70 protein-coding genes and 3 tRNA genes (2 of these 73 only partly in view) are annotated in these 54,925 nt (G+C 46.5%); 27 read left to right on the forward strand and 46 right to left on the reverse strand.

Annotation, left to right across the window (positions count from 1 at the left end; all coding sequences use genetic code 11):
- The 4 genes from Xsto_RS08825 to Xsto_RS08840 all read left to right on the forward strand — a co-directional run.
- Positions 1 to 264 carry the end of a non-ribosomal peptide synthetase gene (locus Xsto_RS08825; RefSeq protein WP_099124805.1) on the forward strand. 3,897 nt of this gene lie to the left of the window's left edge, so only the last 264 of its 4,161 coding nucleotides appear in the window; the start codon falls outside the window, past its left edge; its stop codon occupies positions 262 to 264.
- A gap of 490 nt (positions 265 to 754) precedes the next feature.
- Positions 755 to 2,092, forward strand: a complete 1,338-nt coding sequence (locus Xsto_RS08830; protein WP_099124806.1) for a cytochrome ubiquinol oxidase subunit I — start codon at positions 755 to 757, stop codon at positions 2,090 to 2,092.
- On the forward strand, positions 2,082 to 3,089 hold the full coding sequence (cydB, locus tag Xsto_RS08835) for a cytochrome d ubiquinol oxidase subunit II (protein ID WP_099124807.1): 1,008 nt from the start codon (positions 2,082 to 2,084) through the stop codon (positions 3,087 to 3,089). The genes Xsto_RS08830 and cydB overlap by 11 nt, the downstream gene beginning before the upstream one ends.
- Complete coding sequence (locus Xsto_RS08840; RefSeq protein WP_169926615.1) at positions 3,070 to 3,228, forward strand: DUF2474 domain-containing protein; 159 nt, start codon at positions 3,070 to 3,072, stop codon at positions 3,226 to 3,228. Before cydB ends, Xsto_RS08840 begins: the two co-directional genes overlap by 20 nt.
- 209 nt (positions 3,229 to 3,437) lie before the next feature.
- On the opposite strand, the gene phoH is transcribed toward Xsto_RS08840, so the two are convergent.
- On the reverse strand, positions 3,438 to 4,235 hold the full coding sequence (phoH, locus tag Xsto_RS08845) for a phosphate starvation-inducible protein PhoH (RefSeq protein WP_099111433.1): 798 nt from the start codon (positions 4,233 to 4,235) through the stop codon (positions 3,438 to 3,440).
- A gap of 396 nt (positions 4,236 to 4,631) precedes the next feature.
- Positions 4,632 to 5,636 carry an endonuclease gene (locus Xsto_RS08850; RefSeq protein ID WP_099124808.1) on the reverse strand — a complete coding sequence of 335 codons (1,005 nt, stop codon included), beginning with the start codon at positions 5,634 to 5,636 and terminating at the stop codon, positions 4,632 to 4,634.
- A 268-nt stretch (positions 5,637 to 5,904) separates the two neighbouring features.
- On the opposite strand from Xsto_RS08850, the gene Xsto_RS08855 reads away from it, so the two are divergent.
- Positions 5,905 to 6,093 carry a hypothetical protein gene (locus Xsto_RS08855; protein WP_099111435.1) on the forward strand — a complete coding sequence of 63 codons (189 nt, stop codon included), beginning with the start codon at positions 5,905 to 5,907 and terminating at the stop codon, positions 6,091 to 6,093.
- Positions 6,094 to 6,234: 141 nt separating this feature from the next.
- On the opposite strand, the gene Xsto_RS08860 is transcribed toward Xsto_RS08855, so the two are convergent.
- From Xsto_RS08860 to adiA, 5 genes are all read right to left on the reverse strand, one after another.
- Positions 6,235 to 6,624, reverse strand: a complete 390-nt coding sequence (locus Xsto_RS08860) for a hypothetical protein (RefSeq protein ID WP_099111436.1) — start codon at positions 6,622 to 6,624, stop codon at positions 6,235 to 6,237.
- A 109-nt stretch (positions 6,625 to 6,733) separates the two neighbouring features.
- The gene (locus Xsto_RS08865) at positions 6,734 to 7,171 is read right to left on the reverse strand and encodes a universal stress protein (RefSeq protein WP_099111437.1); all 438 of its coding nucleotides are present in this window, start codon (positions 7,169 to 7,171) and stop codon (positions 6,734 to 6,736) included.
- Positions 7,172 to 7,343: 172 nt separating this feature from the next.
- Positions 7,344 to 7,772 carry a universal stress protein gene (locus Xsto_RS08870; RefSeq protein ID WP_099111438.1) on the reverse strand — a complete coding sequence of 143 codons (429 nt, stop codon included), beginning with the start codon at positions 7,770 to 7,772 and terminating at the stop codon, positions 7,344 to 7,346.
- Positions 7,773 to 8,044: 272 nt separating this feature from the next.
- The gene (gene adiC, locus Xsto_RS08875) at positions 8,045 to 9,373 is read right to left on the reverse strand and encodes an arginine/agmatine antiporter (RefSeq protein WP_099124809.1); all 1,329 of its coding nucleotides are present in this window, start codon (positions 9,371 to 9,373) and stop codon (positions 8,045 to 8,047) included.
- A gap of 3 nt (positions 9,374 to 9,376) precedes the next feature.
- Positions 9,377 to 11,659: an arginine decarboxylase gene (adiA, locus tag Xsto_RS08880; protein ID WP_099124810.1), complete on the reverse strand. Its 2,283-nt coding sequence runs from the start codon at positions 11,657 to 11,659 to the stop codon at positions 9,377 to 9,379.
- 445 nt (positions 11,660 to 12,104) lie between these two features.
- Here adiA and Xsto_RS08885 point away from each other — a divergent pair, with 445 nt between their 5' ends.
- From Xsto_RS08885 to Xsto_RS08930, 10 genes are all read left to right on the forward strand, one after another.
- Positions 12,105 to 12,710: a histidine phosphatase family protein gene (locus tag Xsto_RS08885; RefSeq protein ID WP_099124811.1), complete on the forward strand. Its 606-nt coding sequence runs from the start codon at positions 12,105 to 12,107 to the stop codon at positions 12,708 to 12,710.
- Between the two features lie 197 nt (positions 12,711 to 12,907).
- The gene (locus Xsto_RS08890) at positions 12,908 to 13,693 is read left to right on the forward strand and encodes a thioesterase II family protein (RefSeq protein WP_169926616.1); all 786 of its coding nucleotides are present in this window, start codon (positions 12,908 to 12,910) and stop codon (positions 13,691 to 13,693) included.
- 111 nt (positions 13,694 to 13,804) lie between these two features.
- Positions 13,805 to 14,182, forward strand: coding sequence for a hypothetical protein (locus Xsto_RS08895; protein ID WP_099124813.1), 378 nt, complete (start codon positions 13,805 to 13,807; stop codon positions 14,180 to 14,182).
- Positions 14,183 to 14,325: 143 nt separating this feature from the next.
- A complete protein-coding gene (locus Xsto_RS08900; protein ID WP_099124814.1) occupies positions 14,326 to 14,727 on the forward strand; it encodes a GFA family protein in 402 nt (133 codons plus the stop codon).
- 323 nt (positions 14,728 to 15,050) lie between these two features.
- Positions 15,051 to 15,692 (forward strand): UvrY/SirA/GacA family response regulator transcription factor, encoded by a 642-nt coding sequence (gene uvrY, locus Xsto_RS08905; protein ID WP_099111615.1) that lies wholly within the window; start codon positions 15,051 to 15,053, stop codon positions 15,690 to 15,692.
- Positions 15,693 to 15,738: 46 nt separating this feature from the next.
- Positions 15,739 to 17,571, forward strand: a complete 1,833-nt coding sequence (gene uvrC / locus Xsto_RS08910) for an excinuclease ABC subunit UvrC (RefSeq protein ID WP_099124815.1) — start codon at positions 15,739 to 15,741, stop codon at positions 17,569 to 17,571.
- 56 nt (positions 17,572 to 17,627) lie between these two features.
- A complete protein-coding gene (pgsA, locus tag Xsto_RS08915; RefSeq protein WP_099124816.1) occupies positions 17,628 to 18,176 on the forward strand; it encodes a CDP-diacylglycerol--glycerol-3-phosphate 3-phosphatidyltransferase in 549 nt (182 codons plus the stop codon).
- Between the two features lie 142 nt (positions 18,177 to 18,318).
- Positions 18,319 to 18,394: transfer RNA gene (locus Xsto_RS08920), tRNA-Gly, on the forward strand.
- A gap of 4 nt (positions 18,395 to 18,398) precedes the next feature.
- Positions 18,399 to 18,472, forward strand: a tRNA-Cys gene (locus Xsto_RS08925).
- 6 nt (positions 18,473 to 18,478) lie between these two features.
- Positions 18,479 to 18,565: transfer RNA gene (locus tag Xsto_RS08930), tRNA-Leu, on the forward strand.
- 379 nt (positions 18,566 to 18,944) lie between these two features.
- Here the strand turns inward: Xsto_RS08930 and Xsto_RS08935 are convergent.
- From Xsto_RS08935 to Xsto_RS09015, 17 genes are all read right to left on the reverse strand, one after another.
- Complete coding sequence (locus Xsto_RS08935) at positions 18,945 to 19,172, reverse strand: ogr/Delta-like zinc finger family protein (protein ID WP_099124817.1); 228 nt, start codon at positions 19,170 to 19,172, stop codon at positions 18,945 to 18,947.
- Between the two features lie 64 nt (positions 19,173 to 19,236).
- Entirely contained in the window at positions 19,237 to 20,337 is a 1,101-nt protein-coding gene (locus Xsto_RS08940; protein WP_099124818.1) for a phage late control D family protein, read from the reverse strand.
- Positions 20,337 to 20,801, reverse strand: coding sequence for a phage tail protein (locus Xsto_RS08945; RefSeq protein ID WP_099124819.1), 465 nt, complete (start codon positions 20,799 to 20,801; stop codon positions 20,337 to 20,339). Before Xsto_RS08945 ends, Xsto_RS08940 begins: the two co-directional genes overlap by 1 nt.
- 2 nt (positions 20,802 to 20,803) lie before the next feature.
- Positions 20,804 to 23,695 (reverse strand): phage tail tape measure protein, encoded by a 2,892-nt coding sequence (locus Xsto_RS08950; RefSeq protein WP_099124820.1) that lies wholly within the window; start codon positions 23,693 to 23,695, stop codon positions 20,804 to 20,806.
- On the reverse strand, positions 23,688 to 23,804 hold the full coding sequence (locus Xsto_RS08955; RefSeq protein WP_083600290.1) for a GpE family phage tail protein: 117 nt from the start codon (positions 23,802 to 23,804) through the stop codon (positions 23,688 to 23,690). The genes Xsto_RS08950 and Xsto_RS08955 overlap by 8 nt, the downstream gene beginning before the upstream one ends.
- A 14-nt stretch (positions 23,805 to 23,818) precedes the next feature.
- Entirely contained in the window at positions 23,819 to 24,136 is a 318-nt protein-coding gene (locus tag Xsto_RS08960; protein WP_099124821.1) for a phage tail assembly protein, read from the reverse strand.
- A 26-nt stretch (positions 24,137 to 24,162) separates the two neighbouring features.
- A complete protein-coding gene (locus Xsto_RS08965) occupies positions 24,163 to 24,678 on the reverse strand; it encodes a phage major tail tube protein (protein ID WP_099124822.1) in 516 nt (171 codons plus the stop codon).
- Positions 24,679 to 24,688: 10 nt separating this feature from the next.
- Positions 24,689 to 25,861 carry a phage tail sheath protein gene (locus tag Xsto_RS08970; RefSeq protein WP_099124823.1) on the reverse strand — a complete coding sequence of 391 codons (1,173 nt, stop codon included), beginning with the start codon at positions 25,859 to 25,861 and terminating at the stop codon, positions 24,689 to 24,691.
- A gap of 232 nt (positions 25,862 to 26,093) precedes the next feature.
- Positions 26,094 to 26,915, reverse strand: a complete 822-nt coding sequence (locus Xsto_RS08975) for a DUF2829 domain-containing protein (RefSeq protein WP_099124824.1) — start codon at positions 26,913 to 26,915, stop codon at positions 26,094 to 26,096.
- Positions 26,916 to 27,089: 174 nt separating this feature from the next.
- Entirely contained in the window at positions 27,090 to 27,542 is a 453-nt protein-coding gene (locus tag Xsto_RS08980; RefSeq protein ID WP_099124825.1) for a tail fiber assembly protein, read from the reverse strand.
- A gap of 2 nt (positions 27,543 to 27,544) precedes the next feature.
- On the reverse strand, positions 27,545 to 29,518 hold the full coding sequence (locus Xsto_RS08985) for a phage tail-collar fiber domain-containing protein (protein WP_099124826.1): 1,974 nt from the start codon (positions 29,516 to 29,518) through the stop codon (positions 27,545 to 27,547).
- Positions 29,515 to 30,123 (reverse strand): phage tail protein I, encoded by a 609-nt coding sequence (locus Xsto_RS08990; protein WP_099124827.1) that lies wholly within the window; start codon positions 30,121 to 30,123, stop codon positions 29,515 to 29,517. The genes Xsto_RS08985 and Xsto_RS08990 overlap by 4 nt, the downstream gene beginning before the upstream one ends.
- Positions 30,116 to 31,024 (reverse strand): baseplate J/gp47 family protein, encoded by a 909-nt coding sequence (locus tag Xsto_RS08995; RefSeq protein WP_099124828.1) that lies wholly within the window; start codon positions 31,022 to 31,024, stop codon positions 30,116 to 30,118. The genes Xsto_RS08990 and Xsto_RS08995 overlap by 8 nt, the downstream gene beginning before the upstream one ends.
- Positions 31,025 to 31,028: 4 nt before the next feature.
- Entirely contained in the window at positions 31,029 to 31,370 is a 342-nt protein-coding gene (locus tag Xsto_RS09000) for a GPW/gp25 family protein (protein ID WP_099124829.1), read from the reverse strand.
- Complete coding sequence (locus Xsto_RS09005; protein ID WP_099124830.1) at positions 31,370 to 32,020, reverse strand: phage baseplate assembly protein V; 651 nt, start codon at positions 32,018 to 32,020, stop codon at positions 31,370 to 31,372. The genes Xsto_RS09000 and Xsto_RS09005 overlap by 1 nt, the downstream gene beginning before the upstream one ends.
- 66 nt (positions 32,021 to 32,086) lie before the next feature.
- Positions 32,087 to 32,719, reverse strand: coding sequence for a phage virion morphogenesis protein (locus tag Xsto_RS09010; RefSeq protein WP_099124831.1), 633 nt, complete (start codon positions 32,717 to 32,719; stop codon positions 32,087 to 32,089).
- Between the two features lie 5 nt (positions 32,720 to 32,724).
- Positions 32,725 to 33,141, reverse strand: coding sequence for a phage tail protein (locus tag Xsto_RS09015; protein WP_099124832.1), 417 nt, complete (start codon positions 33,139 to 33,141; stop codon positions 32,725 to 32,727).
- Between the two features lie 76 nt (positions 33,142 to 33,217).
- On the opposite strand from Xsto_RS09015, the gene Xsto_RS09020 reads away from it, so the two are divergent.
- A complete protein-coding gene (locus Xsto_RS09020) occupies positions 33,218 to 33,415 on the forward strand; it encodes a hypothetical protein (protein WP_099124833.1) in 198 nt (65 codons plus the stop codon).
- A 60-nt stretch (positions 33,416 to 33,475) separates the two neighbouring features.
- Here the strand turns inward: Xsto_RS09020 and Xsto_RS09025 are convergent, their stop codons facing one another.
- The 9 genes from Xsto_RS09025 to Xsto_RS09065 form a co-directional block, all read right to left on the reverse strand.
- Entirely contained in the window at positions 33,476 to 33,787 is a 312-nt protein-coding gene (locus Xsto_RS09025) for a cupin domain-containing protein (RefSeq protein WP_099124834.1), read from the reverse strand.
- Positions 33,788 to 33,842: 55 nt separating this feature from the next.
- Complete coding sequence (locus Xsto_RS09030) at positions 33,843 to 34,292, reverse strand: lysis protein (protein ID WP_099124835.1); 450 nt, start codon at positions 34,290 to 34,292, stop codon at positions 33,843 to 33,845.
- The gene (locus Xsto_RS09035) at positions 34,289 to 34,684 is read right to left on the reverse strand and encodes a structural protein (RefSeq protein ID WP_099124836.1); all 396 of its coding nucleotides are present in this window, start codon (positions 34,682 to 34,684) and stop codon (positions 34,289 to 34,291) included. The genes Xsto_RS09030 and Xsto_RS09035 overlap by 4 nt, the downstream gene beginning before the upstream one ends.
- Positions 34,677 to 35,000, reverse strand: coding sequence for a phage holin, lambda family (locus Xsto_RS09040; RefSeq protein ID WP_099124837.1), 324 nt, complete (start codon positions 34,998 to 35,000; stop codon positions 34,677 to 34,679). Before Xsto_RS09040 ends, Xsto_RS09035 begins: the two co-directional genes overlap by 8 nt.
- Before the next feature lie 19 nt (positions 35,001 to 35,019).
- A complete protein-coding gene (locus tag Xsto_RS09045) occupies positions 35,020 to 35,223 on the reverse strand; it encodes a tail protein X (protein ID WP_099124838.1) in 204 nt (67 codons plus the stop codon).
- On the reverse strand, positions 35,223 to 35,687 hold the full coding sequence (locus tag Xsto_RS09050; RefSeq protein WP_099124839.1) for a head completion/stabilization protein: 465 nt from the start codon (positions 35,685 to 35,687) through the stop codon (positions 35,223 to 35,225). The genes Xsto_RS09045 and Xsto_RS09050 overlap by 1 nt, the downstream gene beginning before the upstream one ends.
- Positions 35,688 to 35,771: 84 nt before the next feature.
- Positions 35,772 to 36,434, reverse strand: coding sequence for a phage terminase small subunit (gene gpM / locus Xsto_RS09055; protein ID WP_099124840.1), 663 nt, complete (start codon positions 36,432 to 36,434; stop codon positions 35,772 to 35,774).
- The gene (locus Xsto_RS09060) at positions 36,434 to 37,510 is read right to left on the reverse strand and encodes a phage major capsid protein, P2 family (protein WP_099124841.1); all 1,077 of its coding nucleotides are present in this window, start codon (positions 37,508 to 37,510) and stop codon (positions 36,434 to 36,436) included. Before Xsto_RS09060 ends, gpM begins: the two co-directional genes overlap by 1 nt.
- A gap of 10 nt (positions 37,511 to 37,520) precedes the next feature.
- Positions 37,521 to 38,345, reverse strand: coding sequence for a GPO family capsid scaffolding protein (locus Xsto_RS09065; RefSeq protein WP_099124842.1), 825 nt, complete (start codon positions 38,343 to 38,345; stop codon positions 37,521 to 37,523).
- Positions 38,346 to 38,362: 17 nt separating this feature from the next.
- Here Xsto_RS09065 and Xsto_RS21395 point away from each other — a divergent pair, with 17 nt between their 5' ends.
- From Xsto_RS21395 to Xsto_RS09075, 3 genes are read left to right on the forward strand one after another with little or no spacing between them, the layout of a single operon-like run.
- Positions 38,363 to 38,515, forward strand: a complete 153-nt coding sequence (locus Xsto_RS21395; protein WP_169926617.1) for a hypothetical protein — start codon at positions 38,363 to 38,365, stop codon at positions 38,513 to 38,515.
- On the forward strand, positions 38,487 to 40,256 hold the full coding sequence (locus tag Xsto_RS09070; RefSeq protein ID WP_099124843.1) for a terminase ATPase subunit family protein: 1,770 nt from the start codon (positions 38,487 to 38,489) through the stop codon (positions 40,254 to 40,256). The genes Xsto_RS21395 and Xsto_RS09070 overlap by 29 nt, the downstream gene beginning before the upstream one ends.
- Entirely contained in the window at positions 40,256 to 41,281 is a 1,026-nt protein-coding gene (locus Xsto_RS09075) for a phage portal protein (RefSeq protein WP_099124844.1), read from the forward strand. The genes Xsto_RS09070 and Xsto_RS09075 overlap by 1 nt, the downstream gene beginning before the upstream one ends.
- A gap of 56 nt (positions 41,282 to 41,337) precedes the next feature.
- On the opposite strand, the gene Xsto_RS09080 is transcribed toward Xsto_RS09075, so the two are convergent.
- Positions 41,338 to 41,775 carry a DUF1240 domain-containing protein gene (locus Xsto_RS09080; protein ID WP_169926618.1) on the reverse strand — a complete coding sequence of 146 codons (438 nt, stop codon included), beginning with the start codon at positions 41,773 to 41,775 and terminating at the stop codon, positions 41,338 to 41,340.
- 692 nt (positions 41,776 to 42,467) lie between these two features.
- Here Xsto_RS09080 and Xsto_RS09085 point away from each other — a divergent pair.
- Positions 42,468 to 42,800 (forward strand): hypothetical protein, encoded by a 333-nt coding sequence (locus tag Xsto_RS09085; protein ID WP_099124846.1) that lies wholly within the window; start codon positions 42,468 to 42,470, stop codon positions 42,798 to 42,800.
- 39 nt (positions 42,801 to 42,839) lie between these two features.
- Complete coding sequence (locus Xsto_RS09090; RefSeq protein ID WP_099124847.1) at positions 42,840 to 43,151, forward strand: hypothetical protein; 312 nt, start codon at positions 42,840 to 42,842, stop codon at positions 43,149 to 43,151.
- A 282-nt stretch (positions 43,152 to 43,433) separates the two neighbouring features.
- Here Xsto_RS09090 and Xsto_RS09095 read toward each other — a convergent pair whose 3' ends face one another.
- The 11 genes from Xsto_RS09095 to Xsto_RS09145 form a co-directional block, all read right to left on the reverse strand.
- Positions 43,434 to 44,063 carry a terminase large subunit domain-containing protein gene (locus Xsto_RS09095; RefSeq protein ID WP_244590365.1) on the reverse strand — a complete coding sequence of 210 codons (630 nt, stop codon included), beginning with the start codon at positions 44,061 to 44,063 and terminating at the stop codon, positions 43,434 to 43,436.
- Complete coding sequence (locus tag Xsto_RS09100; protein ID WP_099124848.1) at positions 44,060 to 44,320, reverse strand: hypothetical protein; 261 nt, start codon at positions 44,318 to 44,320, stop codon at positions 44,060 to 44,062. The genes Xsto_RS09095 and Xsto_RS09100 overlap by 4 nt, the downstream gene beginning before the upstream one ends.
- Position 44,321: 1 nt before the next feature.
- Positions 44,322 to 46,682, reverse strand: a complete 2,361-nt coding sequence (locus tag Xsto_RS09105; protein ID WP_099124849.1) for a replication endonuclease — start codon at positions 46,680 to 46,682, stop codon at positions 44,322 to 44,324.
- On the reverse strand, positions 46,676 to 47,008 hold the full coding sequence (locus tag Xsto_RS09110; protein ID WP_099124850.1) for a DUF5405 family protein: 333 nt from the start codon (positions 47,006 to 47,008) through the stop codon (positions 46,676 to 46,678). Before Xsto_RS09110 ends, Xsto_RS09105 begins: the two co-directional genes overlap by 7 nt.
- The gene (locus Xsto_RS09115; RefSeq protein WP_099124851.1) at positions 47,008 to 47,841 is read right to left on the reverse strand and encodes a DNA adenine methylase; all 834 of its coding nucleotides are present in this window, start codon (positions 47,839 to 47,841) and stop codon (positions 47,008 to 47,010) included. Before Xsto_RS09115 ends, Xsto_RS09110 begins: the two co-directional genes overlap by 1 nt.
- 1 nt (position 47,842) lies before the next feature.
- Positions 47,843 to 48,064: a TraR/DksA family transcriptional regulator gene (locus Xsto_RS09120; RefSeq protein WP_099124852.1), complete on the reverse strand. Its 222-nt coding sequence runs from the start codon at positions 48,062 to 48,064 to the stop codon at positions 47,843 to 47,845.
- Positions 48,057 to 48,299: a DUF2732 family protein gene (locus Xsto_RS09125; RefSeq protein WP_099124853.1), complete on the reverse strand. Its 243-nt coding sequence runs from the start codon at positions 48,297 to 48,299 to the stop codon at positions 48,057 to 48,059. The genes Xsto_RS09120 and Xsto_RS09125 overlap by 8 nt, the downstream gene beginning before the upstream one ends.
- 75 nt (positions 48,300 to 48,374) lie before the next feature.
- The gene (locus tag Xsto_RS09130) at positions 48,375 to 48,719 is read right to left on the reverse strand and encodes a DUF5347 family protein (protein WP_099124854.1); all 345 of its coding nucleotides are present in this window, start codon (positions 48,717 to 48,719) and stop codon (positions 48,375 to 48,377) included.
- 143 nt (positions 48,720 to 48,862) lie between these two features.
- Positions 48,863 to 49,099 carry a hypothetical protein gene (locus Xsto_RS09135; protein ID WP_099124855.1) on the reverse strand — a complete coding sequence of 79 codons (237 nt, stop codon included), beginning with the start codon at positions 49,097 to 49,099 and terminating at the stop codon, positions 48,863 to 48,865.
- 26 nt (positions 49,100 to 49,125) lie between these two features.
- The gene (locus Xsto_RS09140) at positions 49,126 to 49,347 is read right to left on the reverse strand and encodes a DNA-binding protein (protein WP_099124856.1); all 222 of its coding nucleotides are present in this window, start codon (positions 49,345 to 49,347) and stop codon (positions 49,126 to 49,128) included.
- Positions 49,348 to 49,354: 7 nt separating this feature from the next.
- Entirely contained in the window at positions 49,355 to 49,540 is a 186-nt protein-coding gene (locus Xsto_RS09145) for a hypothetical protein (protein WP_099124857.1), read from the reverse strand.
- Positions 49,541 to 49,600: 60 nt separating this feature from the next.
- Here Xsto_RS09145 and Xsto_RS09150 point away from each other — a divergent pair, with 60 nt between their 5' ends.
- The 6 genes from Xsto_RS09150 to Xsto_RS09175 all read left to right on the forward strand — a co-directional run bounded on the left by Xsto_RS09150 (position 49,601) and on the right by Xsto_RS09175 (position 53,931).
- A complete protein-coding gene (locus tag Xsto_RS09150) occupies positions 49,601 to 49,969 on the forward strand; it encodes a helix-turn-helix domain-containing protein (protein ID WP_099124858.1) in 369 nt (122 codons plus the stop codon).
- A gap of 195 nt (positions 49,970 to 50,164) precedes the next feature.
- Positions 50,165 to 50,494: a helix-turn-helix domain-containing protein gene (locus tag Xsto_RS09155; protein ID WP_099124859.1), complete on the forward strand. Its 330-nt coding sequence runs from the start codon at positions 50,165 to 50,167 to the stop codon at positions 50,492 to 50,494.
- Between the two features lie 107 nt (positions 50,495 to 50,601).
- Positions 50,602 to 50,979 carry a hypothetical protein gene (locus tag Xsto_RS09160; protein ID WP_099124860.1) on the forward strand — a complete coding sequence of 126 codons (378 nt, stop codon included), beginning with the start codon at positions 50,602 to 50,604 and terminating at the stop codon, positions 50,977 to 50,979.
- Positions 50,976 to 51,338: a DUF2511 domain-containing protein gene (locus tag Xsto_RS09165; protein ID WP_169926619.1), complete on the forward strand. Its 363-nt coding sequence runs from the start codon at positions 50,976 to 50,978 to the stop codon at positions 51,336 to 51,338. The genes Xsto_RS09160 and Xsto_RS09165 overlap by 4 nt, the downstream gene beginning before the upstream one ends.
- A 2-nt stretch (positions 51,339 to 51,340) precedes the next feature.
- A complete protein-coding gene (locus tag Xsto_RS09170) occupies positions 51,341 to 52,342 on the forward strand; it encodes a phage integrase (protein WP_099124862.1) in 1,002 nt (333 codons plus the stop codon).
- A gap of 326 nt (positions 52,343 to 52,668) precedes the next feature.
- On the forward strand, positions 52,669 to 53,931 hold the full coding sequence (locus Xsto_RS09175) for a tyrosine-type recombinase/integrase (RefSeq protein ID WP_099124863.1): 1,263 nt from the start codon (positions 52,669 to 52,671) through the stop codon (positions 53,929 to 53,931).
- 387 nt (positions 53,932 to 54,318) lie between these two features.
- Here the strand turns inward: Xsto_RS09175 and Xsto_RS09180 are convergent, their stop codons facing one another.
- On the reverse strand, positions 54,319 to 54,925 hold the 3' portion of the coding sequence (locus Xsto_RS09180) for an ATP-binding protein (protein WP_099124864.1). Its footprint extends 1,247 nt past the window's final position; 607 of the gene's 1,854 nt are visible here — the last part of the coding sequence; the start codon falls outside the window, past its right edge; it ends in the stop codon at positions 54,319 to 54,321.

The following is a 54,925-nucleotide window of genomic DNA, read 5'->3' on the forward strand; positions in this document are numbered from 1 at the left end:
ATAGCTGATTGTGACTTAAGCGGAATATTAAAACATACAAATATTACGCTATTCAAAGCAGGTGAAATCAATCCTGACTATAATGACGCTTCGCATGTAGAGTTGACTAAATCAATCATAAAAGTGACTGATAATAATATTTCTCAATGGGTAATCAATCCATTAGAAATTAAGCTATTAAAAAACCACCATCATAATAATATTCTTGAATGTACTTCTGTTATTCGCAAGGAAATAATTAATGCATTAGGAATTAAGGAATAGGCATTAATATAAACTAATTTGGTGGCGATTATGAGGCTGGTATTACCAGCCTCTTGTTCGATAAAATGTCCAGTCATATAGCTCTTTGTATTGTTTGAATATTCTACGCGAATAATTTTTCCACTATGTTCAATACTACCTTTATATCTATTTTTCTATGTTGGTATAAATAATTTAGTCAGTATCTATTTCATGATGATAAAACTGTATTCTTCAATAATTTTTCTCTTTAAGGTCTTCTTTAGCATTGGCATAGGGTACAGTTGTCACACTAAATATATATATACCGATAATAAAGTATTTATTTCCGTACTATCTCTTCTACAAGTTTGATGTTTCCATATTGTATTCAATATGTTAATTAATTGATTACATCAAACTGTTATATTAGATAAACAAAAAATTGTTACTGTTATATGTTAAATATCCATGCTTTACTCATTCGTACTTTTTCATTGGTTTTTCTTATAACAAATAGAATGAGGTAACTATGTTCGGGTTAACTGCCCTTGAACTTGCAAGGATACAATTCGCATTTACCGTTTCTTTTCATATTATCTTTCCCGCTATTACGATAGGTTTAGCCAGTTTTCTTGCTCTGCTGGAAGGCTTATGGCTGAAAACACGTAATACAGACTACAAAACGCTATACCACTTCTGGGCAAAAATCTTTGGTATTAATTTTGGTATGGGCGTGGTTTCCGGTTTAGTCATGGCCTACCAGTTCGGCACTAACTGGAGTTTTTTCTCTGAGTTTGCCGGAAGCATCACCGGCCCTTTGCTCGTTTATGAAGTGCTTACCGCGTTTTTCCTTGAGGCCGGTTTTCTTGGCGTTATGCTGTTCGGCTGGAATCGGGTGGGTGAAAAACTCCATTTTTTCGCTACCTGTATGGTGGCACTCGGTACAATTATCTCTACATTTTGGATACTGGCATCCAATAGCTGGATGCAAACGCCACAAGGCCATGAAATTATTGATAACCAGATTGTTCCCGTAGATTGGCTGGCCGTTATCTTCAACCCCTCTTTTCCTTATCGTTTGCTGCATATGGGAACAGCAGCATTTCTCGCTTCTGCGTTCTTTATTGCCGCTTCCGCTGCCTGGCATTTGCTGAAAGGCAATGATTCGTCCGCCATGAAAAAAATGCTGTCAATGGCGATGTGGCTGATTCTGATCATTGCTCCGTTACAGGCGTTTATCGGTGATTTACATGGCCTGAATACCCTGAAACATCAGCCTGCCAAAGTTGCTGCGATGGAAGGCCATTGGGAAAACCATCCCGGCGAAGCCACGCCACTGATTATATTCGGTATACCCGATCAGGAGGCAGAAGAGACTCGTTACGCCGTCAAAATTCCCTACCTTGCCAGTATCATCCTGACACACAGCATTGATAAACAAGTTCCGGCATTAAAAGAATTTGCACCAGAAGATCGTCCTAATGCTTTTATGGTGTTCTGGTCATTCCGGGTGATGGTCGGATTGGGATTATTAATGATTCTGGCGGGAGTCTGGGGGTTGTGGCTGCGCTATAAAAAACGGTTGTACCAGAGCCGGGCGTTTCTCCGCTTTATGCTCCTGATGGCACCTTCTGGTCTGATTGCCATACTCGCCGGATGGTTCACCACGGAAATCGGCCGTCAACCGTGGGTTGTCTATGGACTGATGCGCACGAAAGATGCGGTATCTGCTCATGGTGAATTCCATATGAGTATCAGCCTGCTTATCTTCTTTGTCGTCTACGGCGCTGTTTTCGGTGCTGGTTATGCTTATATGATGAAACTTATCCGTAAAGGGCCCAATAAGGAGTTAACAAATGGGTATTGATCTTCCTCTAATCTGGTTCCTGATTATCATCTTCAGTACCATGATGTATATCGTGATGGATGGCTTTGATCTTGGTATAGGTATCTTATATCCCATGGTTAAGGGGCAGGCAGATCGTGATTTAATGATGAATTCTGTTGCCCCCGTCTGGGATGGTAACGAAACCTGGCTGGTACTGGGTGGCGCAGGTCTATTCGGTGCTTTTCCTCTGGCCTATGCGGTGATTCTGGATGCGCTGGCAATTCCATTAACTCTTATGTTATTAGGACTGATATTCCGCGGCGTAGCGTTCGAGTTCCGTTTCAAATCCGCGCCAAAACATCAGCCGATTTGGGATAAAGCATTTATTGCCGGTTCAATCATTGCGACTTTTATACAGGGTGTCGTCGTCGGGGCTGTTATTGAAGGCTTTCCTGTAGAAAATCGTACCTATATTGGCGGGAGCTTCGATTGGCTTTCACCCTTTCCGTTATTTTGCGGTTTTGGTCTGCTTATCGCTTATGGGCTACTGGGATGTGGCTGGCTGGTGATGAAAACCGAAGGGCATTTGCAGAAAAAAATGCTCAGGCTTCTGCGTCCATTAACTTTACTGATGCTGGTAATCATCACTATCGTCAGTGTCTGGACACCGCTTTCTCAGCCAGCTATTGCTGATCGCTGGTTTAGTCTGCCTAACCTGTTTTTCTTTCTGCCTGTGCCATTACTGGTTTTATGGTCAGGCTGGAAACTGCTGGTTGCGAACCAGAATGGCGGTCATTACACGCCGTTTTTAGCAGCATTATTACTCGTATTCATGGGGTTCAGCGGGTTAGGGATCAGCATCTGGCCAAATATCATTCCCCCTTTTATCAGCTACGAAGAGGCTGCATCTCCTCCTGAGTCTCTGGGTTTTATGCTTGTCGGTGCACTATTTATCATCCCAATAATATTGACTTATACCTATTGGAGTTATTATGTCTTCCGAGGAAAAATCACCCATGAACAAGGCTACCACTAACACAGAACATTCACATTCTCCGCTATGGAAACGATTGGGCTGGATGATAACTATCTGGTGTTGTAGTGTATTAACGCTTTATGCCGTCTCGACTTTATTCCGTTTCTTAATGACAGCAGCGGGAATGAAGGTTAAGTAATTATTCATTTTCTGCCTGATTTTATTAGAACATAATCAATAGCAATATGTTTATATTAGATATTTGATTTAGTTATTCGGATTCTTTCTACAAATATTTAACGGCTTCATAATTGCAACATAATATAGAAAGCAATAAATGAAGCCGTTCTGTTGAGCTACATATCCTTCACCCTTTCAATTACTCTTCTGAGCAATCTTTATTCTCAATTAGACTGGAGAACTATAAGCCTGCAATGCTTTTTGACATAACTTAGAGCGCACACAATCTTCCTGAGAAAAATGAATTACACCAATTGCTTCATCATTAAAAAAACGCTCCAGCGCATCTGCCAGCCCTGATTTGGTGCTGTCCGGTAAATCGCACTGGCTGATATCTCCATTCACAATAACAGTTACGTTTTCTCCCAACCGGGTTAAAAACATTTTCATTTGATTAATCGTCACATTTTGTGCTTCATCAAGGATCACAAACGCATTTTCAAATGTCCTGCCACGCATATAAGCAAAAGGAGCTATCTCAACTTTTCCAATTTCAGGACGAAGACAGTATTGCAAAAACGATGCGCCCATACGTTTTAATAACACCTCATAAACTGGGCGGAAATATGGCGCAAACTTTTCTGCCACATCGCCCGGCAGATAACCCAAGTCTTCTTCCGCCTGCAATACCGGACGTGTCACGATGATTTTATCAACCTCTTTATTAATCAGTGCATCTGCTGCCATTGCTGTACTGATAAATGTTTTGCCACAACCCGCTTCACCATCAGCAATAACCAATTGTTTATTCTTAATAGCGCGCATGTAACGGTACTGCACTTCATTGCGTGGGCGAATTTCAGAGGTATCCCTGTTTTCACGTGCCATTCCAATTGCTTCTACTCCGCCAATCTGTACTAATGAGGTAACGTTATTATCATTGCGATAACGAGACTGACGCATATCTTTTTTTAGCATTCTCCTGACTTCGCGGCGAGATTTCATCACTGCTTTTTGTCTACTCATAGTCGCACACCTTATCGTTGGCTTCACACTTGCGGTGTTCTATCACCGATATAGAATAACTGCGTTATATTGAATAGAAGTGAGCTCCCTTTTCAGCTCATTAAGACCCATAAAAAAACCGGTGATAAGACAACCGCCTTTCTGTTGGCAGTTCGGTCTTCATCACCGGTTCACTTCCTGACTGAATTGTAATTGTTTCAGTATCTGTCATCGGCATTCCTCGCATATCCGCTTTACCGTAACCAGACTAAATTTAGCGGACTATGATGTCAGTATAATGACAATTTTTTATTTATGACAAGGTAACAATTTAAATTTTACTGAAACATTTTTTAACTTTTGATTGATAAATCACAAAGCAACAAAAACATAAAATAACAACTCAGCCAGTGTTAATTATTTTTTACAATTAGCGGCCAAATGATACCCGGCTTTCTGGGCTTCAGATTCTGAACGAAAATAAACCGCATTTTTCTCTGACGTGGTTTTATACCCTGAGCAATGAGAAAGATGATATATCATGCTATTTTTATTCCCTTTAATCGCTTCATTTGCAGCAGATTTAGCTGTTGATTTAGTCACTGAAACCGGTTCTGATACTGACCGTGCAGCATTTACATTTCGGCTATCAGTTTGCCCGGTAATCCCCTGACCTGAATTTTTATGCCCTAACTGCCACTTTTTGCTTCCAGTAACGAATGGATTGTGGTGCCCCATAATCCGGGCGATACGATTATCTCTTTCACGCTCCCAGGCTTCCACAGGATATTGCCGATCCCAGGCCATCATTAACTGCTGCTGCTGACGCGACATTGTCAGGTTATAGCGATCATGCATATAGAAATAGACTCTGGCAACCATGCCTTTCACTTTGTCACGCGGCTCAAACAAACGTGATTTAAAATCAACTTTACTACTACAGGCACCATACATGTTGGGCAGATTTCTGGCAGCCATTCCATACCCTAAATTGCTGCGATCCCCGTTTACTTCACCAATAGAAGGGGCCAGATTATGCAGATCCGATTCTATTACACGAAATGCCGGGTCACTATCAACACAGTTTTTTCTCCCGCCATTCTGCCAACATTGTCTCTGATGACCGAATACCCATGCTGGTACAATATGCTCCCACTCGATGCGTTCAGCTCGATTCTGCTGCGACCTTACATGATAGTTACATGAAGGTAAGTCAACGCGTCCACCACTTTTACCAACCCATTGCCAATCGCAGCCACAATACAAAGTACCAATACCTGACTTTTCCAGCCCAGCATAAACATATTTTCGCGATTCGACTTTAGCCTGTTCAAAGTTGGCCGGAGCACTCCATGCGTTAAAAGATACAATAAACCCAAAAAATAAAAGATAATTTGCCCAAAGGCGAATATTATTGCTCAAAATAATACCTATTTACTTGTTGTATAATACCAATCTGTTATCCTGCCTGAATAGACAAATAAATGACACATTTTTTATGTTTCGAATATTGCTTAATTTTATTACAGTGCCAGTTTGTTATTTTAGTTTGTCAAAACTAATATCACTTAATTCATCGAATAAGTTAATTTATTACAACTTTAAAGGCTCAAATACCTTGTTTATTAAGCTATTGCACTCAATTTATTTGGGTAAAATTAAATCAACTTTAGCATATTTAATACCATAAATGACAATTAACACTAAAATTGAACAGCTTGAACACGAGCTACTGGATGTTGTGAAAAAATATTCAGGAAATGAAGAAGTTACAATTAACACAATTAATACTTCAGAAAATAACTTACAAATTCAGGTTATCATCGCAGGTAAAAATCAATTAGATATTACTTTAAATTCATTTTCTGATGAACAATGACTACATTACATGTCTGAAAAATAAGCAAAGGGAACCATCATTGAATTAATGGCTCCCTTTATTGCTAATCTGTTAAGATTAATTAATACTTAAAACTGACATAATAAAAGTTAAGCGATATTAAAGTTATAATAAACGATATTATTTCCTAAACCCCAAATCATCATCCTGTTCATCACCGATGATCTTTCTGGTCAGTTCATAACAGTGGGTAATTTTTCCTTCGCTAAGCAGGAATCTGGCAAATACTTCAAATTCCGCATGAGTTCCATCTTTTTTGACTACCTTGACTAAGTGATGGGTATGAACATTATTTCCATTTTCTGCTACGGATAAAATATTAATATTCGTACTTATTAAAGCTTCTTTTAATACGTTAATATGTGAAACAAAATCATTGAAGAGAAGCTCATTGCCATTGGCTACCTGAATATAATCATGAGAAAAATAGCTTTCAATATCTGAAGTAGTAACATTATCTGTTTCAAGCATATATTTTAAAGCACTTACCACAACAGTAGAATAAGACATAGTATACCCTTCCATAAACATAAGAAAAAATAATATTTACTGCCATTGACTATTAACCCCGCCAGATAAAAATATCTGACGGGGTTAATAAATATTGGTGCAACTTAGCTTAACGAACAACTAATACGGAAATATTCGCGTACCCCACAATCCCCGATGCGTTAGAACCCAGTAGATGAGTTGAAATATCAGGCCTGCGTGAACCGACAATGATCAGATCAGCCCCGATTTCACGGGCAGTAGAGAGCACTTTATCTCTTGGTGAACCAAAGGCGACGGAAAATGATACTTTATCCTTCGGTAAGTTGATTTTTTCTACAACTTTCTTGAGTTCCTCTTCGGAATTTGCAATGGCTTTTTTCGCAAAGGCGCTCAGTAAATCATAATGATAGCTATAGCTTACAGAAAATCTCGAAATATCAGGCACCGAGTGAAACAGATGAACCTTTGCATCAGAAATTTTTGCCAAAAACTCCGCATGCTTGAGTGCATTGTCAGTCAGGTGATCTTCAGCAATATCTATTGGAACCAAAATCGTTTTATACATATTTACTCCCCTGTAATCGAATATTTCCCATCGTTTTCCAAGCCGTAGCCTTTTTCTGACTACATTTTGGAATGCGTGGGGTATAGCCGCTATACCATTACGTTTTTACAATTAGTGAAACCACAACAAAAACCACTAATAGCCGCTAAGCTGCAACAGTTAATTCAGATAACTACCTCACAACCAATACGGACGTCTTCGCATATCTGACGACTGCCGCAGAGTTGGAGCCCAGTAAATGAGTAGTAATATTCGGCCGCCTTGAACCAATCACAATAAGATCAGCGCCCAGCTCATCAGCCGTGGCAGTGATTTCATCTCTTGGTGAACCAAAAGCAATAGAGTAACTAATACGCTCAGCAGGTAGATCAATGGAAGCAACCAGCTTGCCCAGATCCTTCTCAGCAGTAATAGTCGCTTTATCTTTAATTTCCATATAGCCTAATGCGTAAGCATTAATAATCGCGGATGAAATGGGCAATACATGTAAAATATGTAATTTAGCACCTGTTTCTCTGGCTATGTTAAGCGCGCAGTGAACAGCTTTGCTTGTCAGTTCATCCTCAGAGATATCTACCGGTAATAAAATAGTTCTGTACATAATGCACGCTCCTATTAACTCAACTACCTAAATTAGCTGATTCTACGAGTATATTAAGATCCGGTACTACTTACTGTGAGTTGTCTAACAACTCAACATCTTAGGGTTAAACCAGGCTAATAAACAAATAGTTATATTCAGTGGATTTCAATATATATTGGAGTTCTATATCCCCCCAGCCTGCAATATATTGTATTAACGAAATCAGTTTAGCCTAAAAAATAAAACAAAAAAGGTGCTGATATGCAGCACCTTTTTAAATATAAATTAGGTTAATCTTTTTTCTCTAACGGAAAAGGAGCCGGGTGTTTCGTATTGTAGTTAAAGGTATACATGGCTGTGATGACCATCATAGCCACCAGCGTCCAGACAACTTCTTTTGCTCCTGTACCCACTACAGCCCAGATACAGTAAACAAAGGCGATGAATGTAATCGCAATATAACGCCCTTTTTCCTGACCAAAATGACCGTGACCAAGTAACAATAACGCCGCACAGGTATAAAGATAAGGTATCAGGGTAAAAATCACTGAAACAGATGAAACCAGACTGAACTCTTTTGCCGCATTAGGAGAGATACTGCTGAATTGGACAACAGTCATTAAAACACCCAGTATCAACAGACCTACTACCGGTGTTCCGGCTTTGTTCACTTTGGCAAAGACTTTAGGAAATAAACCATCATCAGCTGCGGCTTTTGCCGTCTGACCAGCAAGCAATGTCCATCCCCCCAATGACCCCAAACAGCCTGCTGCTGCACAGAATGCCACGATTGCGCCGGCTGTATCCCCCAGCGCCAAACGGGCAGCATCACCAAATGGCGAAGATGAAATAACCAGACTCGCGTTCGGGATCATCCCCATAATCACACTGCTGGATAAGACATAACACACAGCAGCAATTAACACGCCACCAATCGTGGCAATCGGTACATTTCGTTTGGGATTTTTAACGACACCAGCAGCAACTGAAGCACTTTCAACACCGATGAAAGACCATAACGTTACGTTTAAGGTACTTTGAATGGCGCTAAATGCGTTCATGCCGCTAACGTTCCAGGCATCCATATAGGTTGAACCGTTGAACCAAAACCAGCCAAATACAGCAACGGCGACAATCGGGATCAAAGCCAGAGTTGTTGCGACCGCCTGAACTCGGGTAATGACATGAGGCCCAATAATATTCAGGAAAACAAATATCCATAGTATTGCTATACAGGTAAATGTTGAAATAACCGGATCTTTCAGAATAGGAAAAAAGTAGCTGATATAACCTACTCCAATCACAACCATCGCGATATTACCAATCCAGCAGGCCAGCCAGTAAAGGACGTTAGTCTGATAACCTAAAAATGGCCCGAAAGCTCTCCTTGCATAAGCATAAGAACCTCCGGGGCTATCATCCAGCGAAGAGATCTTGGCATAGACAATGGATAACCCGACGGCACCAATGATGGTAACCAGCCATCCAAGAATTGCTATTCCTCCTGTTGCCGCTAGACTCGCCGGCAGTAGAAAAACACCCGACCCCATGATATTTCCCGCTACCATTAATGTAACGGGGATCAAACCCACTTTTGTTGATTCCGCAACTGTAGCCATAATTTATTTTCCCTTACGCTTTACGCACATAACGTGGTAGATACCATTAATGATTTCCGTCCCTTCCGTTTCATGCTCAAAGCCGGGAAATTCATGATCCCATTTTTGCAATGCATGCAGGTAGCTAATCTGCGGACTATTTTTATCACCGAAGTTTTCCCCTGACATCAGCATAGGAATACCGGGTGGGTAAGGAATAATTGAGTTCGCGGCAATACGATGAGGAAGTTTATCGAGCGCGACCAATTCCACATCATTGGTCACAATCGCCTGATAGGCTGCCCTAGGTATCATGTCAACTTCAGGCAGCATCGCGTATGCCTGATTCAGTTTCTCACCGGGGTTATTTTTGTGTAAGTAAGCGAACATTTTGTCGCCTAGATCTCTTACTCCTGACGTGCTATAGACATCCGGATAGTCGTGGACTAAATCAGGAAATACCTTACTCAAAGGCGTATTAGCATCATAATGATGTTTAAATGAAAGCAGGGTATTAAGTAATGTGCCCCATTTCCCTTTGGTAATTCCCATTGAAAACAGGAACATGATCTGAAAATCTGTAGTACGCGTCGGAACTATACCATGCAGGCTTAACCATGCTGTCACCAGTGCTGCCGGCACCCCCTGTTTCAATAATTTACCGTTGTCTCCCATACCCGGAGTGAGAATACTGACTTTAATGGGATCAAGCATACTCCAGTCATTTGGCAAATCTTCAAACCCATGCCAACTGTCACCAGGGTTCATCGTCCAGCAGCTCTGTTTTGTGGTCAGCAAATCCCGCGGCGCATCCGCAAAAAGCATTTTCTTGCCTGTGGCAGGATCTGTCACTTGCTCCTGATTCCACGGTTTAAAGAACCAGTCACCTTTTTTACTGAAATCCCGATACAAACGTGCTAATGCCTGACGAAAATCGACTGCTTCTTCAATAACTTCCTGAGTAAGCGAATAACCACTGTTACCGTCCATCATTGAAGTAGCAATATCATTTGAAGCACAGATCGCATACAGAGGTGACGTTGTCGCATGCATCATATAGGCTTGGTTAAATCTTGAAAAATCTATCGGATTACGGCCATCTCGCACATGGATAAAAGAGGCCTGTGATAGTGCATTCAAGAGTTTATGGGATGAATGTGTAGCAAAAACGGTTGGCCCTTTATGTGTTTTGGGATCACCCCGCATGGCATAATGGTCATGATAGACAGGATTAAAACGAGCATAACCATACCATGCTTCATCAAAATGAATTCTATCAACGCTTTTATCCAGCAGGTTTTGTACATGTTTGGCGTTATAACAAACGCCATCATAAGTACAGTTTGTCACCACAGTGTAGACAGGTTTTTTCTTCACCATATCTTTGGTCAGCGGGTTCTGTTTCAGCTTTTTCTGGAGTGTTTTTGTCTCCATTTCCTGCGGATAAATCGGGCCGATAATACCGTATCGATTACGGCTTGGTAGCATATAAACCGGCTTTGCGCCTGTCAGGATCAGCCCCTGTTCAATGGATTTATGACAGTTACGGTCAATAATGACAATATCATCTTCTGTCATACAGGCCTGCATAATAGTTCGGTTAGAACCCGATGTTCCGACTACAACAGAATACGAATGATCGGCACCAAACACTCTGGCTGTATTTTTTTCACTCTCGCCGAATGCTCCGGTGTGATCCAACAATGACCCCAAAGAAGATCGTTCAATTCCCATATCAGAGCGAAAAAGATTTTCTCCATAATAATCATGATAAATACGACCAACAGGCGTTTTATTAAAACCTACTCCTCCCTGATGCCCCGGTGCAGCCCATGAATATTCATAGATTTTTCTGTAATTCATCAAAGCTGACATTAATGGCGGCAATAATTGCTGACGATAACGGTGCATCGCAGCAATAGCCCTGCCCGTAATAAAATCTGAGGAATCTTCAAGTATCCATGCGAATTCAGTTAATTGTTCCAACATCGCATGGTCCAGTAAAAAGACCGCCTTTTCCCGATCACTTAATAAGAATACCGGTACATCTTCCTGACGCTCAAATAACTTATTCAGTAATTTTTGGATCTGCTGATATAAATCATCATCCATCAATGCACAACTAACCATTAAGCAATCAATGGGTTCATTAGCGGCAATTATCGTATAGCTATCATCAAAAGAGTCCGCAATAACAACTTCAACATCCCGTTCAATTAATTTATCTGCCAAGCGATGTATTGCGTTTTCAATATAATGACTATGATGCTTTGTACCCACCTCATTTTTTGCTATCAATACCTTCATGACGTTTTTCCTTATTCTATCTTTACACGAAATAAAAAATAGACTTAGTATTCTCTAGCGGTTACCCATAGGATGGTTGACACAATCAGGAAAATTAAACGGCTGTCATCACTTATGGTCTTGCGTCAATTTTTTCACGATGCTGTATGAACCGTAACATCAATATTGATGATTTAATCACATCAAATAACTATTTGTGAACATATAAGCTTTTGAGTTTAAAATTACTTTGATTAAATATAGTGGTTATTTTTCATAGTGCAATTCAACAAACCCCATCCAATTAATCACCATTAATAATATAATCAGTAAAAATATAAACAAAAATCTGGTAATATTTATTTTTTAAGGCCCATATGAAATTAGTTATTTTCCTAATTTCTTGCAGTATTAATTCATTTTATTTATAGATAAATTTAGTGATATTAAATGTAAGGAAGAAATAATGCGCATCATTGCAATACGGCATGCAGAAACTCAATGGAATATAGAAAGAATTCTTCAGGGACGTCTTGATAGCCCTGTGACTGAGAATGGTTTCCGACAGATAAATTCATTATTGTCAGCAATAAAAGATTTTCCCATCAGCAAAGTGATTTCATCTTCTTCCGGTCGAGCCTGTACGACAGGTCAGGTTTTAGCAGATTATTTTGGTTGCGGGATGGAAATGAATGAAAATTTATGTGAACAAAATTTTGGGATATTAGAAGGATTACCCTTTGCACAGGCCGATTATCACTACCCTGACATCACATCAAGGCTTTTTGCCGGAGATCCAACGGTAACTATACCTGAAGGCGAATCCACAATTGAAGTAGCACAAAGAGCCATCAGTTACATACAAAACCTGGCAACAAATAATAGTCATGCTACGGTGTGCTTGGTTACACATGGCCGTACTCTGCAATCCCTGTTATGGCAACTAAAAGGCGGTAATTTACAAGAGGAAACAACACGATATAGTCACCAAAACTGTAGTTACTCTGTTATTGATGTTAAAAATGAGAAAATTCATGTGGTTCGCTGGGGTGTTGCAACGCATTTATTTTAAATAAAAACATAGTTGTAGAAACATCCCGGCTGTCTTGTTCCATAAAACCTCAGGACTATAACAAAAAACCCTAAAAGCATTGTATTTTAATATTCGATAGTATGTTCCAAAGACAGTAGCTTTCTGTTAATGAAAATACAGTAATAGTGAAAGTCCTTTATTTTAAGGTATCTAAAAAATAACAATGGGATTCTATTGTGCACAACGAATACTCGCCATACTTTATTAACCTCAGTCAGGTTTTTAACCCAGAAATCAGAATATTTTGCTTCCCTTATGCTGGGGGGAGTAACTCAACTTTTGTTCCTTTTGCCAGAAAAATCAAAGAAAATGTTGAATTTTTAGTCAGCCAACCTCCGGGTAAGGGGGCTAGGTTCAAAGAAAAACCTTATGACAATATGCAAAATCTGGTTGAGGATATATATACCAACATCAAACCACTGCTGGATAAGCCATATATATTTCTAGGGCATAGCTTAGGAAGCCGGGTAGCTTTTGAACTGTTAAGAAAAATCGCTGCAGAATCATTACCATTACCCATTGAATTTATTGCTTCCGGCAGCAGAGGGCCACAGGTTTCTGCCATTCGCAAACCAATAAGTTCGTTAAACGACAAAGAATTTGCAATTGCATTGAAGGATTTCGGCCGCGTAAATCAGCAAATTCTTGAGAATGATGAATTACTCTCGCTGATTTTACCTGCCATAAAAGCAGATTTTAAGATCTCAGAAGAGTATTACTATATCGGAACAGAATCTTTCGCTTGCCCCTTGACAGTATTTGGCGGAACCGATGACCCGCTGGTTGCTGAGCATGAACTTTATTCCTGGTTTGATTTATTCGAACAGGATAAAAATGTTATTTTGTTTCAGGGCCGTCATTTCTTTATTGATGATAATCATGATCTGGTTATTGATGCTCTATCAAAGATAATTAACTCCAAAATATCCAAACGACCATTTAAAACTTTATCAGGTAATTAAAACGATACAAAAATTACGGGCTTCACATTATCTATGTGTGCCCGTAAATTAATATTGATAAAAATAAAAACCAACGTACAATTATAAAAATTTATTAGTGGAGTCCCCGGCATGGAAAAATTTACTGATAAATTAATTAGTCTGGATCGTTTTCTCCTGCGAATACTTCGTTTCCTTTTACATGCGCTAGCTATTTTTTTAATTGGCATTATTCCCGGTGTATTAGGTTTTTTTCTCATTGAAAGCCATGCAATACCTGATGCACTGTTAAATTCTGTTTCAATGATTGGCACACAGACCCTGCATATACAACCAACCAGCACACTGGGGAAATATTTCGCTGCTATTTATGGGTTATTTCTACAGGCCATATTTTTTATTGCGGTCGGATTAGTAGTAACACCATTCGTTCACCGTATTCTTCACAATTGGCATATTGATGATGGTGATGATGAAAGCGATAATAAAAAAAAGGAAAATAAACCATAACGCTTTCTCTTTATGATTTTAATATCAATAATTGTGATAAGCATGGCATATTAAACAAAATAAATCGTTAAACAACAACTATATTTGATATAAGATTTTATTACTAACGTTTATCTTAAATACTTAAACACATAGGTAATACAATGAATAAAGGCCGTTGTTTGTGTGGTGCAGTAGAATTAAAAACCAATGATCCTATTGATAATATCAATGCATGCCACTGTAAAACATGCCAAAATTGGGGCGGAGGGCCATTTCTCTCTGTAGAATGCAAAAATGATTTACAGATAACAGGAGATGAAAATATTGCAATTTACCCCTCATCAGGGTGGGCAGAACGAGCTTTCTGTAAAAAATGTGGAACTCATCTTTTTTATCACCTACATCACCCCAGCACTTATTATGTTCCAGTAGCCCTATTTGAAAATAGTGATTCTGGAAAATTATCTAATCAAGTATTTATCGATAGCAAGCCCAGCTATTATAATTTTGTTGAAAAAACGCCAATGTTAACCAAACAAGATATTCTTAACTTGTTTAGTTAACTATTTGTATGAGGGGAAACTCCTCTCATACTATTTATCAACTTCTATACTCACGTAAAATTCATATTTCCCCTTCCCTGTTGAAATCAGTATAAATAGTTTTCATCGCAAACAAATCTCGTGGAAATAATTATTTCTATATTTATTTTGTTGATATGTAACAATTTCTTTCTGTTTCTTGCTAATACCAGTATAATGTTGCCCTCATTAGATAAAATGTTTTATACCCGATGGATTTCAAGCGATGGCAATCATGTTGCAACTTGGAAAACAACAGGTGACTTGAAAATCGAAAGTAGGTCTTACGTTGGTGGAGAAGTTGTTTGATTAATGTTTTGTTAGTTGATGATCACGAACTGGTTCGCATTGGCGTGAAAGGCATACTTGATGATGTACGGGGAATTAAAGTTATAGGTGAGGCCGGTAGCGGAGAAGATGCTATTAAATGGTGCAGATCCAATAGTACAGATGTTGTTATGATGGATATGGGAATGCCCGGTATAGGAGGCCTTGAAGCTGCGAAAAAAATAATTCGCTATTCACCTGATACCCGGATCATTATGTTGACCATCCATACCGAAAGCTCTCTACCCACAAAAGTTATGCAGGCTGGTGTCAGGGGTTATTTAAGTAAAGCCGCTACACCTCAGGATATGATCAACGCTATCCGGAGTGTTTATGCCGGGCAACGCTACATTTCTCCTGATATCGCCCAACAAATGGCCCTCGACCAGCTATCTCCACAAAAAGAGAACCCATTGGATGATCTCTCTGAACGCGAGTTGCAGATTATGACAATGATCACTCAGGGCAAGAAAGTGAATGAAATATCAGCACTCCTTAACCTGAGCCCGAAAACCGTTAATAGCTATCGCTATAGAATGTTCAACAAATTAAATATCAAGGGTGATGTAGAATTAACCCATATAGCGATACGCTGTGGTTTACTTGATGCCCCAATATGATAAATCATAGTGGATGATAAAATGAGTCGGTGATGGGTGGTAAATCGTGGCAGAGCAATTTGATTCAAAAACATTTTTAAAAACAGTAACCAGCCAACCCGGTGTTTATAGAATGTATGATGCAACCGGGACTGTGATTTATGTCGGCAAAGCTAAGGATTTAAAAAAACGGCTTTCCAGCTATTTTCGGGTGCAGGTTAGCAGCCGAAAAACAGAATCTTTGGTGAAAAATATCTCTCAGATTGATGTCACTATCACCCATACAGAGACAGAAGCTCTGCTACTTGAACATAACTACATCAAACTTTACCAGCCTCGCTACAACGTATTGCTCCGGGACGATAAATCTTATCCTTATATTTTCTTAAGTGGTGATACCCATCCCCGTCTGACTCTATATCGCGGAGCCAAACATGCTAAGGGAGAGTACTTTGGGCCATTCCCAAACTCCCACGCAGTACGTGACGCACTAGCACTTCTGCAAAAATTATTTCCCATTCGTCAGTGTGAAAATAGCGTATATCGAAATCGATCCAGGCCTTGCCTGCAATACCAGATTGGTCGCTGCCTTGCTCCATGCGTCAAAGGATTTGTCACGGATGAAGAGTATCAGCAACAAGTAGAATACGTTCGTTTATTTCTGTCTGGTAAAGATCAACAGGTATTGTCTGAACTCGTTAAAAGAATGGAAAACGCAAGCAAACAGCTTCACTTTGAAGATGCAGCACGCTACCGCGACCAGATTCAGGCTGTGCGACAAGTCACAGAACGGCAATCTGTCTCTGGCGAAGGAGATGATTTGGATGCTATCAGTGTTGCCTTTGAAGCAGGCATGGCATGCGTTCATGTTCTATTTATCCGGCAAGGTAAAATTCTGGGGAGCCGGAGTTACTATCCTAAAATTCCGACAGATACCAAATTAGATGAAGTCGTACAGACTTTTCTCGGGCAATTTTATCTTCAGGGTAGCCAGAACAGAACATTACCAACCGCAATCTTACTGGACTTTTCACTACCGGAAAAAGCGTTGCTGGAAGACTCTCTTTCTGAATTATCCGGCAGAAAAATACATATCCAGCCCCGCCCCAGAGGAGACAGGGCTCGTTATCTCAAACTGGCACGCACCAATGCGGCTACTGCATTAACAACCAAACTTTCCCAGCAATCGACAATTCATCAACGTCTGGCAGCACTTGCTGAATTTGCAGGCATCGGAAAAATCCGCCGGATGGAATGCTTCGACATCAGCCATACTATGGGAGACCAGACAGTTGCATCCTGTGTTGTATTCGACAGTAATGGCCCTTTACGCTCAGAGTATCGGCGCTATAACATAAGCGGAATCACAGCAGGAGATGACTATGCTGCAATGAATCAGGTATTACGCCGTCGATACAGCAAAGCTATTGATTCAGCAAAAATCCCTGACATCATCTTTATTGATGGTGGTAAAGGTCAATTAAAGCAGGCAATAGAAGTCTTTCACTCGTTAGACGTTGAATGGGATAAAGGGCATCCTAAACTTATTGGTGTAGCCAAAGGCAGTGACCGCAAAGCAGGGCTGGAAACGCTATTTTTCTCCATAGAAGATGAAGGAATAGCACTTCCTCCTGACTCACCTGCTTTACATGTCATTCAACATATACGTGATGAGTCTCACAATCACGCAATTACAGGTCATCGCCAGCGTAGGGAAAAAGCAAAAAAGACCAGTACACTGGAATCTATCGAAGGAATCGGACCAAAACGTCGGCAAATGCTGTTAAAATATATGGGAGGGTTACAACCTTTACGTAATGCAAGTGTTGAAGAGATCGCAAAAGTACCGTCTATTTCTTATTCACTGGCAGAAAAAATTTATAATGCGTTGAAACACTAAGATTCTTGATGCACCATACCGATAAACTTCACTTGGCCAGATAGTTACTAAGCATTATGCAATTAAATATTCCAACATGGCTTACTCTATTTCGTATTGCCTTAATCCCATTCTTTGTTTTGGCTTTTTACCTGCCTTTCCAATGGGCGCCGATGTTATGTGCCATCATCTTTGTGATCGCTGCGGCGACAGATTGGTTTGATGGCTTTCTTGCCCGTTTATGGAAACAGACAACACGCTTTGGCGCATTTCTGGATCCTGTTGCTGATAAAGTCATGGTAGGCACTGCATTAGTACTGGTGGCAGAGCATTATCATACTTGGTGGATAACATTACCGACAGCAACCATGATTGCGCGAGAGATTATCATCTCATCCCTTCGGGAATGGATGGCGGAATTAGGAAAACGTAGCAGTGTCGCTGTCTCATGGATGGGTAAAGTAAAGACAACGGCACAAATGGCAGCATTGGTTGCTTTGCTATGGCGTCCAAACGCTGAACTTGAAATCGGTGGTTTCATCTTATTATACGCTGCGACAATCCTGACATTCTGGTCAATGTTTCAATATTTGAGCGCCGCATGGTCTGATTTGCGTGAAAGTTGATCCAAATGATGCAAAAATCATCGAACGAACGAGTTTTATAAATAATTGTGTTGACTCATTTCGGGAAATAAGTAGAATGCAACGCATCGAACGGCACATGAGGTTTACGAAATAAGTTAAGTAAATCAAGCGGTTTGAAAAGGCGGGAATAGCTCAGTTGGTAGAGCACAACCTTGCCAAGGTTGGGGTCGCGAGTTCGAGTCTCGTTTCCCGCTCCAAAAAGGCGCGTTGGCAGAGTGGCCATGCAGCGGATTGCAAATCCGTCAACCTCGGTTCGACTCCGGGACGCGCCTCCAAATTTAGCCCAGGTGGTGAAATCGGTAGACACAAGGGATTTAAAATCCCTCGGCTGTAAGGCTGTGCGGGTTCAAGTCCCGCCCTGGGCACCAAATAAAAACTTGCTGATAAAACAGTGAGTTGGGGAATAAAAAAGGCCACCGCAAGGTGGCTTTTTTCTTTGGTTTTTAGTGCACGAAAATTCACAATTGGCAGCAGATTGGCAGCACCTCGGCACCACTGGTTATTTATCCAATATCATTTATCCCGCTTCTTATCCCCTTCTACAGCCTGACTTTTCTATTTTTTTAAAATATTTTCAGTGAATAAAAAAACATCTTTTATGAATAATTATTGTTCAGCACAAAGATTAAACCGTAAAAATGAAAAGTGGCGACAAAATGGCGATGAAGTGGCGACGCAAAAAAAAATTTTCTTTGTCAGTGGCAGGAAGATAAAAATATAGCCCCTTGCTAACAGGGGCTAATGATTTTAAGGGCTATCAAAGCACATGACCGTCTGCTGCCCCTTCTCAGGATGTGGTGGAGCAAATTCAACTAACGTAGGCTTAGCTACCCAGCGGACAAACGTTTCATGGCTGACGAACGTGGCACCACAATTGATATTCTGGCACTGGTTATAGCGTTCTTTGGTTTCGGTGGTGTGTTCAAAACTACTGCGTGTGTGGGCCACATGGCCGCAAAGGGGGCATCTCATCATAATGTGAGTACCTCAAAATCAGGAAAGCGCCAGCTGTGTTAGGCGATGGCGCGATTATAACAAATCAGACGCCCATGTCAGCATCTGAGATTTTGACTTCCAGTTCTAAAGCGGAAGTTAACCCACTGTCATTTAAGGTGTGGGTAACAGTGACCAGCGTCCAGTCGGTGCCGTCGATTTGCGGTTTAAAGCCGCTGACACTGACTTTCATTTCCGGCATCAATTCCGGCCTGCCCTTCGCCAGTTGGATAGAGAACGAAGCGATACCGCGCTGAATTTTCTCCCACTCGGCTTTGGCTGCGCGTTCAGCATTGGCCTTATTGGCGTAGGTGTGTTTCATGATGAACACATTCCCTTCACTGCCCACCAGATAATCTCCCTGTTTTTCTTCTTTTTTCTGCGGTGTGGCTTTGCGTTTCCGACGTTTGACCGTCACCGGGGTTTTTTGCTTCGGTTCACGGGTATTCAGCCAGCTGGCCGAGACACCGGTATAAGCGCTACGGTCAGCCAGTGAAAAACGATACCCATCACCGGACTGACGAGTGATGATCACCGTTGGCAATGGGCGGCCACTGACGGTGGTGTTGTTCCCCTGTTGCATAAACAGCAGGTAGCCGTTCTTGACCGTGGCAATCGCCCCTTCCTGTGTGGCCAGCCGGGTTAAGAAGCTGCCGTCAGATTCGTTAGTCTGGTCAATGTGGTTTAACGTAATGCCGGCCAGTTGGTTATCGATTTCCGCTTTCAGGTGATTGCGCATGGCGATGGTGCGCACAATGTCACCGAGGGTTTTCTGATGGTAAGAGAATTCCCGGCTAAGATTGAGGCTCGCCCGAAAATCGGCACTACGGGCGCGCACGGTGATTTTATCCGGCGCACCGCTGTATTCAATTTCATCAACAATAAATTTACCCTTATGGACAGGCGTTTCCCCCTGCCAACCCAGATGCAATGACAGTGTTGTCCCCCGACGGGGTAATGCCAGCAGGCCGTCGCTGTCGTCCAGTTCAATATCGAGCTGGTCAGCCTCAAAGCCGCGGTTATCCGTCAGAGTCAGGGACATTAAGCGCTTTTGAATGCGGGCATTGATATTGTTATCCCCCGCGCTGAGGATATACACCGGTGTGTTCGTATCGCCCGTTATCCAGTCAATTTTTGGTAAAGCCATCAGGGGATCATTCCACTCAGTTTGTTGGTGGCACTGGTTTTCAGGTCAGACAATTGGCTACGCAGATCACCGAACATCTCACCTAAGTTCTCATCCACGCGGCGCAGGGTGACCGTAAAGTCAATCTTTCTGGCCGCGCCATCAACAAAGAATTCGCTTTTGGTCTGGTCAATACTTTCAATAATAAACATGCCATAAATCATGCCGTGCCCGTCCAGAAACGACCACGCTTTACCGCTGTCAGCCATCAGTTGCAGGGCCAGTAACGACAGGCGGCCTCCGCTGATTTCTGGATACAGGCTGCCGGATAAGGTGATGGTGTCATTGTTGGGTCCCATAAACTGAAAGGCCGGACGGGCACCGACCCGGCTGTTAAAGCCGTAACGCCATGATTGCTGGTGTTGCAGGCTCTGGTAAGGGGTGGTTTTCAGCATAAAGACAAATAAACCGAGGGCGGCCATCATGGTTAAAATTCCTCTCTGTCAGCAAAAGCACTGCGGGCGCGGGCACGTCGCTGTTGTTCGCGGCGATCCAGTTCACGGGCGACCGCCTGTGCGATATCCTGCGCCGATTGTGCCGGTGTGGGGTGAATATGAATTTCATAGGCCGGGCGATCACTGTGCTGGGTTGAATGGTTAACCGTAAGCCCGGCATTCTGGTATTGCGTCGCCGGCAGGCTGTAAGGGTGCAGCGGTGCGGGTTGGGCACTGACGGTAGAAACGCCCATTGACAGCGCCGCCGCAGCCATACTGGCCAGTGCCGCAGTCTGTCGACGGCTGGTGACGCGCACCGGGCCGTTAATCAGTTCCGGGCCATGCTCCCCGACCAGCCCGAATTTACCGGCGGGGATAGCACCGCCCCGATCAAAGGCCCCGAAAAACCCGGCCATCGGGTTGGCATTGTTCGTGTTGTGATAGGCATCCAGCGCTTGTTTCACGTCCGGTTTGGCCGTCTGTGTTTTCATAAAATCCGGGGTGATGGCGTCTTTAAGCTCTGTCCCAAGATTGGCAATGCTCTGTTTCAGGGACTTCCATTTCTCTTTGATGCCGTTGATGAGTTTTTCGATAATTTCCGTACCGAACTGCTTAAATTTTTCCGGCAGTTTCTTGGTGTCTTCAACAATTTCATTCCATTTGTCGGAAATCGTCTTTTTGATGCCGTCCCATTTGTTCCGGGTGTCCTGCTTGATTTCTTCCCACTTGCCGCTGATCTTTTGCTTGATGTTCTGCCATGCGGTGGAAACATACTCAGAGATATTATCCCAGAGTTGTTTAAACCACGGCCCCAGCTTGTCCCAGTTTTTCCAGATAAGATAAGCGCCCAGCGCAATCAGGCTGATAACCAGTAAGATGGGATTCATCAGCATCAGACGGCCCAGCCACATGATCCCCTTGCCCAGAAAGAGAAGACCACGACCCAATAATTTTAATCCGGCCAGACTCATCTTACCCATCCACAACATGCCTTTGCCCAGCAATTTAGCCCCAGCCAGCCCCCGCTTACCCATCCACTGCATCCCTTTACCCAGCAATTTAATACCGGTCATTCCCTTCTGACTCATCCAGATCAATCCCTTACCCAGCTGGGAAGCGCCCTTGCGCAGCCGTCCCATAGAGCCGGCACCTTTGATACCCAACACGCTCAGGCCAAATCTCACCATCACCAGTGGCCCCAACAAGGCTGCCAAAGCCAGAGTGATCGCGCCAAATAAGGTTAATATCACGCCTAACCCAATCCCAACCATCGTTAAGGTTTTGGTCAGCTCAGGGTTGGCTTTCATCCATTCCCCTGTTTTGCTGATAATACGGGTAATGCGTTTGGTAATTCCACGCAATGGGCTATCCACGCCGCCAAAGATTTGGATGCCGAGATCTTCCCATGCAGACGACAATGCTTTCAGGTCGCCGTCCAGATTGTTTGTCATAGTATCGGCGACTTTCTTCGCTTCACCTTGTGCGTTCTTCAGTTCTTTGGTGAGTTTTTGCAACTCCCCTGAACCCGCCTGATCGGCCAGAACGGATAAAGCCGAAAAAGCTTCTTCTCCGGCAATGGCCTTAAAGATACCCGCCCGTTCGGCATTCCCCATTTTGGCGGTTTTAGCATTCAGCTCAGTCAGAATATCCGGTAAAGCGCGCAGGTTACCCTTCGCATCTTTGGTTTGAATGCTTAATTTTTTCAGCGCCTTGGCGGCAGCGGTTGGCGGTTCGGCCAATCGCCCTAGAATAGATCTTAAGGCGGTGCCCGCCATACTGCCCTGAATCCCGGCATCCCCGAGTTTCCCTGTTGCCGCAGCGGCCGTTTCAATATCCACACCCAGACCAGCGGCGACGGGCGCCACATACTTCATAGTTTCGCCCAGCATCGTCAGGTTGGTATTCGAACGGGTAAACGCCCCGACCAGCACATCACTGACGCGGCCCATATCATCGGATTTCAGTTTAAAACCGGTCAGGATATTGGAGCCAATATCCGCTGTAGTAGCGAGGTCAGTATCGCCTGCCAGTGACATGGACAACGTACCGGGCATGGCTTTACGGATTTGATCGGGATTAAAACCGGCCATCGCATAAAAACTTTGCCCCTGTGCCACCTGATTGGCGGTGAACTGGGTCGATTTTCCTAATTCCCGTGCCTGCTCGCGCAGTTTCTTGAGTTCCGGTGAATTATTATCAAGGCGGGTGAGTGCCTGTACTTTCGACATACCGACTTCAAAATCATAGCCCGGCATCATCACGCGCTTGGCGCTATAGAGTGTCCCCACGCCAGCGGCGGTGGCGGCTGCACCTGTCGTCGCCACCTGATTACGCACGTCCTTCATTTTCTGGTAGCGGGATTTGGCCGCCGCCATGCGCTGTTCCTGCTGGCGCAGCCGTTCCAATTGCTGCTGCTGTCGCTCAAGTGCGCCGGTGGTGCGGCTGATATCCCCGTTAATACGCCGCTGGGCCTCCCCGAGCCGGTGAGTTGAGATACCACTCTCGCGCAGGGCATCACGCTGGCGTTGCAGGGACTGACTTAAGGACTGGGTTTTGTCTTTCAGTTTACTGGCAGCATTTTTAGCCTGCTGGAGTTGCCGGATCTGGGTTTGGGTCGGGTTGGCGGTGGCATTGAACGCCCGGCTTAACGCGGTCACCCGCTCGCTGGCGCGCTGGTAAGCCTGTTCGGCGTCGGCCAACTGACGTTTGGTCTTGCGAAAACCGTCAATCTTACCGGCCTGCTGGTTTAACTCGCGCAGTTGCTGGCGTGATTGCTTGATAGTCTCCGCCAGCCGCTTGTTGGTTTCCTGCGCACTGCTAAAAGGCCGGGTCAGTTTGTCCACGGCATTTAACACGACTTGCAGGCGCAGATTACGATCACTCATCGGCACCACTCCGTTTGATGGCCCGGTAACGCCATTCTAATAATTCCGGCAGGGACATGTCGGCGGTCACGGCGGGCGACCAGTGAAAGACGGTGGCGATATCCGCCACCAGTTCGTCCGGGGTTAAGCTGTCTGGAAATCGGACTTCACCGACTTCGGCAACAAAAAATTGACCACCTCGACACTCAGGTTAATCAGGTCGCCCGGGGCCATCAGCAGCAGATCATTTTTGGTCAGCGCCGGTGCAGTGACACGGGGCAAGACCAGCATCATGGAATCGACGTCCATTTCCATCAGCGCCTGCAAACGCACGCCGCGCAGGGCCCCGCTGGTCGGCTTGCGGATAATGATATCGGTGATCGTGGTCGTGCCACGGGCAATCGGCTCTTCCAATGTCACGGTGGCTTGTTCAGTCTGCGGTAAGGTCGTTTGTTCAGTCATGATTCAGATTCCTTAGGGGTGAGGGATTACAGGCCAATCGCCCGGCGGTGGGCTTCCAGACGGTCGACGCCGCCGACGATTTCCACCATGTTGATGGTGTCGATTTCAATCAGGACGTCGCCGTCCATCGTCAGTTTAAAATAGGTATTTTTGGCGCTGACTTTGGTCTGGGTGTTGTCGCCCTGTTTGTAGTTGCCGGGATCAAACTCCGAGAAGCGCCCGCGCATGACGACTTCCACGGCGATCACCTCGCCGGTGTCGTCACGCTGAAACGAGCCGTTAAAGCGCAGCATGACGCCGTCGGCTTTGGCGATACCCCACTGTTTGTACAGCTGGGCTTCCACCCCGCCGAGCGTAAATTCGGCATCCAGTGCGCCATCATCCAGACCGAGATCGACATGGGCTGCACCGTTCATGCCGCCGCCGCGATAGGCTTCGAGCTTGCGGCTCAGTTTCGGCAGGGTCAGTTCTTCCACCATGCCCTGATAGTTGTTGCCGTCGTTAAACAGGTTTAAGTATTTCAGTTTGCGTGGGAATGCCATGTGTTGTCCCTTAGCTGTTGACGCTGTTGGCGAAATTCATCAGATACTGGTCGGTGATGCGCTGGCGCAGCAGCAGGTTTTCCAATGGCGGCACCGGCGTATAGTCATAATCGAGATAGAGCTTGCCCGCTTTCAGGGTGTCCTTGTCGTTGACGCTGGCGTCATACCAGCATTGCCCGTCAATCAGGTAACCGTTGGCTTTCAGCTCGCGCAGCTTGGCATTGATGCCTTCGATAATGTCACGCACCAGTGAGGGGGTAAGCGGTTTATCAATCGCCCACATATGGGCCTCGGCCATCGTGTCGGCCAGTATCTGTGCGGTGCGGGTGTAGCTTTCAAACTGGAACAGCTTGTCGTCTGAACAGGTACGCGACCCCCAGAAACGAAAGCCGTCTTTGCGGATCAGGGTGGTGACATCGTTCTGGTTCAGCAGGTTGGCATCGGTGGCCACATCCTGCAAATCCCAGAACACGTCAGCGGACAGACCGGTGACGCCATTCACGCCAACGTTGGACAGGGTTTTATGCCAGCCGCTCTCTTCGTCAATCTTGGCGCGCAGCCCCACCGCACGGGCAGTGGCATACGCCGTGGCGGTACGCTTGGCAACCGTATCCCAGCTTAAGAAATCCGGCCATATCAGCATCAGTTCACGCTGGCCAAAGTTTTTGCGGTAGTCCATCACCTGTGAAATCGTTTTACAGCCATACGCGCTGACATACGCCATCGCGCGCAGTTGCTGGGCAATGCCGGCCAGTTTCTGTGCCACCGGCAGGGTATCGTGGCCGGGCACGGCCAGAATGCGCGGTTTCACTCCAAGCTGACTTTGCGCCGCTAACAGCGCCTGCATGCCGGTTTTTTTGCCCTCCGCAGTCACGCCGCCAATGATATTCGTGGTGGTCTCGGCTTCGGTTTTACCCTGCGCCACACGCACGACGACGGTCACGGGTTTCGCCTGCTCGGCAATCGCCCGCAACGCATGGGCCAGCGTGCCGGTTTCCCCCGCTTTGCCGCTGGCAGTCAGCACATCGGTCAGCAAGACCGGGGTATTTAAGGGAAAAGTGTTGGGGTCAGCATCGTCGGCGGTGGCCACTAAGCCGATAATCGCGGTACTGACAGTGGTAATGGTGCGGGTGCCTTCGTTGATTTCCTGCACACGCACGCCATGGTGATAGTCCTGGGCCATAGCCAATTACTCCGGTAAAAGGGATAGCGCTATGGTGGTCGGTGTGACAATAAAATGCCCGTGATGGGGGTAGTGTGGGGGCTGGTACAACGGGAAGAAGACCCAACCAGTAAGAGAAATTCCGACGGGTGAATCAGGACGCTGTATTACTCACTGCTAAGGTATGGCGCAATCGCCTTGTTTGATGCGATGAAAAGGCTGCGCCTGAGCGCAACCTTAAGGTAGCGCGCGATTAATTCCACGCGCAGGAATAACGTTTAGTCTGGTCAACCTGTTTCAGTAGCGCACTGAATTTTTGAGCTTCTGCCCGCAGTGCAGCGTCCACGTTATAAACATATTTGAAACGATAGCCATCCTGAATTGAGCTGACTTCGGGGACACCCAAGTGATAGGTGACGCCTTCCACCGTGATACTCAGGGCTTTTTTAAATAACTCACCCACCTTATCAGCACTGTCAGAATCGCTCACTATAGACGGCGCATCTTTGACATACCAATACAATGCCAGCGACGATTGGTTATCTTTAGGCTCTTCCCACATGATATTCATTATCTTGTCAATCACAGTGGTATTTTGAGCGACTGATAAGGATCCCAGTGTCACAGGGATAGTTGGATACCCCATCATTGTATCTGTATATCCATAAAAATGAGGATATTGAGGCACAGATGCTATTGTGAACGTACCTGACGTCAGGTCAAACACCAGCCTATTATCGCCTGTTTCGGGAACGCTTTCCACTTGCACCCAGTCACAAGCCAGCAAATCTTCCTGTACCGCCTGCCACGGTGCCCAGTTACCGTGTTGATTGCGTTTATCAATATGGGATAAATAATCGAACTGACCGTCAGTATCCGTTTTACGGGGTACAAAATTCAGTTGTTCTTTTTCTGCCCAGTCACGACGACGCACGTTCTTGCCCTGTTTCAATTGAACCAATGCCCACCAGAACGACCCCACCGGCGCAATAATCTGCTCCACCTGATAATCGTTAGGGTTCATCTGACATTCATGCTCAGGATTGGTATTTACGGTTTTCATCTCTTCAGCCATTTACTTTTTTCCTTACTATTCATTACGCAGGTGGGCAGTGAATGAAGCGTTGACCTCCCCACTGCCTACCTGTTATCTATCAGCCAGAAGAGCATAATCAATCGGCGTGAATATTTTAATTGATGACCGTTGTCTACTTTGCCATACAGGGAAAGACAAGATTTAACGCGATAATTATTCTGGTGGTTTAGGCCAGTCAATATCAGGTGCGGCTGAACAATCCACCCGGTTGAGCAGCACACGGTATTTACGCCATGTGATTAATGCAGATTTCTCGGCTTTCGTGGCGATATCTAAATCAACCGCATCCTGACAGATATCAATGTGTTCTGCGGCCGCTCTCAGTAATTGCCGTTTTTCAGATTCCGCCTGTTGCTGTAATTCATTGGGAGTTGGCGGCGGTAACTCCATCAAGGTAGGCAGGCCATCCGCCCCTGCCACTATCCGCTTACCGGCTGACTGGCCGGCAAACATTTTTTTGTACAATTCATCGGTGATCGGTTTCACGTCGTCCGGATAAGCACCCTGTTCATCATACGGCCGGTAAACAAAACCATTTTCAGCGGCACTATAAAACCAGTCATTATCGAATTTTCGTTTTGTTTTAGTATGTTGAATATTTTTCATTGTTACCTCCCAATTGCCAGCCATGCCACCGGAAAACCGTTAACCAGGCCATCTTCTCGTTTTGTCGCGGCATAAAACTCCGAATTATTCACCGGATAGCCAAACGCGTTATCGATACGTGCCCCCTGTGAAGTTGAATTAGTGACTAATACCACAAAGCAAGCTTCGGAAAACATGTGGGGGAAATTGAAGTTTCTGTTACTTTCCGATTCAGCCCCCCACTGTATAATCAGTCCTGTCGACTCATCTTTAAACCAGCCTTTACCACTAAAGACCCCAGAATTCTTTCGGGCAAACGAGGCGTTCAACCAGTGACTGAGCCAGCCACCCCATGTGGCACCACGAATATCTCCCCATGGAGTCAGTAACGCATTCTGTGATTCATCGCCTGCAATAAACCCTCCATCAGCAGTCATTTGTCCCTTTGCCGAAACATTCTTCAGAATGGAAAGATTGCCCTGAGACGCAATATCACCATTGCGGGTATTGAAATAAATGGAGGTGACATCATTGGGATTATTGTATGTCGATTTAAAGCCCACGCCGTACCATGAACGAATTTCTATATTGTTGCCCTCAAAACTCGCCGCATCACGGTTGCCGTCATAAACGCCACCACTCCCCATCGTCAGTGCGGGGGTCGTTAATTGCCCAACGGTGACCGCGCCACTGACTGTCCCACCCGTCCGTTTATCCAGCGCGTTAGCTGCCAGTTCTACGGTTTTTGTCAACCCAAGATGATTAACAAACTCGGGTTTATTGGGAATATCCGCCCCGTTCTGCGCTTTTTCGAGCCGGTTATTGACGTTGGTATTGACCTCGGCAATCCTGTCATTCAACCAATGACTGAGCCAGCCACCCCATGTGGCACCACGAAGATCCCCCCATGGAGTCAGTAACGCATTCTGTGCTTCAGTCCCTACAATAACCCCTTCATCAGCACTCATTTTTCCCTTTGTTGAAACATTCTTCAGAATGGAAAGATTGCCCTGAGACGCAATATCACCATTGCGGGTATTGAAATAAATGGCGGTGACATCATTGGGATTATTGTGTGTCGATTTAAAGCCCACGCCGTACCATGAACGAATTTCTATGTTGTTGCCCTCAAAACTCGCCGCATCCTGGTTGCCGTCATAAACGCCACCACTCCCTATCGTCAGTGAGGGGGTAATTAATTGCCCAACGGTGACCGAGCCACTGACTGTCCCGCCCGTCCGTTTATCCAGCGCGTTAGCCGCCAGTTCTACGGTTCCCCGTAATCCGAGATGATTGATAAAAATGTTTTTATCTGGAATATCCGCGCCGTTCTTTTCTTTTTCGAGACGACCATTGGCGTTATTATTTACCGCAGTTGCCCATTCATACGCTGTTTTTACCGCTTTCGGCGTTGCCGCCTGCGCTTCGCTGTTGCTGTCGGTGGCATTATTCAGAACAACAAACCCTTTTTCTTTCAATGTCGCATCAGGATGCCGGCGGCTTTTTTCATGTTCGCTGATGGCCTTCGCCACCACCGTATCCGCATACTCACGGGTTGCCAGCACCACCGACGGGTCAATTTTCAGCGTCACTGCGTTAGTGTGACTGACAATCAGCACCATGCGAATGGTCTGGGTGCGCCCGGAGCCTTCCTGTAACTGCGGTTTGTAGGTTTCGGCGCAGTTGCCGACGGCAATCAATACCCCGTCCTTATCAAACAGACCAATTTCCCGTATCCACCAACCGCCTTCGCTTTCCGGGATAACCTGTTCAGCGATAATCTGATGGGTGTTTTTCGGGTCAACACTGAGCACATTAATGGCCGCCCGGCGTTTTTCACTGACCAGCTTTTGCTGGTTGGTATCCGGCGTAGGTAAACTGCCGCCGCCATCGCCCACGGCCATATGCGTGATTTCAATTTTCGTGCCCAGTGCCGCGGCATTGGCCAGCCGGTCAGCCCCGAGTTTTGTTAACAAAGCAAAGTATTTGGTACTCATGCGCTAATCCTTAGTGTGTCAATCAGATGAATGCCGCCCCCCACCACATCCACACCAGTGGTAGTAATACATTCGGCCACGTAGGGGTAAACCGTCAGCATATCGCCGTCATAGCAGGTCGCGGCACAATAGGCCGTGCCGCCGGTTTCTAACTGAATAGACAGGCCAATCAGGTGACGCGAGGCGGGTTTGGCATCAAAGATGAGGCGTTCCAGTTCATGATAGGTGGCCTCCGTGATACCGTTGTCCATCACGCCGATATCAAGGCGGAAGGTGCCGGGCGCATCATGGTTCTGCCACCACTCAATGACGCGAATGAGATAGCCGAACGGCTCGACCACCCGACGAATAGCGCCAATCGTGCCTTTGTGTTTATGCACAAACATCGCCGCTTTAATCGACTCGCGTTTAACGTGCTCCGGCCAGTCCATATCCCAGCGGTCAACCGACCATGCCCATGCCAGATACGGCAATAACCTGACCGGACAACGGTCAGGCTGCCATACATCACGTATCGGTACGGGAACAGCGGCCAGACTGCTGAGGGCTTCAGCGGCGGCCACTTCCAGCGGGGACGAGCCGACCGGTAACAGACGGTCATTCATCCGAACCTCCGAGCGTAATATGAGCAGAGGTGCAGTAACTGGCCTGCGTTTTGTCCAAAATCATATCCTTGGTCGGTGTTTTCAGTTCGACCCGCTGCACACCGGGCACATGCAGGGCAGCAAAGATGGCACTGCGGACAATATCCCGGCCAATGCGGTGCTGCTCTGCGGCATAGCGGGCCAACCGTGCCCGCGCATCCTGCAATATCGGCTCATATTCCGGCGTCGGGTACAGATACAGCACCGCGTCAATGGCATAGTTGACTATCTTGGCCGACTGCACCGTCAGGCGATCGGCCACCGGGCGCACGTTCTCGTCATTCAGGGCATGGCTGACGATATCGACCAGTTCTGCGTTAGCTGCGCCGTTCCCGTCACGGGATAAAATACTGACGGTCACACAGGCCGGGGATGGGCTAATCACCGACGCATCCGCCACGCGACCATCGGCACTGCGAGCATGGTATTCATACGATGCCACCGGCCCGGCCACGCTTAAGCCCTCAAAGGCCTGCGGGATACGCACGCGAAAATCGGCGTCGGCTTCCAGCACGGCAGGTATGGGCGGTACGGCGGTGTTATCGGCCGGTTGCAACACCAGTCGGCTGACATTGTTATTCGCCCCCAACTGGTCTAAATCCGAGCCTCGGGCAAACGCCACCATCGCGGCACGGGCCGCTTCATTGATGCGCTGGCGCAGCAACAATTCCCGATAGGCATTTTCCTGCAACAGCTTGGTGAGGGGTTCCGATTCCAGCGCCAGTGTACGAGTCAGGGCCTCGCGCTGGTCGGAGGGATACAAGGCAATCAGGGCCGCTTTACGTTCAGCCAGCAGGGTTTCAAAATCCAGTGGTTCAACCACATCGGGCGGCGGTAACAGACTTAAATCAATGGTGGGCATCAGGTCACCTCACGGGCACGGAAAATGTGACGGGGTCGCGGGACGGTTGAAAATAACCGAGGATCTCCACCGTGGCTTGTCCGGCATGGCCGGAGGTCACACTGATGGCGGTCAGCACAATGCGCGGCTCCCATTGCTGGATAGCGGTATAACAGGCCGCCATCAGTTGCAGACGTAAAGCGGGATTCTGCGGGGCGTCGATTAACTCCGACAGCAGCGAACCATACGGACGACGGGTCAGCCGACTGCCAATGGGGGTTAACAGAATATCGCTGACCGACTGGCGCAAGTGATCAATCTCGGTCATGGCTGCCCCGGTCTGGCGGTTCATCCCTGAATACAACATCAGACCGGCCCACCGGAAGTGCCATCACCGGAACGCACGCCAACATGGTGATGCGTATCGACCACCACCCCGTTAGAACTGAACTGGCCGTCGGTATGGATGATATTGCCGTGCATCGTCCCGCCCTGACGGATCGCCAGACTGCCGGTGGTCAGATGGTTTGTACACATGACTATCGGGGTGGCTAATGTGATCTGTTCACTGGCCGTACAGGTGATTTGTGGTGCGGTCACCTGCACGGAGACCGAGGCGGTGACCGTTGCAGTTTTAATCCCGCTGACCGTTAGGGCACTGCTGTTCGGTTCATACTCCATCACTGCCCCGTCAGGAAAGGCAATATGGACCGCATCCGAAGACGCCGAGGGGGCCGGACACGCATCCGAGAAAATGGCCGGCAGCACAAAGGCGGTGGTGAGATCGCCGCCAATCGCCAGCAAAATCACCTGCTCCCCGACACTGGGTGCCCACCATGTACGGGCACGTCCGGCGCGGGTGGTGAGCCAGTTCAGCCAGTCGGTTTCAAGGTGGCCGGTTTCTACCCGGCACAGACCGCGGGCCGTATCGACCTGTGTCACAGTGCCGGTGCGGATCAGGTTGCGCAGCCGGCGCAACAGTTCCGTGGTTTGGGAATGAGAATATTGTGTGTTCATGCCGACAACATGGCACTAAATCCATGCACCTGCACTATAGGGAGCTTGTGCCAGTCCTGATACAGTTCAGCGGGTCAGGTGGGCAAGAATTTGTTCTTCGATATGTTGAATATCCTGGGGAGTCAGGCCTAACAAACGGCGCTCCGGGTATTTCACCTCAATCTGCTTGCCGCGTTGACGCTCTTTCAGGCCAAACTGATGCACCCGGGCCACGTGGGCCACTTTCGGGGCAAAGAAAATCGCGGCTTCTTTATCACTGGCTGACAGACGCAGATAACGTGCGGTCGCCAGTTTCTTAAACATGCGGGTCTTTTTGCTGCCCTTGCGCGTCTGGAGGCGATCAGTTTTCTTTTCCAGCATCTGCTGAATATCGTTGCGGTAGAAGGTACGCAGCCCTTTACGCTCAGTATCATAGCCGGTGATCACTTTCCCGTTTTTGCCCTTGCGGTACTGCCAGTTTTTTAGGCTGCGGGTTTCCCCGCGCCAGACAAACTTCATGCCTTTTTGCACCGTCAGGATCTGCGCTTTGCGCTGGCTATAGCGACTGCCATCGGGGTTACGCTGGGCACGGATGCGTTGCATCTGGCTTTTACGCAGGTCACGGGCGATATCGCGGGCCAGTTGTTTACGGCTGGCCGGGGAAAGTTGGGTGAGTAAGGTGGTCAGAGCACTGTCCAGCGGTTGTAAGTCATCATCCATCTTTATCACCACTGCACAAAGGGGTTGACTGGCTCCGGGATAGCAGTCACGGTGCTAATGCCATCCTCGGTGCTGACCCGTACCCGCTCGGTGAGTTTCAGATCAATACTGATATCGGCGGTCTGGTCATTGAGGATATTGACATCAAAGGTAAAGCCGCTGCGGCGGTTATCGGGGTTGGCAAAGATATCCGGCTGGTGTTCACGCAGCCAATGGCCGACCACCGCCATTAAAATATTCTGGTCGCCCGGATAGGCTTCAATAATCAGGTTCAGGGTGTATTCGTATTCATACGACAGCGACGGTGCTAAGGTGGCCATCACCGCACCGTCTTCCACAAACAGGTGAAGATATTCGGGGTTATCACGCAGGTAAGGGATTTTGCCGGTCAGTTCTGCACGTAATAAATGCGGTTTATTCATTAATCACCTGTCCTATCAATGGGAATATAATGATTTCCCGTGAAGTCACCCTATATCAAATGAAAAGGATAATGTTATGTTATTAGATCCAAAAGCTTATACCGGCAGAGGCGGTGGTCTGTTTCAGGAAATCGACTCTGATGGCAATGAAATCATGTACTTTGTTGTTGTGGGTGATAACAGACTCATGCCCCAGACCTCCCAGCCCGGCCATAAATGGAAATCCATTAATGAGCTTCCTGCCGGGGAATCCATCCAATATTATGACGAATAGCACCAATAACCCGATACACTGCAACCGTTCATCGTCTCGGGGTGGTTGTCTTCCTTTTCGCTAAACACTACCTTCCCGTTCTATCACCAGTATTCGGGCCTCGCCCACCGGATGGGCGACATGTTCTGTGCCGACGGTGGCATAAAACAGCTCACCGGTTTCCAGTCGGGCAATTTTGACTTGTCCGTGTTCTTTGTAGTGCATCTCCACCGTGCCATCCATCACCGCGAAAACTTCTTCCCCGTCATTGATATGCCATTTGTACGGCTGATCCGTCCAATGCAGTTTGACAGTAACGCCATCCAGATTGGTAATAAGCCGTGAACCCCATGCCCGTTCGGCTTTAAATGTTTTGCTTTTGATATGTTCCATCTGATTAATATCTCTACGGTTATTTACAGATCGTTAACATACTACAGCGTCGGATTTATTGACACTGGGTCTGAATATAATCCTGTAACCCAGCGATCATTTGCCCGGTGATGGCGATACGTTCCCGGAGTAACCAATAATTTCGGACAGCGGTGTCTGTAGGTCGGGCGCGGGCTGCATCAGCCATGCCGGCGGTGGCAACGGTTTCAGGGGCGGGACACTGGGCTTTGATGTACACCCGCTCAGGATGAGCCAGAGAAGCAGTGTGCAGCCGGTCAATTTCAGTCTTCGCATGGGTCAGTGCCTGTAAACGTTGCGCATCCTGCTCAGCCAACTGTTTGATGCGCACCTGTTGTTTTGTATTAATGACAAGCTGTTCTGATAGGGATTGGTGAAGTTGTTTATTTTCTTTCCCTAACGCCAGACTTCTATCAATGTAAAAGCGGCAAACGGCCCCTAACAGAACAATGCCAATGAGAGAGTAAATTTGATATTTCAAATTCATAGCAACTCAAAGGCTTTTTCAAATATGGCCTCAGAATAAGGCTGCTGGCCGTTCTCCATCTGAATGATGGCTTTGACCAGTCGGCGCATTGTCACTGCGTTATCGACATCAATCACCGCATGGCTGGCAATCCCGACAACCTTGCACACATAGGCAATGTAGTTTTCCGTCTGGTTCTCATGGGGCGGTGCCCAGCGGGTAATGATTTGGCGGATGCTGTTCAGGCCATATTTGCGCTCATAGTTACGCAGAATTTTCAGCATGGCCCGAATGCCCCATTCCGGCGCGGTAAACTGGCAAAAAGCATTGTCAGTCTGAGGATCACTCAGGCCCTGCCAGTTATCGCCGTGGCGGATATTGCCCGGATTGTGGTTGCGAATGCCTCTACTCATGCGGTTTGTCTCCCAGTCGTTTGTTAATGGCGCGGATCGCAAACTCGCGCAGTTTTTCAACCCCGATAAAGCCGATAGCGCCCCCCAGTGCCGGTGACACGGTGCCGGGAATGCCGAACACTTCCAGTCCGCTGGCAATCCCCCATGAAAACGCCCCGCACAGTAACGGTTCGACCCAGCGGTTTTTACGCTCCACGCCGTCATAAATCAGCCGGCCATAGCAAATCAGCACCGCTAACAGCGAGCCGGAGATTTGCGGCCACGCCTGCTGTAAGCCGTTTAAGACCTCGGCCCAGAGATCAGGTTGTTTGTCCATGCTGTCTTCTCATCATGTTTTAATCCCATAATTGCAGGGTGGGGGTGACCGGTGCCGGCGCCATGTCCGGCAATGTCACCTCGGTGCCGTGCGGCAGGATAACGCCAACATCCGCCAGACCGGGATTGGCTTCCAGTACCTGTTCGGTGACGCCCTGTGTCCGGCCGTAGTGACGCCAGCACAGTGCATCCACCGTGTCATATTGTTGTGCCCAGACCCGCATTAAATCAGCTCCACGATGGCATGATCCTGCCCTTGTATCCGGCGCAGTGCCCACTGCGCATCCCGCCATAAATCATCAATGGTGCTGTCCAGTGTGTCCGCTTTTTTCACCCCGTTTGCGGTGGTGTCGATATCCCGATAACGCTCGGTCAGGTTGGCTTTGGTCAGACAAAATACGGCCCGGTGATAGAGATAAATCAGCTCGCTTTCGCCATTCACCCTTGAGGCCGGTACCCCAGATAAGGTGGCATAGCCCTGCTGGATATTGAGCAAGTGCCAGCGGTGTAGCTCGCGGTTGGCTTCCACAATGGCGTTGGCCATCGCCTGTTTTAAACGGGGCGTGGTGACGGTGCCGTCATTGCGCATCTCGTCACGGTAGCGGCCCAGACTGACGGCGGGATAAAATGGATCGCTGCTGAGGGTGATATCTGCATCCTGCGCAGGTTGCGGTGCAATAAAATCCATACGGTTACCTTGTAATAGGCGGGCGGTGGACGGGGTATTGAGACTGTCGCTACCCCGTGCCGCCCCGGCGTGTTGGCACGTTCGTTAAGGGCTGGCGTGGCGTTGGCGGATCACTCTGGCGAGTTGTTCCAGATCCTTTTTCACGCCCACCCGGTTATTCAGTTCCAGTGCCCGGCTCAGTGAACAGTAAGCCGGTTGTGGCAGGTCATTATCCCGCTGGTTGTAGCCCAGCCATTTGTACAGCTCGGCTTTCACCTCATCAGGCATATCCTGTTCATCGGTCAGGCTGACCGCCCGTTCCAATGTGGCCAGTGGCAACGGCGATTTGGCGTTGTAGCTGCGCTGGGCCGCGTCGGCGATTTCTTCCGCTATCGCACAGCCCGCGGTGCGGCTGTGGCCTTGTGGCATCGCCAGCCGGTGGCGCAGAGCATACTCGGCAATGTCCAGTGCGCCGTCATACTCGCCGGCATCGATGCGCCAGAGCATCGCGTACATCAGGATATCGTCCTGCGCGCCCTGCCCGGTGGCGAGGACACCGGTCACCCACGGCGCATAATGGGGCAACAGCTTCTGCTTTAAACGAGCCTTGCCTTCCATCGACTGAATGCCTTTCAGTTGTTTGCGGTGCTGGCCCAGCATCAGCAGCATCTGGTTATAGCCGCTGTTATTTTGCAGGGCCTCGCCCTGTAAACCGGCGGTAGATTCTGCCTGTAAACGTATCCGGTGACACTGCCACGGGCTGGCCATTATTGTCCCTCAGTGGCCGGCATGGCGGGTTGCGTCAGATTTTTCGCCGGCAGCATCTCGATATTTTCAATCAGTGCCACCCCGCGGTAATCTTCCACCACGTAAGCCTCATTGACCGATTCGTAGTTTTCGATGCGATCCCGTTTCGGGTTATCCAGTACCGAGCGGCGTCGGGTGCCTTCCTGATAGTAGATGGACAGGTTATCCAAACGGGAAATCAACAGGGCTTTCGGCGGGAAATACGGCACCCGTACCGCCGGCAGGTTGCCGATCCGCTTCTGGCTGATAATCACATCGGCGGCCATTTTCTCGCTGTTGGGCTGGGACTGATTCACCAGCGGGAAGTATTTGTCTGCCAGCAGTTCGCGGCCACAAATCACCACCAGTTCGGTGTCGTCCTGATATTCGGCATCAATGGCGTTGTTGACCGTATCCATCACCAGCGCGTCAAGGTTAAGGAAATCACCGCCGGCCCCCACACGAATAACGTCAGAAATCGGTTTGCCTTCGCTGTCGGCAATGCTGCTTAACACATGGGTCGGTGCATCCTGTCGGATTTTTTGCAGCCAGCCTACATTCACATCTTCCAGCATTTTGTACTGGGTGCGGTTGGAGGTTTTGGCGCGCTTGATGCCGTTCCAGCCAATCATAATGCGATCAAGGGCCTGTCGGCGGATAATGGCGTTACGGATACGCAGCTGAAAATCCTTGAATTTCGCCCACAAATCGAGCTTGACGTAGGTCAGGCTGGTGTCGAAGTTGGTCTGTTCACACCGATATTCAACGGTCGTCAGGCGGGTCGGGTCGGTAGTTTCGCGGTCTTTATCGTCCGTATCGGTCGTGCCGGCAATGGTGGAGCCGATGCCTAAGCCAATCGCCTGCCCGGATTGCTCACTGACCGGCACGACGTTCACTTTTTGCAGAAAGTCGGCACTTTGCTGGATCTCGTCTTCCAGTGTCTGCGCCACCGACGGCTGCACTTCCACCTTGCCGCTGAAGGCACTGGCTTCCACGCCGTAAATTTCCCCCAGTCGGGTCAGGTAGGCATTAAATTGATGGCGGGTCTGGTTCTTCATGGGTGCTCCGTTAGCAGTTAGTCTGGTGTTCGGCGGTGCCGGTGTTGCCCAGCGACACCGGGCGCTGCTGCGGCTGGTTATCCTGCTGGCTTAACTGGGTTTTCAGGTCATTCAGCTGGTTTTCCAGCGCGGCCTGTTTTTGTCTGAATGCATCAAATTCATCGGCCTGCTTTGACAGCGTCTGGACGGTCTCCGCTGTCGCCTGCTGCTCTTTGGCGCACAGCTCGACGGCCTGATAGATATCGGTAAAACGGGCCTCATCGGATTGCTGTTTTTTCTGGAAAAAGTCCTGAATGCGGGAAAACAGCGACGGTTTGTCACTCTCAGGGATGGCTTCCACAAACTCCAGCACCGTCTCTTCCGCGGCGGTGAACAGATTGTCAGGGTGTTGTTTGCGGGCATTCAGCGGGTTAGCAGTGGCACCGGCGCTGAACTGCAACATCTCGGTACCGAGACTGGCCGGGCTGTCGGTGACCGCAAGGCCCACCAGATACGCGCCGCCGGAATCGGCAAAATCCAGATTGATTTCGGCTGAGGTGTAGACTTTCTGGCGCTTGCGGTTCATTTCAATCAGTTCGTCCGTCGGCGTCAGAATACCGTACAGCCCCAGCTTACCGGCGAGGGCGCCGTCTTTGATTTCTTCGGTGTAGACGGATTCCACATCGCCGTAGCGCGGACTCCATGAGTAGTTGTAGTGCTCCATATTGATACGGGCACCGTAAGTGGACGGATTATAGTTATCCGCAATCTGGCTCAGCCACTCACGCTGGATCTTGCGCCCGTCGGTGGTCGCACCTTCCACACAGATACGAAACGGTTTGGATTTCTTGGACATTATTCGCCCCGGGGTTAATGGGTGGGTCATGGGCTATTAGTTTGTGTCGTTACGCCGGGGAAACAATCAATGGGGCTTGTGCCGGAACTGGCACAACCGGCCCGCGCGGAGAAATGGCGGCCGGGGCGGTAGTCTGGCGGCATGAAAACACCGACACCGATAGTGAATAACTTTGACCCGCGCAAACAGGCCATGCACCTGTATTTTAGCGGGTATCGCATCGCGCGCATTGCGGACATGCTTAATGAGAACGCCACCACGATCCACAGCTGGAAACGCCGCGACAAATGGGACGAGGTGACACCCTTTGAGCGGGTTGAACTGGCGCTGGAAGCGCGGCTGTGCCAGCTGATTGCCAAACAGCAAAAAGAGGGCAAGGATTTTAAGGAAATCGACCTGTTATACCGCCAGCTGGAGCGGCAGGCCCGCATCAACAAGTACAGCAATGGCGGTAATGAAGCCGACCTGAACCCGAACATCGCCAACCGCAACAAGGGCGAGCGTCGGCCACCGGAAAAGAACGTGTTCAGTGACGAACAGATCGAAAAACTGACACAACTGTTCCATGACACGATGTTTGGTTATCAGCAAGTCTGGTATCAGGCCGGTCAGCAACACCGTATCCGCAATCTGCTGAAATCCCGCCAGATTGGGGCGACGTACTTTTTTGCCCGTGAGGCACTGATGGATGCACTGACCACCGGACGTAACCAGATTTTTCTCTCGGCCAGTAAAGCCCAGGCTCATGTGTTTAAAAGCTACATTCTGGAGATGGCGCGGGAAGTGGACGTCGAACTGAAAGGCGACCCCATCACCTTAAGCAACGGGGCGATGCTCTACTTTCTCGGCACCAATGCCCGCACGGCCCAGAGTTATCACGGTAACCTCTATCTGGATGAGTATTTCTGGATCCCGCGCTTTCAGGAACTGCGCAAGGTCGCCTCTGGGATGGCCATGCACAAACAGTGGCGGCAAACCTACTTTTCTACCCCTTCCAGCCTGACCCACAGCGCTTACCCGTACTGGTCGGGCAAACTGTATAACCGGGGACGGGCCAAAGCGGACCGCATTGACGTGGATATCAGCCATGAGGCGCTCGTCAATGGCCTGCTGTGTGCCGATGGCCAGTGGCGGCAGATTGTTACCGTGGAAGATGCGGTCGCCGGCGGTTGTACCCTGTTTGATATCGACCAGCTGCGGCTGGAATACAGCCCGGATGAATACCAGAACCTGCTGATGTGTGAGTTTATGGACGATATTGAATCCATCTTCTCACTGCAACTGATGCAGGGCTGCATGGTGGACAGCTGGGAAGTCTGGGACGATGTACAGCCGCTGATGCTACGCCCCTATGGGTATTATCCGGTCTGGATCGGCTACGACCCGGCCAAAGGGGGCGAGAACGGGGACAGTGCCGGTTGTGTGGTCATTGCGCCACCACAGGTCGCGGGCGGTAAGTTCCGTATTCTGGAGCGGCACCAGTGGCGCGGGATGGACTTCCGCGCCCAGTCAGAGGCCATTCGCGCCCTGACTGAACGCTACAACGTCGAATATATCGGCATTGACTCGACCGGTATTGGCCACGGGGTCTACCAGAACGTCAAAGCGTTCTTCCCGTCGGTGCGGGAATTTATCTATAACCCGTCGGTGAAAAATGCGCTGGTACTGAAAGCGTGGGACATTATCAACCACCGCCGGCTGGAGTTTGACGCCGGGCACACCGACATTGCCCAGAGTTTTATGGCCATTCGCCGGGCCACCACCGCCAGCGGCAACCGCCCGACTTACGAGGCCAGCCGCAGTGAAGAAGCCAGCCACGCTGATTTGGCGTGGGCCACCATGCACGCGCTGTTTAACGAACCGATCACCGGTGACGTGCCCCACCATAAAAATATCGTTGAGGTCTACTGATGTCCCGTAAAAACAGAAATCGCCCAGCCAGACAGGCTGCGTCCGCTGCCCCGATGGAGGCCTTCACCTTTGGTGATCCGGTACCGGTGCTGGACCGGCGCGAGATATACGATTATCTCGAATGTGTGCTGGTCGACAGCTGGTATGAGCCGCCCATCAGTTTCCACGGGCTGGCCGTCTCGTTCCGCTCCGCCCCGCATCACAGCAGCGCGGTGTATGTGAAACGCAATATTCTGTACAACACTTTTATGCCTCATCGCCTGCTGAACCGGCAGACCTTCGATTCGTGGGCGCTGGATTTTCTGCTGTTCGGTAATGCGTATCTGGAACTCAGGAAAAACCGTCTCGACCAGCCGCTGAGCCTGAAACACTGCCCGGCCAAATTCACCCGGCGCGGGGAAGATTTAGATACTTACTGGTTTGTGAAGTACGGCTACCACAGCCAGCCGTACCCGTTCCCGACCGGACAGGTCTTTCACCTGATCGAACCGGACATTAATCAGGAGCTGTACGGCCTGCCGGAATATCTGGCGGCGCTGCCCTCGGCGTTACTGAATGAATCGGCCACGCTGTTTCGGCGCAAGTATTACCAGAACGGCAGTCATGCCGGTTATATCCTGTATATCAGCGATGCATCACAGAATATTTCCGATGTGAACAATATCCGCGATGCCCTGAAAAACAGCAAAGGACCGGGCAATTTCCGCAACCTGTTTCTGTATGCGCCGGGGGGCAAGAAAGACGGCATTCAGACTATTCCGCTATCCGAAGCGGCGGCCAAAGATGAGTTTCTGAATATCAAGAACGCCAGCCGCGATGATATTCTGGCGGCGCACCGCGTTCCGCCGCCGATGATGGGGATTATCCCGCAGAACACCGGCGGCTTTGGCGATGTGGAAAAAGCGGCGAAAGTGTTTGTGCGCAATGAACTGTTGCCATTGCAAAGCAAGATGAAGCAACTTAATGACTGGCTCGGGGAAGAGGTGATCCGGTTTGAGCCTTACTCGCTGGACGGGGACAACTAATCCCCGCCTATCATGGCATCCTGATAAAACTGTCACTCAGTCTCAGCTTGATAGACTCAGTGACAGAGTCTCTTCTCTTTCGCATACCGGGTTGACCCTTTCCCAAACTTACTCTCGCAGATAACATACCCGATATCCAGCAACCTGAAATGGATATACCACGACAGCGGAATACTCCCGACAAATCCGAATACCGCAATGGCGAGAAAAAAGCCCATAATTTGCCCATTGAGTGTTATCGATTTTTTCTTTTTTCTGGATTTTTCTAACTCTTCTGGCTTGTAATTCATCCATAAATAGATTACGAAAAGAATAACATACAGAAAGAACGGCGAGGAAAAAACAATAAAGAACATGCCCCAAGAGGATTGCACCCGGTCTTCCATCTTAAACAGCGCGATCAGGTCACTGCCCACAACACAAACCCCAAAAACCAGTATCACTAAAACAGCTAATAATCCTAGAATAGCTCCAACCCTTTTTTTTATTGTCATAACGCTCATTCCCTCTGCACGCAATGTGTAGTACTGATTATTCTGATAGTCATCAGGATTTCAAAACATGACGTTATTATCAATACTGACAATGGGCTGAATATCATCACAATATGCTCGTTTGAGATTTAAACCTGCTATCGCCACAAAAACACACGTCTGTCATTGTGAGTCAGGCTCAATGTGTTTCTACGCTCTCACGTTTCGTCATGTTGATTTTTTGGTGGTTGGCATGGCTAATAAACACCGCCGCGCGCAGTCGTGACCCCGCCGCGCCTGCTCACTAAATGCAGTGCTTTTTATGCACCTGCACGGGATCGTTTGAAGCGCGCCAGTGCTGGTGCTTGCTAGGGTATTAGATCCTTATTTGATCTTGCGGATTGATGCACGTAATGTATAGATTTATGTATATTAAATAAATTTAAACTAATTTTTTTGAATAGCTTTTAAAAAATACAAAAAGAATAAGTTTACTTCGCTTACTATATGTTTATGTTTGTTTTCATTTTAAGCGACTGAGTCATAATAAATTTCCTTCCAATAATTATAGGTGGTCATTAAAATGTCAGGAAATTAAATGCACAAGCCAACATCAAAACGACAAATTAATAAGACATTAATTTATGATATATACTTAGTTGTATTTTTCAATAAAATTGGATCGCCGTTTATTTATTTTCTAGGAGAATATCATGGAAATAAAGTTTTATAACGCCTCACAAATACCTGTAACTATATCGTCGATTACAGGAGGGGGGGTTTCAGGAGATCCTATAATACAGAAGGGTACTATACCTCCTAATGTTACGTTCCCTGTTACTATATTTGAGGAATTCGGGTATTTTATAGAACAGGTTGAATGTACTATATCTATGCAAGGATTTAGCGCTTCATTGACTTTAAATGATGCTTCTTTTTTGAATGGCTATCAAAATTTTTCTGTTAAGTATCAAGGTGGTTGTAGTGTTGGCGCTCCACACTTTAATTATTGCTTTCCAATTACTATAATTCCTTTAGGCGGATAATAATATAACATCGATTAATATAACCAGAGGATTTATAATATGGATTATAAATATGTACACAATAAAACAAAATATACCCTTAATATATATCTCTACACAGTCAATTATCCATACCTAAAAATATTTGATTTGCATAAAGAAAAAACGGGTTCATTTAACATACCTAAATTACCAGTGGACCCTAGACCAACTGGAATAGCGTTTGTAGAGGTTAATGGTTTATTTAGATTAGGTTATCATTCATCCAATCCGGACGATCAATATTTTGGTGATTATCTTAAAAATAATAATTATTTCATATACGAGTCTCCATGGGCAATTTATGACTTTCATTTGGAATTTAAACCGTAATAGTTTCCATGACTCTTTGAAATTAAAACTTTTGAAAAAATCCACGCAAGATAAAAGCCAATACGCCAGATTATAACGTTTTATATTAACATGATATTTTTTATATCATATAATGGAGTGATAAAATTATTTATCACTCCATTAAAACAAAATATTAGAGCGCATTCCATGCGAAACTTAATTTTTATACATTACCTTCTTGGTTAGTATTACTTATGCGGAAAACAACACAAAAACAGTTCTTCAAACTCCTTTCGTGAATAATGCTCAATAATCCTCTCTTCATTCAATAATCCTCTCTTCATTCAAGAAACCTTTATCAACATCAAACAACGTCACCGTGTCGAAAAAAACCGATTCACCCTTGATGCGGTTCAAGGCAAAAAAACGCTTATAGGCCTCCTCACCGTTATCGCCTGAACATCTGGAGGAATAAAACGTTCTATGCCATGTATCATGCATGGATAGACTTAACGCTAATTGCACCAACCGAATGGGATTATCCGAGAAAGCCCACTCTGACACATAGACATCGCCACTGAGGGTAGCAACGTAGCTGTTTTCATGCACAAAGCGGATTTCAGCGCCATTACTCAGCCTGACCCCATGAATGTCTTCGGCATTTTCGGTTAAATCGGCTTGTTGCTTTGGGAAATACTGCGCAAGATAACAAACAAAAAACGGCAAGAATTCCTTATTGGACAGAAAAAATTTATTCCGCCCCGTCCGACAGGCATCGCTTAACGCTTCCAGCACGAAATAATGATCAGCGCCTATCTGCCTGCACTTATGCAAAAAGCGGTTACGGTGATGTTGATTGGCTTTCCAGCGTTTCTGCCAGACGAATAAATCTAAAACAAATTTACGGTTAATGTTGTTAATGATTTCGGGCGTTAACTTTAAGGTGATCATTGTGACTTTTCCTCTAAAAACTCACAAAAATGGTCTGATTCCGTTTTAAACGGCGGCTGTAATGCTTTATCAGACGGATTTAAGACATACATTCCGAACCATGTAATGCTATAAATTCCCATGCTGTGATAACAAACAACGCCCAATTCAGCCAGTCTGTGCATTTGTTCACGAGAGACGTCGTATCCCTCACCATCATCAGATGTTTCTTTAAATCGCTGTAGGGCTGCCAAGTCTTTTGGTTGTAAGTAATTCATATTATGCTTTCCTCATTTCCCCAAGATTCATAATCCGCGCCTGCAATGCCTCGCGGCGCACCTGTTTACGCGCCTCAAACTCGCGTTGCTTCCGTTCCTGCTCCTCCGGTAAATCCATCAACTGCACAGTGCCGTCACGCACTCGCAGACGCTGACCCTCAAAGCTGATACTCATACCCTTGATAAACATCGTTTCCATTGACTGATTACTGATTTCGAACCCCATTAACCCAGTCAACCGCCTGACCTCCGGCAACATCGCCTCTTCTTTTGGCGTTAACGTGATGCGGGAAATAACCCGAGGCCCCGAAACGCCGATTTCCTCGCGCTGTGCGCCATTCTCAGCGGAGTTAGTTTCCATCGCCCGTCCCCATTGGAGAACATCGGATAACGCCTTACCGCTTAAGTCTGCGGGTAACGCTGGGCTGTCCTCCCATGCCTGCCAATCCCCTGATCCACAGTTATTGACAGGACTCCGAGGCGCGCCGATGGCGCTTTTTAAAAGATCAAGACCCTCACCGGCCACAACGGATGCCGGGGCTTGGCTGTCGTGCTTTTTGACAATCCGGTATTCCCGCTCGCGTGTTTTCAACACGCCGGCGGCAGGGTTGAGCTGCGCATAAATCCCGACCACATTAGAAACCGCCTCGTCATACGGGTTGAGTTTGTCGCTGACTTCACGGGCAACGCGGATAGTTTGCTGATCACGCGGGGTGCAAGGGCCGCCCTGTGACAGTATGTAGTTTTCAAAGTCCCCCTGATCGGCCGCAGCCCGGACCTTTTCGGCCACCTCACCCAATTGGTCAGCAATGCAGAGACTACGCAGGCGACGGCATTCACGGTACGCGCCCTTAGAAGGCAGGTTATAGAACTGAAATTGGGGAATACGCCATGTAGAAGCCCATGCGGTCACAGCCGCTGCCGCATCTTTTAATGGCTTACCGGTTTCATCATCGGTCAGACCATCCAGCGCGTAACCGTCGATATTCTTAGCAATGTATTTAGCGATATAACCGACTGCGCCACCTTTATTCATATGCTGGCATTCGAAGCGGTACTGCTGTGCGCCCCGTTCGTCGCCATCTTCCTGCAAGGCTTTTTTACGCATAATCTCCACCGCTGACGCCCGGCTGGCTTTATCGGTAAACAGCAATAAATGCCAGTGCGGCGTGCCATCATGATGCGGTTCGACCACCCGGACACCATAAACATTCAGCCCTGCATCCTTAAACGCCGTGCGGATTTTCGCCCAGACCTTCACCAGATAACGCTGGCCATCTTTCGGGGTATAGGCTTCATTGGCCCAACTGCTGTTGAGCACCGCCACCTTGTCTGCCCCCATCTGGCGGGTTGGATGATACTTTGACGGCGTCGTGATGGTGATAAACATACCGATATCCCCACGCACCGAGGCAACCCGTTCAATCCCGGCAATCTGCGCCATCAGTTCCATACGGCGAATTTCCGGGTTAGAAATGCTTTGCATTACCTTCTCAACCAGATCAAAGCGCTCGCCGGTGGCCACATCTTCAATGTCCATTGACTCAAGGTACTGCATATTGGCCAGACGCTGAGACTTCACTTCCTGAATGGCCTGACGGCTGGCATACGGGGAACGGTTTTTATTGACTGCCATTGCGGCAATCAGCAACGCTTCCCGCCAGCGGGTACGGTGCGCCTTGAGCCGGCGATACCAGAAATCGTCATTGACCAGACGGGATACCGCCGCAATCACATCACGCTGTTGCAACGTGCCTTTGAGATAGCGGCCATAATGCGCCGGTGTGATATGCAGCCCGCGCGACAATGTCGCCAGCTCACCATAAATCGGAGACAGGTTGCGCATCTGATAGATAGCTTTTTTATCGCCGTTCGCCTCAGCAATGCACTGATCACAATACTGCTCAAACAGCGTAAAGAACCCGGCAGCAATTTGAGTCGCCAGTTTTTTTAGCGGTTTATTCTGGAGATCAGGCAGGCGGTTAAATTGACTGATTTCAGTAGAAATGCGGGCCGTCGTCATCAGTGTGGTGTGAGTATCCATCTCAAAACGACGGGTTACTGCCTCAATGCGTGGCCAGAATTTTTGATGAAAATCGAAATACAGAAAATCCTGAGCTTTCAGCAAGCCCTGTTCTTTCAGTATCTTTTCATAACGTTTCTGATAGGGATAACGCAGAATGCGCGGCAGGGATTCGATATCCGCCAAAATCGCTTGCCCCTGAAGGCGTCTTTCACGGGTAAGCGATCTTTCAATACCTGCTACCGCCTGATGGCGCGGTGCATTCCACCAATAGGCATACTGCCCATTGGCGGGTTCAGCTTCGGGTTGGACACTGAAATCAATCGGGCGGCTTAACATGTCACCACACCGCCATAAGTTTCCGGATTCAGCAGAGCCAATGCGGTTTGGCAGCGTTTGGCGATGGTTTCAACCGCAGCCAGATATTCTGTCACCGAGCGCATTTTGTGGCGGATATAGGAGACATGCAGACTCACCAATGCAGCGACCAGTGACACGTCACTGTCATGCCAGTCGACCAGCGAGTAAATGCCGTCATACGTGTTGAATTGCAACAACGCCAATTTGCCCGGATGCTTCTCATGAGCAACAACGGCAAAACGGGTGCCGGTGATATAAACGCCGTTTTTAGGATCAAGAACAATCGGTGCATTGTCTGTTGTCATTATTGCCTCCCTGCTAACACAGCAATAATCTCTTTCGCCGGCTGGCGGTTGCCATTAGCGGCAATAGTGCGCGGGGCGTCGATTTCATGGATGGTGAAACCGAGATCGGCATACAGTTCTTTGGCTTCAATTGAATTAGAAACGGTGACAGGTACACCCTCGTCGGTATGGAGTGTGTGTAAAATCACAGCCAGCAGCTCATGGTCAGCAGGTGTGAAATTCACCTGATGATATTGGGTAAAGGCCTTACCTTTAGTGAGATATGGCGGATCGCAATAAACCACATCGCCATCTTTGACGTGTAAGAGTGTTTGCTGCCAATCCTGACAATCAAAACTCGCACGGCCCAATGATTTATGATGAAACGCTTTGATTTCAGCTTCGGGGAAATAAACCTTTTTATATTTCCCATAAGGAACATTAAATTCACCTTTGGTGTTATAGCGGCATAATCCGTTATAGCCGTGACGGTTTAAGTAGAGAAACAAACACGCTTTAGAAACGTAACTGATTTCAAGATCACGCGCATTGAAGACTTCTCTACTTTCGTAATAATCATCTTCAGTGTTAGAGCAATCAAACCAATTATCAAAATAACTTTCCGCCTCATAAAGAAATGTACCAACCGGAACAGCATTAATTTCTTTGTATAAGTTAATCAAGTCCGCATTCGCATCCGCCACCAAATACTCGGGGTAATCCGTGTTCATCATAACGGCACAGGAACCGGCGAACGGTTCAACCAGTCGCTGACCGGCAGGCAGATGAGGCAGTAACTTATCCATAATGCGGACTTTAGAGCCTGCCCATTTGAGAATAGTTTTATTCGCCATCTCACACACTCCGATAATGTTTCTGGTTCAGTTCGAACACTTCCTGACAAGGCGCACAGCGGGTTACACCGAGGATCACCTTGCGGCGCTGTTCTGGTATAGGCTGTTCGCATTCTTCACAATGAAAAGCTGAAACCCCGACTGGGCGGTTAACGTGAGCAGCAATGCGGCGTTCCAACATGTCAGCGGCGTGCTCACAGGCACGGTCGAGTTGCCTAGACATGGTTCCACTCCTGCGCCTGACGCTCGATATTTTCCGATTCGCCTTGCAGCAGCGCGGCACTGTCAGAAGGCCCCATCCTTTCATCCAGCACACGGGCAGACAGCTTCACTAAACGGACGGCATATAAATCAGCACAATGCTGTCTTTCTGCCTTGCGTACGTCTTTAATTAATTGCTCGATAAATTCGGGGCCAGAATGCTTCACGGCATATTTAGCGATATAGTTATTTTTCATTTTTATTTTCCCTTATTTCAGGCAATAAAAAGCCCTGACGATTAACGCCAATAAAAAATATGTTGGTTGTTTTAATTAAATAGCGAATGACTCCGGCATAATGGCCGCCACCGCTTTATATTGCATAAAGGCTTCAATTAATGAATGTCTTTCATCAAGAGTGAAATCCTCATATTGTGCGTCATAGCGAGATTTAGGTAATCCGGCCAAATGAAAAAGCACATGCAATAATTTTTTATTATTACGCTTTCTATTATTAGTACGGTCACGCATATTTTTAATAAATTCGGCAATCGCTTTATCACTTGCCGATACGGAACCACTAAACACAGAGGCCCTTGTTTTGGCTACCTGACACATACCGTCAATACGCTCATCCAGCGTTAATACCACTGCGCGATGAGATTCTGTATTAGCCATAGCATCACCTTTACAATATGGATAATAACGGGGTTAATAGGGTTGTTGCTAACCCGATTGAAACTAATGTCATCATCAATGGGTTTTCTTTTTTATAACTCACGTTTGTGACTTTACTATTAGAAAAGTCTTTACCGCTGACTTTATATTTGTGCTGCACCCTCTTTAATTCGTTCATGGATTTTTATCCTGTACCGTTGATAACAATACCGTAATGCTTCATTACGTGAATCAAATTGGCCGTGACAATGTTCGCCGTCTTCAACCTGATAACGCATATTTTCACGAACCGCGTTCTTCGGTAATGGACGCACTAAGAATGCCCCAAATTTGACTCTGCCTTTATTTAATTCCTCTAGTGTTGGCATAATATTTCGCATGCTTATTACCTCTATTGGATAATTTATTAGCTATTATTAATTGCATCTTTCAACATGGCGATCATGTTGACTTCGACCGTCTCTTTTTCCCCTTTCTTTGGCCTGATGATAATGCGGCCATCTGCAACCATTGCACGGCAGGTGTTGAAAGGGATCTCTGTAATTTCTGAGTACTTTTTTAATGAAACGTATGCCGACTCAACGTTAACGGTGATAGAAATGTTATTTACATTGTTGATTGTACTCATACACACCTCACCGGAAGTTCTGCACAGCACTGAGATAAATGATGCGAGCCATGCTGGATACAGAACGGCTGTCTTTTTTTGCAATAGCCTCCAACTCTTCACGTTCATCGACTGATAACCGCATAACGATAGGATTTTTTGAGGCGATTCCTCGCGGTAATCGTGACCGTCTAATATGCTTATTGAGTGTCATGATGATATATTGTGATCCACTAAGTAACGATACAAACAACTTTAAGGAAGAATTATTCCTATGTCAACTCAAAAAGAGGAACTTTCATTCCTAATCGGAAAACGATTAAGAGAGGAAAGGGAAAAATCAGGTGCAAGTCAGGATTCAATGGCTAAAAATTTTGGAGTATCTACAAGGACTTGGGGTAAATATGAAAGAGGAGAAACAGTTCCCGATGCTGCAATGCTTTCTATGCTTTCCAATGCATATGGCTTTGATATCACTTACATCATAACTGGAATACCAACAGCACCAGTAGCTATTTCCATGGAAGAGCAAAAATTAATTGAACACTATCGCGCTATGAGCGAAGAATCTCGCGTAAACATGCAAGCTGTGGGTTCCGCTTTTGCACAATCAACACCTAATAAACAGGCAAAAAGCGGATAAAAGATTAAATTACAATCAACCGCATGATTTACCACATTAAAATAACCAAAATGAAATAATAACCATTTGTAATTGTGATCCATGAATATGTTCCCTCTGTATCATAATGTTACATTGTGAATCACTAACTATTTGTTTTTAAATATTGATTAATACACATCCAAACAAAACATAGGAGATATTTTAGTGAGCACAATGGGAAGCAGAGTCACAGAGGAACGTGAACGTTTAGGCTTAAAGAAAACTGATTTTGAACATTTGATAGGATGCCCACATAACACACTATACAGTTACGAACAAAACGAAGCCTCTCTTAGTGGGCTGCACTTACAAAAGTTAGCCGAACACGGCTTTGATATGCTGTATATCGTTACAGGGAACAAAACTCAACCCATGAACATATCAACAGATGAACAAGAAGTAATTGAAAACTATCGCGCCATGAATCAGGCGTCACGTTTAAATATATCAACGATTAGCAATACGATTACATACCAAAGAATTAACGAAAGAGTAAAAATATAATCACGACTCTAAAATAATATGATGGTGATATTAATATTTAGAGTCGTGATTATTTATTTTTAGGTATTTTATTACATTGATTACGTTGTAAATAAAAAGGAATAAGTATGTTAAAGAAACTATTATCTATTACATTAGCGCTATTTTTATTAACTGGTGTAGCTCACGCAGCAGAATGGTACGAGGGTGGTAATTTACATAAATCTAACGCCATAGCTTGGCAAAAGGCAAATGAGAAAAATAAAGTTGCCACTTGTGCAGACTTTATTGCTGGTATGTGGGTTGATGGGAAACTAACAGATAAGATTTCAACAGAAATAAAAGATATTGATGATATTAAGCCATATGCTGAATTGCTAGCCAGTCAACTTGATGATGCTTTTTCTCCTGATCCTGATGCAAAGAAAAATCAACAAATATTCGAAAACCAAACGGTTTCTTCTTTTGCCGCCATGACAATGGTACTAATGGGATGGCTACAATGAGAAAAGTATTGATTTTAGCAGGGGCACTATTTCTTACAGCCTGTGATTCAGAGCAATCTGAATCAACAAAATCTTATAATAGCCTTGAAATCAGCCAAGAATCATATGGCGATAAGTGGGCTTTTAATGCAGATAAAGCTGAATTGCAGTGTTATAAAGGCGGCGTTTTTGTCGAAGATCTCTCGGATAATACCGTATATGGATTAACGGGATTAGCTAATACATTAAAAACCAATGGCAAAAAAGAAGCACAAAATATTAATGGTTCTTCTTTCTGGAAAGATAATCCATACACCGGTGCAAAAGTAAGCCTCAGCCCATTTACAAATGAAGCTCTAACGCTATGTGATAAAGGTTAATTATGGCAGTTAGTAAACTTCCTAACGGTAAGTGGCAATGCCAATGTTTCCCTGACGGCCGTAATGGCCGTCGTGTCAGACGCCAATTCACAACAAAAGGTGAGGCGATGGCATTCGAACGACAACTAATGCAAAAGCAAACTCTTAATATTGATACTTGCGGTATACAGAAATTAGGCGATTTGGTTAACCGTTGGTATGAACTGCACGGAAAGACGCTGAAAGATGGAGAGGGCCGCAAAGCAAAATTAGAAGCAGTGTGCGAACGTTTGAATAACCCTCTCGTTACCGATTTCGATAAAAATATGTTTGCTGTTTATCGTGAAGAACGGTTAAACGGTAAATGGAATGCCAAAGGACGAAAGTCACCCAGCCAGTCTACTGTGAATAGAGAACAGTCATATCTTCATGCTGTCTTTGCAGAGTTAATCCGTTTAGATGAATGGAAAGGAGAGAACCCTCTGGTTGGTATTCGGCAATTCAGAGAAGCCGAGCAGGAACTAGCATTTCTTTATGCAGATGATATCAAGCGGTTGTTAGCTGAGTGTGATAATTCATCCAACAAAGATCTCGGCCATGTTGTTCGTTTATGCCTTGCAACAGGCGCACGCTGGAGTGAAGCACAAAATCTGACTCAATCTCACGTGATGAAGTATAAAGTTACCTATACTAAAACCAAAGGGAACAAAAACAGAACTATTCCGATCTCCCAGCGTTTATATGACCGTCTTCCGAAAAAACGCGGGCGATTATTTAGTAACTGTTACGACACATTCGAGACTGCGGTTAAAAGAGCCGGTATTGATTTACCTGATGGGCAGTCAACTCACGTTCTGCGACATACATTTGCCAGTCATTTTATGATGAATGGTGGCAATATTTTGGTTCTACAGCGCATATTAGGGCATAGCACAATTAACATGACTATGCGTTATGCACACTTCGCACCAGACCATTTAGACCTCGCTTTAACACTCAACCCTTATGATCAACTTGAAGAGTAAAATCGATGGCAGCAGTGCCAAATATATAGCAATAAATATTAATATTTAGCAATGATAGCATTTTGATTTTACTTAACTTATTGTTTTTAAAAAAGGTGGACTAGTCTTTAAAATCCCTCGGCTGTAAGGCTGTGCGGGTTCAAGTCCCGCCCTGGGCACCAAACATAAGTTTACTAACGTCTACACTAGTAAACTAATTCTTAGAAAGACCTGATAAATCAATCAGGTCTTTTCTTTTTAGGTCTACTCTAGTCTATTGCAATCAACATGCACGGCGGGGCATAATCAGGGGCACCTAAACTTCTATTTTAAATGTGCCCCTTATAATGAAACTAAACGCACGACAAATCGAAACAGCAAAACCCAAAGAAAAAACCTACAAACTCGCTGATGGTGGTGGCCTCTATTTAGAAGTCACGACACGCGGCTCAAAGTACTGGCGTATGAAGTACTACCGCCCCACCGATAAAAAAGAAGACCGACTGGCTTTCGGTGTCTATCCAACTGTTTCTTTAGCCGATGCACGAGCTAAGCGAGACGAAGCCAAGAAACTGATTGCTCAGGGCATTGATCCCAAAGCCGAGAAAAAAGACGCACACGTTGGAGCAAAAGGAAAACATACCTTTGAAAAAGTCGCCCGTGACTGGCACGCCAGCAATAAACGTTGGAATGAAGATCACGGCAACCGCATTCTACGCAGCCTTGAACATTATATATTCCCGCATATTGGCAGGCTGGATATTTCCACTTTACGGACAAGCCAACTGTTAGCGCCGATCAAAACCGTTGATGCTGATGGAAAACATGATATTGCCCAGCGATTACAGCAACGTGTCAATTCCATCATGCGTTATGCCGTTCAGAATGATATCCTTGATTCCAACCCGGCTAATGATATGGCTGGCGCACTTTCCACTGTTAAATCTAAACATCACCCCGCCCTTCCCCACGAACGTTTACCTGAATTTTTAAGCCGACTTTCTCGCTATCGTGGACGCTTAATCACTCGTATCGCGGTGGAACTGACTTTATTAACATTTGTCCGTTCCAGTGAATTGAGATTTGCCCGTTGGGAAGAACTCGATCTTGAAAATGCTGTCTGGAAAATCCCTGCCACAAGAAAAGCCATTAAAGGCGTTAAATTCTCCGAACGGGGCATGAAAATGAAAACGGAGCATATTGTCCCTTTGAGTCGTCAGGCTGTCATTTTGTTCAAATCATTACGCGAACTGAGCGGTGACTGTGAAGTCATGTTCCCTAACGATCACGATCCACAAAAGGTCATGAGTGAAAGCACGGTTAATAACGCCTTGCGTGGCATGGGCTACGATACCAAAACCGATGTTTGCGGGCATGGGTTCAGGACAATGGCGCGCGGGGCTATGGGTGAATCAGGATTATGGAATGATGATGCCATCGAACGCCAATTAAGCCACGTAGAAAGAAAAAACGTCAGAGCCGCCTATATTCACACCTCTAAACATCTGGATGAACGGCGACTGATGGTGCAATGGTGGGCCGATTATCTGGATGCCAACCGCGAAAAACATATCACGCCGTATGATTTTGCTAAGAAACGCCGGAAGTAATATTGAGTAATATCCATAACATACTGAGTATATGATGCTTTTTTAGACTTTGTTGGCACTGCCAACAGAGTCTGATTTTTATACTGATTATAGTTGTATTAGCTAAAGCTTTAATTTGATATTCTTGCTATTCTAGGATTCAATCAACTCTGCTTGTCTGTTCAGTATCAGAAGCAGACGTTGAAACAGTTCTGAAAGACTCATGGCAGTGACATTATTAACCGCCGGTTGTATCTAATCTTGCTGGCAGATCAGAAAAGCCAAGTTTGTCACTTTAGTCTTCGTTTCAGTCTGGCGATTATCAAATCGCTAAGTATGAGAATCTTCAAATATGCTGGAAAAATAGAAAAAGACGTACAGACGCGCTGCCTGTACGACGCTCTTTAGCTAGCCAGACACTCCATTATTTCGTTGCTCATTAAACGGTGAGGTATTCAGACGAGCCAGCTCCTCGAAAGTCAGAGTATGACTCTGAGGCTTCTCGTTTTCTCCAAGCTCTGCAATACGCAGCTTCAGTGGCATCGGGCAAACCACGCCGCTGAATATACAAGTGCCGGTTGCGAGCGTCGGAATTGATTCCTCAGTAAGACGATCAATATAAGAAACTGACTTTTCGATTGCATAGAGATCGTTTTGGTTTATCAGCCGGTGAATGAAGTAGTTATGCGCCTGAGAAATAATTGTCGGGGATATATCGTTTGGACGCTGGCTGGAAATAGTTACAAAAACGCCAAATTTCCTTCCTTCTTTGATTATTTCCTCAAAAGTTTCGAGCCTGTAATCCTTCCAATTTTCAGATTCACGGTATGATGCACTGGAAAGTATATTATGAGCCTCATCAATAATTAGATGCAGTGTAGACGGAACCTGGCTTGATTTTTTTACCGAATAAGCCCACTTTGCCAGCAGTAAGGGTAAAGTTTTTTTCATGGTGAGATTGACCATGTTCAGGTTAAATACGACAAAATTTTTAGTTTTCCAAAGATCATCATCG

The organism is Xenorhabdus stockiae (assembly GCF_002632825.1).
Taxonomy (GTDB): Bacteria; Pseudomonadota; Gammaproteobacteria; order Enterobacterales; family Enterobacteriaceae; genus Xenorhabdus; species Xenorhabdus stockiae.

Bases quoted from the DNA above. Each gene is read 5' to 3' on its own strand.
- Xsto_RS09145 (WP_099124857.1), bottom strand. From the start codon at position 49,540: ATGACACTCAATAAGCATATTAGACGGTCACGATTACCGCGAGGAATC.
- Xsto_RS09065 (WP_099124842.1), bottom strand. From the start codon at position 38,345: ATGTCCAAGAAATCCAAACCGTTTCGTATCTGTGTGGAAGGTGCGACC.
- Xsto_RS08960 (WP_099124821.1), bottom strand. From the start codon at position 24,136: ATGACTGAACAAACGACCTTACCGCAGACTGAACAAGCCACCGTGACA.
- Xsto_RS09045 (WP_099124838.1), bottom strand. From the start codon at position 35,223: ATGCGGGTCTGGGCACAACAATATGACACGGTGGATGCACTGTGCTGG.
- Xsto_RS09000 (WP_099124829.1), bottom strand. From the start codon at position 31,370: ATGTTGTATTCAGGGATGAACCGCCAGACCGGGGCAGCCATGACCGAG.
- Xsto_RS09050 (WP_099124839.1), bottom strand. From the start codon at position 35,687: ATGGATTTTATTGCACCGCAACCTGCGCAGGATGCAGATATCACCCTC.
- Xsto_RS09060 (WP_099124841.1), bottom strand. From the start codon at position 37,510: ATGAAGAACCAGACCCGCCATCAATTTAATGCCTACCTGACCCGACTG.
- Xsto_RS09070 (WP_099124843.1), top strand. From the start codon at position 38,487: ATGAAAACACCGACACCGATAGTGAATAACTTTGACCCGCGCAAACAG.
- Xsto_RS09100 (WP_099124848.1), bottom strand. From the start codon at position 44,320: ATGAATTACTTACAACCAAAAGACTTGGCAGCCCTACAGCGATTTAAA.
- Xsto_RS08830 (WP_099124806.1), top strand. From the start codon at position 755: ATGTTCGGGTTAACTGCCCTTGAACTTGCAAGGATACAATTCGCATTT.
- Xsto_RS08935 (WP_099124817.1), bottom strand. From the start codon at position 19,172: ATGATGAGATGCCCCCTTTGCGGCCATGTGGCCCACACACGCAGTAGT.
- Xsto_RS09160 (WP_099124860.1), top strand. From the start codon at position 50,602: ATGTTAAAGAAACTATTATCTATTACATTAGCGCTATTTTTATTAACT.
- gpM (WP_099124840.1), bottom strand. From the start codon at position 36,434: ATGGCCAGCCCGTGGCAGTGTCACCGGATACGTTTACAGGCAGAATCT.
- Xsto_RS09170 (WP_099124862.1), top strand. From the start codon at position 51,341: ATGGCAGTTAGTAAACTTCCTAACGGTAAGTGGCAATGCCAATGTTTC.
- Xsto_RS09140 (WP_099124856.1), bottom strand. From the start codon at position 49,347: ATGAGTACAATCAACAATGTAAATAACATTTCTATCACCGTTAACGTT.
- cydB (WP_099124807.1), top strand. From the start codon at position 2,082: ATGGGTATTGATCTTCCTCTAATCTGGTTCCTGATTATCATCTTCAGT.
- Xsto_RS08900 (WP_099124814.1), top strand. From the start codon at position 14,326: ATGAATAAAGGCCGTTGTTTGTGTGGTGCAGTAGAATTAAAAACCAAT.
- Xsto_RS08990 (WP_099124827.1), bottom strand. From the start codon at position 30,123: ATGAATGACCGTCTGTTACCGGTCGGCTCGTCCCCGCTGGAAGTGGCC.
- Xsto_RS08855 (WP_099111435.1), top strand. From the start codon at position 5,905: ATGACAATTAACACTAAAATTGAACAGCTTGAACACGAGCTACTGGAT.
- Xsto_RS09120 (WP_099124852.1), bottom strand. From the start codon at position 48,064: ATGTCTAGGCAACTCGACCGTGCCTGTGAGCACGCCGCTGACATGTTG.
- Xsto_RS09010 (WP_099124831.1), bottom strand. From the start codon at position 32,719: ATGGATGATGACTTACAACCGCTGGACAGTGCTCTGACCACCTTACTC.
- Xsto_RS08980 (WP_099124825.1), bottom strand. From the start codon at position 27,542: ATGAAAAATATTCAACATACTAAAACAAAACGAAAATTCGATAATGAC.
- Xsto_RS09115 (WP_099124851.1), bottom strand. From the start codon at position 47,841: ATGGCGAATAAAACTATTCTCAAATGGGCAGGCTCTAAAGTCCGCATT.
- Xsto_RS08950 (WP_099124820.1), bottom strand. From the start codon at position 23,695: ATGAGTGATCGTAATCTGCGCCTGCAAGTCGTGTTAAATGCCGTGGAC.
- Xsto_RS09085 (WP_099124846.1), top strand. From the start codon at position 42,468: ATGGAAATAAAGTTTTATAACGCCTCACAAATACCTGTAACTATATCG.
- adiC (WP_099124809.1), bottom strand. From the start codon at position 9,373: ATGGCTACAGTTGCGGAATCAACAAAAGTGGGTTTGATCCCCGTTACA.
- Xsto_RS09025 (WP_099124834.1), bottom strand. From the start codon at position 33,787: ATGGAACATATCAAAAGCAAAACATTTAAAGCCGAACGGGCATGGGGT.
- Xsto_RS09095 (WP_244590365.1), bottom strand. From the start codon at position 44,063: ATGATCACCTTAAAGTTAACGCCCGAAATCATTAACAACATTAACCGT.
- Xsto_RS08985 (WP_099124826.1), bottom strand. From the start codon at position 29,518: ATGAGTACCAAATACTTTGCTTTGTTAACAAAACTCGGGGCTGACCGG.
- Xsto_RS09130 (WP_099124854.1), bottom strand. From the start codon at position 48,719: ATGGCTAATACAGAATCTCATCGCGCAGTGGTATTAACGCTGGATGAG.
- Xsto_RS09075 (WP_099124844.1), top strand. From the start codon at position 40,256: ATGTCCCGTAAAAACAGAAATCGCCCAGCCAGACAGGCTGCGTCCGCT.
- Xsto_RS08860 (WP_099111436.1), bottom strand. From the start codon at position 6,624: ATGTCTTATTCTACTGTTGTGGTAAGTGCTTTAAAATATATGCTTGAA.
- Xsto_RS09105 (WP_099124849.1), bottom strand. From the start codon at position 46,682: ATGTTAAGCCGCCCGATTGATTTCAGTGTCCAACCCGAAGCTGAACCC.
- Xsto_RS09035 (WP_099124836.1), bottom strand. From the start codon at position 34,684: ATGAGTAGAGGCATTCGCAACCACAATCCGGGCAATATCCGCCACGGC.
- Xsto_RS09175 (WP_099124863.1), top strand. From the start codon at position 52,669: ATGAAACTAAACGCACGACAAATCGAAACAGCAAAACCCAAAGAAAAA.
- Xsto_RS09005 (WP_099124830.1), bottom strand. From the start codon at position 32,020: ATGAACACACAATATTCTCATTCCCAAACCACGGAACTGTTGCGCCGG.
- Xsto_RS08970 (WP_099124823.1), bottom strand. From the start codon at position 25,861: ATGGCCCAGGACTATCACCATGGCGTGCGTGTGCAGGAAATCAACGAA.
- Xsto_RS08870 (WP_099111438.1), bottom strand. From the start codon at position 7,772: ATGTACAGAACTATTTTATTACCGGTAGATATCTCTGAGGATGAACTG.
- Xsto_RS09110 (WP_099124850.1), bottom strand. From the start codon at position 47,008: ATGACAACAGACAATGCACCGATTGTTCTTGATCCTAAAAACGGCGTT.
- Xsto_RS08865 (WP_099111437.1), bottom strand. From the start codon at position 7,171: ATGTATAAAACGATTTTGGTTCCAATAGATATTGCTGAAGATCACCTG.
- Xsto_RS08945 (WP_099124819.1), bottom strand. From the start codon at position 20,801: ATGATGGCCGCCCTCGGTTTATTTGTCTTTATGCTGAAAACCACCCCT.
- Xsto_RS09040 (WP_099124837.1), bottom strand. From the start codon at position 35,000: ATGGACAAACAACCTGATCTCTGGGCCGAGGTCTTAAACGGCTTACAG.
- Xsto_RS08975 (WP_099124824.1), bottom strand. From the start codon at position 26,915: ATGGCTGAAGAGATGAAAACCGTAAATACCAATCCTGAGCATGAATGT.
- adiA (WP_099124810.1), bottom strand. From the start codon at position 11,659: ATGAAGGTATTGATAGCAAAAAATGAGGTGGGTACAAAGCATCATAGT.
- Xsto_RS21395 (WP_169926617.1), top strand. From the start codon at position 38,363: ATGGGTGGGTCATGGGCTATTAGTTTGTGTCGTTACGCCGGGGAAACA.
- Xsto_RS09165 (WP_169926619.1), top strand. From the start codon at position 50,976: ATGAGAAAAGTATTGATTTTAGCAGGGGCACTATTTCTTACAGCCTGT.
- Xsto_RS09090 (WP_099124847.1), top strand. From the start codon at position 42,840: ATGGATTATAAATATGTACACAATAAAACAAAATATACCCTTAATATA.
- Xsto_RS08840 (WP_169926615.1), top strand. From the start codon at position 3,070: ATGAACAAGGCTACCACTAACACAGAACATTCACATTCTCCGCTATGG.
- Xsto_RS09135 (WP_099124855.1), bottom strand. From the start codon at position 49,099: ATGCGAAATATTATGCCAACACTAGAGGAATTAAATAAAGGCAGAGTC.
- Xsto_RS09030 (WP_099124835.1), bottom strand. From the start codon at position 34,292: ATGAATTTGAAATATCAAATTTACTCTCTCATTGGCATTGTTCTGTTA.
- phoH (WP_099111433.1), bottom strand. From the start codon at position 4,235: ATGAGTAGACAAAAAGCAGTGATGAAATCTCGCCGCGAAGTCAGGAGA.
- Xsto_RS09125 (WP_099124853.1), bottom strand. From the start codon at position 48,299: ATGAAAAATAACTATATCGCTAAATATGCCGTGAAGCATTCTGGCCCC.
- Xsto_RS09155 (WP_099124859.1), top strand. From the start codon at position 50,165: ATGGGAAGCAGAGTCACAGAGGAACGTGAACGTTTAGGCTTAAAGAAA.
- Xsto_RS08965 (WP_099124822.1), bottom strand. From the start codon at position 24,678: ATGGCATTCCCACGCAAACTGAAATACTTAAACCTGTTTAACGACGGC.
- Xsto_RS08995 (WP_099124828.1), bottom strand. From the start codon at position 31,024: ATGCCCACCATTGATTTAAGTCTGTTACCGCCGCCCGATGTGGTTGAA.
- Xsto_RS09150 (WP_099124858.1), top strand. From the start codon at position 49,601: ATGTCAACTCAAAAAGAGGAACTTTCATTCCTAATCGGAAAACGATTA.
- Xsto_RS09020 (WP_099124833.1), top strand. From the start codon at position 33,218: ATGTTATTAGATCCAAAAGCTTATACCGGCAGAGGCGGTGGTCTGTTT.
- Xsto_RS08885 (WP_099124811.1), top strand. From the start codon at position 12,105: ATGCGCATCATTGCAATACGGCATGCAGAAACTCAATGGAATATAGAA.
- pgsA (WP_099124816.1), top strand. From the start codon at position 17,628: ATGCAATTAAATATTCCAACATGGCTTACTCTATTTCGTATTGCCTTA.
- Xsto_RS08895 (WP_099124813.1), top strand. From the start codon at position 13,805: ATGGAAAAATTTACTGATAAATTAATTAGTCTGGATCGTTTTCTCCTG.
- Xsto_RS09015 (WP_099124832.1), bottom strand. From the start codon at position 33,141: ATGAATAAACCGCATTTATTACGTGCAGAACTGACCGGCAAAATCCCT.
- Xsto_RS08940 (WP_099124818.1), bottom strand. From the start codon at position 20,337: ATGGCTTTACCAAAAATTGACTGGATAACGGGCGATACGAACACACCG.
- Xsto_RS09080 (WP_169926618.1), bottom strand. From the start codon at position 41,775: ATGACAATAAAAAAAAGGGTTGGAGCTATTCTAGGATTATTAGCTGTT.